This is a genomic window from Frankia sp. AvcI1 (assembly GCF_001420875.1).
Classification (GTDB): Bacteria; Actinomycetota; Actinomycetes; order Frankiales; family Frankiaceae; genus Frankia; species Frankia alni.
The window spans coordinates 305,423-358,920 of the sequence record NZ_LJFZ01000003.1; the positions used below are offsets into that span (position 1 = coordinate 305,423).

Annotated in this window: 42 protein-coding genes, 4 tRNA genes and 73 pseudogenes (2 of these 119 running past the window's edge); 102 read left to right on the plus strand and 17 right to left on the minus strand. The window is 70.2% G+C overall.

Features of this window, described 5'->3' with window-relative positions:
- The 3 genes and pseudogenes from nuoN to UK94_RS05065 form a co-directional block, all read left to right on the plus strand.
- A pseudogene (nuoN, locus tag UK94_RS05060) lies at positions 1-141 on the plus strand (NADH-quinone oxidoreductase subunit NuoN) (its annotated part extends 1,248 nt beyond the left edge of the window); the annotation flags it as partial.
- A gap of 1 nt (position 142) precedes the next feature.
- Positions 143-200 (plus strand): annotated as a pseudogene (locus UK94_RS72855) (hypothetical protein); the annotation flags it as partial.
- 7 nt (positions 201-207) lie between these two features.
- Positions 208-1,224: a polyprenyl synthetase family protein gene (locus UK94_RS05065; RefSeq protein ID WP_041938842.1), complete on the plus strand. Its 1,017-nt coding sequence runs from the start codon at positions 208-210 to the stop codon at positions 1,222-1,224.
- 132 nt (positions 1,225-1,356) lie between these two features.
- Here UK94_RS05065 and UK94_RS40315 read toward each other — a convergent pair.
- From UK94_RS40315 to UK94_RS40360, 10 genes and pseudogenes are all read right to left on the minus strand, one after another.
- Positions 1,357-2,544 (minus strand): annotated as a pseudogene (locus UK94_RS40315) (hypothetical protein); the annotation flags it as partial.
- Positions 2,545-4,107: 1,563 nt separating this feature from the next.
- Positions 4,108-5,169, minus strand: coding sequence for a 2-oxoacid:ferredoxin oxidoreductase subunit beta (locus tag UK94_RS05075; protein ID WP_055748903.1), 1,062 nt, complete (start codon positions 5,167-5,169; stop codon positions 4,108-4,110).
- Positions 5,166-5,568: pseudogene (locus tag UK94_RS40320) on the minus strand (2-oxoglutarate ferredoxin oxidoreductase subunit alpha); the annotation flags it as partial. The gene UK94_RS05075 and the pseudogene UK94_RS40320, both read right to left, overlap by 4 nt.
- Position 5,569: 1 nt before the next feature.
- Positions 5,570-5,638, minus strand: a pseudogene (locus UK94_RS40325) (hypothetical protein); the annotation flags it as partial.
- Between the two features lies 1 nt (position 5,639).
- Positions 5,640-5,937, minus strand: a pseudogene (locus tag UK94_RS40330) (2-oxoglutarate ferredoxin oxidoreductase subunit alpha); the annotation flags it as partial.
- 1 nt (position 5,938) lies between these two features.
- A pseudogene (locus tag UK94_RS40335) lies at positions 5,939-6,229 on the minus strand (2-oxoglutarate ferredoxin oxidoreductase subunit alpha); the annotation flags it as partial.
- Position 6,230: 1 nt separating this feature from the next.
- Positions 6,231-6,402 (minus strand): annotated as a pseudogene (locus UK94_RS40340) (hypothetical protein); the annotation flags it as partial.
- Positions 6,403-6,434: 32 nt separating this feature from the next.
- Positions 6,435-6,541: pseudogene (locus UK94_RS40350) on the minus strand (hypothetical protein); the annotation flags it as partial.
- 1 nt (position 6,542) lies between these two features.
- Positions 6,543-6,808 (minus strand): annotated as a pseudogene (locus UK94_RS40355) (2-oxoacid:acceptor oxidoreductase family protein); the annotation flags it as partial.
- Position 6,809: 1 nt separating this feature from the next.
- Positions 6,810-7,052 (minus strand): annotated as a pseudogene (locus UK94_RS40360) (2-oxoglutarate ferredoxin oxidoreductase subunit alpha); the annotation flags it as partial.
- A 490-nt stretch (positions 7,053-7,542) separates the two neighbouring features.
- On the opposite strand from UK94_RS40360, the gene UK94_RS40365 reads away from it, so the two are divergent.
- The 4 genes and pseudogenes from UK94_RS40365 to UK94_RS40375 form a co-directional block, all read left to right on the plus strand.
- The coding region (locus UK94_RS40365; protein ID WP_235486525.1) for an NAD(P)-binding domain-containing protein at positions 7,543-7,843 on the plus strand (301 nt) is incomplete at its 3' end.
- A gap of 1 nt (position 7,844) precedes the next feature.
- A pseudogene (locus UK94_RS05085) lies at positions 7,845-8,497 on the plus strand (Rossmann-like and DUF2520 domain-containing protein); the annotation flags it as partial.
- 84 nt (positions 8,498-8,581) lie between these two features.
- A partial coding sequence (locus UK94_RS40370) for a M48 family metalloprotease (protein ID WP_235486527.1) occupies positions 8,582-8,979 on the plus strand: 398 nt, incomplete at its 3' end.
- Between the two features lies 1 nt (position 8,980).
- Positions 8,981-9,454 (plus strand): annotated as a pseudogene (locus tag UK94_RS40375) (M48 family metalloprotease); the annotation flags it as partial.
- Between the two features lie 222 nt (positions 9,455-9,676).
- Here UK94_RS40375 and UK94_RS05095 read toward each other — a convergent pair.
- A complete protein-coding gene (locus UK94_RS05095) occupies positions 9,677-10,165 on the minus strand; it encodes a YajQ family cyclic di-GMP-binding protein (protein WP_011602281.1) in 489 nt (162 codons plus the stop codon).
- 197 nt (positions 10,166-10,362) lie between these two features.
- Here UK94_RS05095 and UK94_RS05100 point away from each other — a divergent pair.
- Positions 10,363-10,447: transfer RNA gene (locus UK94_RS05100), tRNA-Tyr, on the plus strand.
- A gap of 245 nt (positions 10,448-10,692) precedes the next feature.
- Here UK94_RS05100 and pyrE read toward each other — a convergent pair.
- Complete coding sequence (gene pyrE, locus UK94_RS05105) at positions 10,693-11,226, minus strand: orotate phosphoribosyltransferase (RefSeq protein ID WP_055748905.1); 534 nt, start codon at positions 11,224-11,226, stop codon at positions 10,693-10,695.
- A gap of 137 nt (positions 11,227-11,363) precedes the next feature.
- Here pyrE and UK94_RS05110 point away from each other — a divergent pair, with 137 nt between their 5' ends.
- Entirely contained in the window at positions 11,364-11,837 is a 474-nt protein-coding gene (locus UK94_RS05110) for a gamma-glutamylcyclotransferase family protein (RefSeq protein ID WP_055748906.1), read from the plus strand.
- 65 nt (positions 11,838-11,902) lie between these two features.
- On the opposite strand, the gene UK94_RS05115 is transcribed toward UK94_RS05110, so the two are convergent.
- Both UK94_RS05115 and UK94_RS05120 read right to left on the minus strand, forming a co-directional pair.
- On the minus strand, positions 11,903-12,511 hold the full coding sequence (locus UK94_RS05115; protein ID WP_055748962.1) for a hypothetical protein: 609 nt from the start codon (positions 12,509-12,511) through the stop codon (positions 11,903-11,905).
- A gap of 198 nt (positions 12,512-12,709) precedes the next feature.
- Complete coding sequence (locus UK94_RS05120; RefSeq protein ID WP_235486529.1) at positions 12,710-14,185, minus strand: GH25 family lysozyme; 1,476 nt, start codon at positions 14,183-14,185, stop codon at positions 12,710-12,712.
- A 601-nt stretch (positions 14,186-14,786) separates the two neighbouring features.
- On the opposite strand from UK94_RS05120, the gene UK94_RS05125 reads away from it, so the two are divergent.
- The 5 genes and pseudogenes from UK94_RS05125 to UK94_RS05145 form a co-directional block, all read left to right on the plus strand.
- Positions 14,787-14,862, plus strand: a tRNA-Thr gene (locus tag UK94_RS05125).
- 101 nt (positions 14,863-14,963) lie between these two features.
- Positions 14,964-15,037 (plus strand) — tRNA-Met (locus UK94_RS05130).
- Positions 15,038-15,134: 97 nt separating this feature from the next.
- Positions 15,135-15,299, plus strand: a complete 165-nt coding sequence (rpmG, locus tag UK94_RS05135; protein ID WP_009740545.1) for a 50S ribosomal protein L33 — start codon at positions 15,135-15,137, stop codon at positions 15,297-15,299.
- Positions 15,300-15,643: 344 nt separating this feature from the next.
- Positions 15,644-16,102: a MaoC family dehydratase N-terminal domain-containing protein gene (locus tag UK94_RS05140; protein ID WP_055748963.1), complete on the plus strand. Its 459-nt coding sequence runs from the start codon at positions 15,644-15,646 to the stop codon at positions 16,100-16,102.
- Positions 16,103-16,292: 190 nt separating this feature from the next.
- Positions 16,293-16,624: pseudogene (locus tag UK94_RS05145) on the plus strand (MaoC/PaaZ C-terminal domain-containing protein); the annotation flags it as partial.
- Between the two features lie 37 nt (positions 16,625-16,661).
- Here UK94_RS05145 and UK94_RS40380 read toward each other — a convergent pair.
- A partial coding sequence (locus tag UK94_RS40380; protein WP_235486531.1) for an aminotransferase class I/II-fold pyridoxal phosphate-dependent enzyme occupies positions 16,662-16,888 on the minus strand: 227 nt, incomplete at its 5' end.
- A 1-nt stretch (position 16,889) separates the two neighbouring features.
- Positions 16,890-17,870 (minus strand): annotated as a pseudogene (locus tag UK94_RS05150) (pyridoxal phosphate-dependent aminotransferase); the annotation flags it as partial.
- Positions 17,871-18,274: 404 nt separating this feature from the next.
- Between UK94_RS05150 and UK94_RS05155 the strand changes: the two are divergent.
- The 29 genes and pseudogenes from UK94_RS05155 to UK94_RS05200 all read left to right on the plus strand — a co-directional run bounded on the left by UK94_RS05155 (position 18,275) and on the right by UK94_RS05200 (position 32,181).
- Positions 18,275-18,347, plus strand: a tRNA-Trp gene (locus UK94_RS05155).
- A 48-nt stretch (positions 18,348-18,395) separates the two neighbouring features.
- Complete coding sequence (secE, locus tag UK94_RS72860; protein WP_041938847.1) at positions 18,396-18,659, plus strand: preprotein translocase subunit SecE; 264 nt, start codon at positions 18,396-18,398, stop codon at positions 18,657-18,659.
- Positions 18,660-18,870: 211 nt separating this feature from the next.
- Positions 18,871-19,508 (plus strand): annotated as a pseudogene (locus UK94_RS05165) (transcription termination/antitermination NusG family protein); the annotation flags it as partial.
- A gap of 1 nt (position 19,509) precedes the next feature.
- A pseudogene (locus tag UK94_RS40390) lies at positions 19,510-19,714 on the plus strand (transcription termination/antitermination factor NusG); the annotation flags it as partial.
- 60 nt (positions 19,715-19,774) lie between these two features.
- Positions 19,775-19,895 (plus strand): annotated as a pseudogene (locus UK94_RS40395) (50S ribosomal protein L11); the annotation flags it as partial.
- A 1-nt stretch (position 19,896) separates the two neighbouring features.
- A pseudogene (locus UK94_RS40400) lies at positions 19,897-20,116 on the plus strand (50S ribosomal protein L11); the annotation flags it as partial.
- A 1-nt stretch (position 20,117) separates the two neighbouring features.
- Positions 20,118-20,184: pseudogene (locus UK94_RS40405) on the plus strand (50S ribosomal protein L11); the annotation flags it as partial.
- Between the two features lie 128 nt (positions 20,185-20,312).
- The coding region (rplA, locus tag UK94_RS05175) for a 50S ribosomal protein L1 (RefSeq protein ID WP_235486533.1) at positions 20,313-20,916 on the plus strand (604 nt) is incomplete at its 3' end.
- Between the two features lie 613 nt (positions 20,917-21,529).
- Positions 21,530-22,082: pseudogene (gene rplJ / locus UK94_RS05180) on the plus strand (50S ribosomal protein L10); the annotation flags it as partial.
- A gap of 176 nt (positions 22,083-22,258) precedes the next feature.
- Positions 22,259-22,651 (plus strand): 50S ribosomal protein L7/L12, encoded by a 393-nt coding sequence (rplL, locus tag UK94_RS05185; protein ID WP_009740537.1) that lies wholly within the window; start codon positions 22,259-22,261, stop codon positions 22,649-22,651.
- A gap of 974 nt (positions 22,652-23,625) precedes the next feature.
- Positions 23,626-24,427, plus strand: a pseudogene (locus UK94_RS40410) (DNA-directed RNA polymerase subunit beta); the annotation flags it as partial.
- A gap of 1 nt (position 24,428) precedes the next feature.
- A pseudogene (locus UK94_RS40415) lies at positions 24,429-24,478 on the plus strand (hypothetical protein); the annotation flags it as partial.
- Position 24,479: 1 nt separating this feature from the next.
- Positions 24,480-24,525, plus strand: a pseudogene (locus UK94_RS40420) (hypothetical protein); the annotation flags it as partial.
- A gap of 1 nt (position 24,526) precedes the next feature.
- A pseudogene (locus tag UK94_RS40425) lies at positions 24,527-25,072 on the plus strand (DNA-directed RNA polymerase subunit beta); the annotation flags it as partial.
- A 1-nt stretch (position 25,073) separates the two neighbouring features.
- Positions 25,074-25,637 (plus strand): annotated as a pseudogene (locus UK94_RS40430) (DNA-directed RNA polymerase subunit beta); the annotation flags it as partial.
- Between the two features lie 31 nt (positions 25,638-25,668).
- A pseudogene (locus UK94_RS40440) lies at positions 25,669-26,279 on the plus strand (DNA-directed RNA polymerase subunit beta); the annotation flags it as partial.
- Position 26,280: 1 nt separating this feature from the next.
- Positions 26,281-27,051, plus strand: a pseudogene (locus tag UK94_RS40445) (DNA-directed RNA polymerase subunit beta); the annotation flags it as partial.
- A gap of 105 nt (positions 27,052-27,156) precedes the next feature.
- A partial coding sequence (locus UK94_RS40450; RefSeq protein WP_235486536.1) for a hypothetical protein occupies positions 27,157-27,360 on the plus strand: 204 nt, incomplete at its 3' end.
- A 1-nt stretch (position 27,361) separates the two neighbouring features.
- Positions 27,362-27,434 (plus strand): annotated as a pseudogene (locus UK94_RS40455) (hypothetical protein); the annotation flags it as partial.
- Positions 27,435-27,449: 15 nt separating this feature from the next.
- Positions 27,450-27,524, plus strand: a pseudogene (locus UK94_RS40465) (hypothetical protein); the annotation flags it as partial.
- Between the two features lies 1 nt (position 27,525).
- Positions 27,526-28,186: pseudogene (locus UK94_RS40470) on the plus strand (DNA-directed RNA polymerase subunit beta'); the annotation flags it as partial.
- 1 nt (position 28,187) lies between these two features.
- Positions 28,188-28,442 (plus strand): annotated as a pseudogene (locus UK94_RS40475) (hypothetical protein); the annotation flags it as partial.
- 1 nt (position 28,443) lies between these two features.
- A pseudogene (locus UK94_RS40480) lies at positions 28,444-28,493 on the plus strand (hypothetical protein); the annotation flags it as partial.
- Between the two features lies 1 nt (position 28,494).
- Positions 28,495-30,059, plus strand: a pseudogene (locus UK94_RS40485) (DNA-directed RNA polymerase subunit beta'); the annotation flags it as partial.
- Position 30,060: 1 nt separating this feature from the next.
- Positions 30,061-30,342: pseudogene (locus tag UK94_RS40490) on the plus strand (hypothetical protein); the annotation flags it as partial.
- Between the two features lie 20 nt (positions 30,343-30,362).
- Positions 30,363-30,591: pseudogene (locus UK94_RS40500) on the plus strand (hypothetical protein); the annotation flags it as partial.
- Position 30,592: 1 nt separating this feature from the next.
- A pseudogene (locus UK94_RS40505) lies at positions 30,593-30,690 on the plus strand (hypothetical protein); the annotation flags it as partial.
- A gap of 1 nt (position 30,691) precedes the next feature.
- Positions 30,692-31,047: pseudogene (locus tag UK94_RS40510) on the plus strand (hypothetical protein); the annotation flags it as partial.
- Positions 31,048-31,269: 222 nt separating this feature from the next.
- A complete protein-coding gene (locus tag UK94_RS05200) occupies positions 31,270-32,181 on the plus strand; it encodes an RNA pseudouridine synthase (protein WP_011602296.1) in 912 nt (303 codons plus the stop codon).
- Positions 32,182-32,194: 13 nt separating this feature from the next.
- On the opposite strand, the gene mug is transcribed toward UK94_RS05200, so the two are convergent.
- The gene (gene mug, locus UK94_RS05205; protein ID WP_055748964.1) at positions 32,195-32,785 is read right to left on the minus strand and encodes a G/U mismatch-specific DNA glycosylase; all 591 of its coding nucleotides are present in this window, start codon (positions 32,783-32,785) and stop codon (positions 32,195-32,197) included.
- 771 nt (positions 32,786-33,556) lie between these two features.
- On the opposite strand from mug, the gene rpsL reads away from it, so the two are divergent.
- From rpsL to rpsD, 59 genes and pseudogenes are all read left to right on the plus strand, one after another.
- Positions 33,557-33,877, plus strand: a 321-nt coding sequence (gene rpsL, locus UK94_RS05210; protein WP_235486540.1) for a 30S ribosomal protein S12, incomplete at its 3' end; no start/stop codon positions are given.
- A 53-nt stretch (positions 33,878-33,930) separates the two neighbouring features.
- Positions 33,931-34,401, plus strand: coding sequence for a 30S ribosomal protein S7 (gene rpsG / locus UK94_RS05215; protein ID WP_011602298.1), 471 nt, complete (start codon positions 33,931-33,933; stop codon positions 34,399-34,401).
- A gap of 6 nt (positions 34,402-34,407) precedes the next feature.
- Positions 34,408-34,553, plus strand: a 146-nt coding sequence (locus UK94_RS40515; protein WP_235486594.1) for a GTP-binding protein, incomplete at its 3' end; no start/stop codon positions are given.
- 23 nt (positions 34,554-34,576) lie between these two features.
- Positions 34,577-34,689 (plus strand): annotated as a pseudogene (locus UK94_RS40525) (GTP-binding protein); the annotation flags it as partial.
- Between the two features lies 1 nt (position 34,690).
- Positions 34,691-34,987 (plus strand): annotated as a pseudogene (locus UK94_RS40530) (GTP-binding protein); the annotation flags it as partial.
- Position 34,988: 1 nt separating this feature from the next.
- Positions 34,989-35,503 (plus strand): annotated as a pseudogene (gene fusA, locus UK94_RS40535) (elongation factor G); the annotation flags it as partial.
- Between the two features lies 1 nt (position 35,504).
- Positions 35,505-35,552: pseudogene (locus UK94_RS40540) on the plus strand (hypothetical protein); the annotation flags it as partial.
- A 1-nt stretch (position 35,553) separates the two neighbouring features.
- Positions 35,554-36,153: pseudogene (fusA, locus tag UK94_RS40545) on the plus strand (elongation factor G); the annotation flags it as partial.
- A 1-nt stretch (position 36,154) separates the two neighbouring features.
- Positions 36,155-36,282: pseudogene (locus UK94_RS40550) on the plus strand (hypothetical protein); the annotation flags it as partial.
- A 1-nt stretch (position 36,283) separates the two neighbouring features.
- Positions 36,284-36,504 (plus strand): annotated as a pseudogene (gene fusA / locus UK94_RS40555) (elongation factor G); the annotation flags it as partial.
- Between the two features lie 72 nt (positions 36,505-36,576).
- Positions 36,577-37,380, plus strand: an 804-nt coding sequence (locus UK94_RS05225) for an elongation factor Tu (protein ID WP_235486542.1), incomplete at its 3' end; no start/stop codon positions are given.
- A gap of 1 nt (position 37,381) precedes the next feature.
- Positions 37,382-37,487, plus strand: a pseudogene (locus tag UK94_RS40560) (hypothetical protein); the annotation flags it as partial.
- 1 nt (position 37,488) lies between these two features.
- Positions 37,489-37,770 (plus strand): annotated as a pseudogene (locus UK94_RS40565) (elongation factor Tu); the annotation flags it as partial.
- Positions 37,771-38,075: 305 nt separating this feature from the next.
- Positions 38,076-38,384 (plus strand): 30S ribosomal protein S10, encoded by a 309-nt coding sequence (gene rpsJ / locus UK94_RS05230; protein ID WP_007514815.1) that lies wholly within the window; start codon positions 38,076-38,078, stop codon positions 38,382-38,384.
- 17 nt (positions 38,385-38,401) lie between these two features.
- On the plus strand, positions 38,402-38,953 hold a 552-nt coding region (gene rplC / locus UK94_RS05235), incomplete at its 3' end, for a 50S ribosomal protein L3 (protein ID WP_235486544.1).
- 1 nt (position 38,954) lies between these two features.
- A pseudogene (gene rplC / locus UK94_RS40570) lies at positions 38,955-39,106 on the plus strand (50S ribosomal protein L3); the annotation flags it as partial.
- On the plus strand, positions 39,103-39,767 hold a 665-nt coding region (gene rplD / locus UK94_RS05240), incomplete at its 3' end, for a 50S ribosomal protein L4 (protein WP_235486546.1). The pseudogene rplC (UK94_RS40570) and the gene rplD, both read left to right, overlap by 4 nt.
- Positions 39,768-39,809: 42 nt before the next feature.
- On the plus strand, positions 39,810-40,106 hold the full coding sequence (gene rplW, locus UK94_RS05245; protein WP_009740526.1) for a 50S ribosomal protein L23: 297 nt from the start codon (positions 39,810-39,812) through the stop codon (positions 40,104-40,106).
- Positions 40,107-40,167: 61 nt separating this feature from the next.
- A pseudogene (locus UK94_RS40575) lies at positions 40,168-40,361 on the plus strand (50S ribosomal protein L2); the annotation flags it as partial.
- Position 40,362: 1 nt separating this feature from the next.
- Positions 40,363-41,001, plus strand: a pseudogene (gene rplB, locus UK94_RS05250) (50S ribosomal protein L2); the annotation flags it as partial.
- A gap of 90 nt (positions 41,002-41,091) precedes the next feature.
- Positions 41,092-41,223: ribosomal protein S19 family protein (locus UK94_RS40580; RefSeq protein WP_235486595.1), on the plus strand; the 132-nt coding region annotated here is incomplete at its 3' end.
- A gap of 1 nt (position 41,224) precedes the next feature.
- Positions 41,225-41,373 (plus strand): annotated as a pseudogene (locus UK94_RS40585) (ribosomal protein S19 family protein); the annotation flags it as partial.
- Positions 41,366-41,791 (plus strand): 50S ribosomal protein L22, encoded by a 426-nt coding sequence (gene rplV / locus UK94_RS05260; RefSeq protein ID WP_011602302.1) that lies wholly within the window; start codon positions 41,366-41,368, stop codon positions 41,789-41,791. The pseudogene UK94_RS40585 and the gene rplV, both read left to right, overlap by 8 nt.
- Positions 41,791-41,851, plus strand: a 61-nt coding sequence (locus UK94_RS72865; RefSeq protein WP_268761212.1) for a hypothetical protein, incomplete at its 3' end; no start/stop codon positions are given. The genes rplV and UK94_RS72865, both read left to right, overlap by 1 nt.
- Before the next feature lies 1 nt (position 41,852).
- Positions 41,853-42,828, plus strand: a pseudogene (gene rpsC, locus UK94_RS05265) (30S ribosomal protein S3); the annotation flags it as partial.
- Between the two features lie 3 nt (positions 42,829-42,831).
- Complete coding sequence (gene rplP / locus UK94_RS05270; protein WP_009740521.1) at positions 42,832-43,248, plus strand: 50S ribosomal protein L16; 417 nt, start codon at positions 42,832-42,834, stop codon at positions 43,246-43,248.
- Positions 43,248-43,458 (plus strand): 50S ribosomal protein L29 (gene rpmC / locus UK94_RS05275; protein WP_235486549.1); only part of this gene is annotated, 211 nt, incomplete at its 3' end. The genes rplP and rpmC, both read left to right, overlap by 1 nt.
- Before the next feature lie 61 nt (positions 43,459-43,519).
- Positions 43,520-43,828: a 30S ribosomal protein S17 gene (rpsQ, locus tag UK94_RS05280; RefSeq protein WP_050997011.1), complete on the plus strand. Its 309-nt coding sequence runs from the start codon at positions 43,520-43,522 to the stop codon at positions 43,826-43,828.
- Positions 43,829-43,965: 137 nt separating this feature from the next.
- Positions 43,966-44,317, plus strand: a pseudogene (rplN, locus tag UK94_RS05285) (50S ribosomal protein L14); the annotation flags it as partial.
- 11 nt (positions 44,318-44,328) lie between these two features.
- The coding region (rplX, locus tag UK94_RS40590) for a 50S ribosomal protein L24 (protein WP_235486597.1) at positions 44,329-44,518 on the plus strand (190 nt) is incomplete at its 3' end.
- A gap of 1 nt (position 44,519) precedes the next feature.
- Positions 44,520-44,646: pseudogene (locus tag UK94_RS40595) on the plus strand (50S ribosomal protein L24); the annotation flags it as partial.
- A gap of 38 nt (positions 44,647-44,684) precedes the next feature.
- Positions 44,685-44,852: pseudogene (locus UK94_RS40600) on the plus strand (50S ribosomal protein L5); the annotation flags it as partial.
- A 1-nt stretch (position 44,853) separates the two neighbouring features.
- A pseudogene (gene rplE / locus UK94_RS05295) lies at positions 44,854-45,269 on the plus strand (50S ribosomal protein L5); the annotation flags it as partial.
- A gap of 4 nt (positions 45,270-45,273) precedes the next feature.
- The gene (locus UK94_RS05300; protein ID WP_011602308.1) at positions 45,274-45,459 is read left to right on the plus strand and encodes a type Z 30S ribosomal protein S14; all 186 of its coding nucleotides are present in this window, start codon (positions 45,274-45,276) and stop codon (positions 45,457-45,459) included.
- A gap of 147 nt (positions 45,460-45,606) precedes the next feature.
- On the plus strand, positions 45,607-46,017 hold the full coding sequence (gene rpsH / locus UK94_RS05305) for a 30S ribosomal protein S8 (protein WP_055748927.1): 411 nt from the start codon (positions 45,607-45,609) through the stop codon (positions 46,015-46,017).
- 28 nt (positions 46,018-46,045) lie between these two features.
- A pseudogene (rplF, locus tag UK94_RS05310) lies at positions 46,046-46,566 on the plus strand (50S ribosomal protein L6); the annotation flags it as partial.
- A 10-nt stretch (positions 46,567-46,576) separates the two neighbouring features.
- On the plus strand, positions 46,577-46,951 hold the full coding sequence (gene rplR, locus UK94_RS05315) for a 50S ribosomal protein L18 (protein ID WP_041938850.1): 375 nt from the start codon (positions 46,577-46,579) through the stop codon (positions 46,949-46,951).
- Positions 46,952-47,004: 53 nt separating this feature from the next.
- Positions 47,005-47,224, plus strand: a pseudogene (locus UK94_RS40605) (30S ribosomal protein S5); the annotation flags it as partial.
- 1 nt (position 47,225) lies between these two features.
- Positions 47,226-47,613: pseudogene (locus UK94_RS40610) on the plus strand (30S ribosomal protein S5); the annotation flags it as partial.
- Positions 47,613-47,798 carry a 50S ribosomal protein L30 gene (gene rpmD, locus UK94_RS05325; protein WP_011602312.1) on the plus strand — a complete coding sequence of 62 codons (186 nt, stop codon included), beginning with the start codon at positions 47,613-47,615 and terminating at the stop codon, positions 47,796-47,798. The pseudogene UK94_RS40610 and the gene rpmD, both read left to right, overlap by 1 nt.
- Before the next feature lie 2 nt (positions 47,799-47,800).
- Positions 47,801-47,905: pseudogene (locus UK94_RS40615) on the plus strand (50S ribosomal protein L15); the annotation flags it as partial.
- Between the two features lies 1 nt (position 47,906).
- A pseudogene (locus tag UK94_RS40620) lies at positions 47,907-48,044 on the plus strand (50S ribosomal protein L15); the annotation flags it as partial.
- A gap of 1 nt (position 48,045) precedes the next feature.
- Positions 48,046-48,331 (plus strand): annotated as a pseudogene (locus UK94_RS05330) (uL15m family ribosomal protein); the annotation flags it as partial.
- A 255-nt stretch (positions 48,332-48,586) separates the two neighbouring features.
- Positions 48,587-48,838 (plus strand): annotated as a pseudogene (locus tag UK94_RS40625) (preprotein translocase subunit SecY); the annotation flags it as partial.
- A 1-nt stretch (position 48,839) separates the two neighbouring features.
- A pseudogene (secY, locus tag UK94_RS05335) lies at positions 48,840-49,738 on the plus strand (preprotein translocase subunit SecY); the annotation flags it as partial.
- 1 nt (position 49,739) lies between these two features.
- A pseudogene (locus UK94_RS40630) lies at positions 49,740-49,839 on the plus strand (hypothetical protein); the annotation flags it as partial.
- Positions 49,840-49,903: 64 nt separating this feature from the next.
- Positions 49,904-49,995, plus strand: a pseudogene (locus tag UK94_RS40635) (nucleoside monophosphate kinase); the annotation flags it as partial.
- Between the two features lies 1 nt (position 49,996).
- Positions 49,997-50,402 (plus strand): annotated as a pseudogene (locus tag UK94_RS40640) (nucleoside monophosphate kinase); the annotation flags it as partial.
- Between the two features lies 1 nt (position 50,403).
- Positions 50,404-50,456 (plus strand): annotated as a pseudogene (locus UK94_RS40645) (hypothetical protein); the annotation flags it as partial.
- Position 50,457: 1 nt separating this feature from the next.
- Positions 50,458-50,532: pseudogene (locus UK94_RS40650) on the plus strand (adenylate kinase); the annotation flags it as partial.
- Positions 50,533-50,696: 164 nt separating this feature from the next.
- Positions 50,697-51,426, plus strand: a 730-nt coding sequence (gene map, locus UK94_RS05345; RefSeq protein WP_235486551.1) for a type I methionyl aminopeptidase, incomplete at its 3' end; no start/stop codon positions are given.
- A gap of 1 nt (position 51,427) precedes the next feature.
- Positions 51,428-51,542, plus strand: a pseudogene (locus tag UK94_RS40655) (type I methionyl aminopeptidase); the annotation flags it as partial.
- Positions 51,543-51,796: 254 nt separating this feature from the next.
- Positions 51,797-51,865 (plus strand): annotated as a pseudogene (locus UK94_RS40660) (translation initiation factor IF-1); the annotation flags it as partial.
- Between the two features lies 1 nt (position 51,866).
- A pseudogene (locus UK94_RS40665) lies at positions 51,867-51,949 on the plus strand (translation initiation factor IF-1); the annotation flags it as partial.
- 1 nt (position 51,950) lies between these two features.
- Positions 51,951-52,018, plus strand: a pseudogene (locus UK94_RS40670) (translation initiation factor IF-1); the annotation flags it as partial.
- A 79-nt stretch (positions 52,019-52,097) separates the two neighbouring features.
- Entirely contained in the window at positions 52,098-52,211 is a 114-nt protein-coding gene (rpmJ, locus tag UK94_RS32180) for a 50S ribosomal protein L36 (protein WP_003956441.1), read from the plus strand.
- A gap of 205 nt (positions 52,212-52,416) precedes the next feature.
- On the plus strand, positions 52,417-52,797 hold the full coding sequence (gene rpsM, locus UK94_RS05355) for a 30S ribosomal protein S13 (RefSeq protein WP_009740504.1): 381 nt from the start codon (positions 52,417-52,419) through the stop codon (positions 52,795-52,797).
- An 81-nt stretch (positions 52,798-52,878) separates the two neighbouring features.
- A complete protein-coding gene (rpsK, locus tag UK94_RS05360) occupies positions 52,879-53,283 on the plus strand; it encodes a 30S ribosomal protein S11 (RefSeq protein WP_009740503.1) in 405 nt (134 codons plus the stop codon).
- Between the two features lie 95 nt (positions 53,284-53,378).
- Positions 53,379-53,498, plus strand: part of the annotated coding region (gene rpsD / locus UK94_RS40675) for a 30S ribosomal protein S4 (RefSeq protein ID WP_235486553.1) (this coding region is incomplete at its 3' end). 268 nt of the annotated region lie beyond the right edge of the window; 120 of its 388 annotated nt are in view.

Sequence of the window (53,498 nt, forward strand, 5' to 3'; positions counted from 1 at the left end):
CGGCCTTCTTCTACGTGCGGGTGATCGTGCTGATGTTCTTCTCGGAGCCGCTCGCCGAGGGGCCCGTGGTGGTCACCCGGCCGACCCTGACGTTCGCCACGGTCGGCATCGGCACCGTGGCGACGCTTGTCCTGGGAGTAGNGCCACAGCCCCTTCTGGACCTCGCGAATACCGCGGCGACGTCCGGCTTCGTACGCTGACGGTGGTATGAGCGCTATCGGGCTGGACGTCGTGGGGATCAGGACCGATCCTGATCTGGAAAAAGCCGTGCGAGATGGGCTTGGTCAGGTGGAGGAGCTGCTACGAGCATCTGTGCGCAGCGAGTTCTCCTTCGTGACCGAGACCTCGCGGCATCTCGTCGATGCGGGGGGTAAACGCTTCCGCCCCATCGTCGTGCTGCTGGCGGCGCAGTTCGCCGATCCGCACGCCCCCGGGGTGGTGCCGGCGGCCGTCGCGATCGAACTCACCCATCTGTCGACGCTGTACCACGACGACGTGATGGACGAGGCCCCCCGCCGCCGGGGAGCGGCGTCCGCCAACGCCCGCTGGACGAACACGGTCGCGATCCTCACCGGCGACTACCTGTTCGCCCGCGCCTCCGACATCACCGCGGACCTGGGCCCCGCGGCGACCCGGATCCTCGCCCGGACGATCGCGACCCTCTGCGAGGGCCAGATCCGTGAGACCGTCGGCCCCGCCCCCGACCAGGACCCGGTCGAGCACTACCTGCGGGTGGTCACGGAGAAGACCGCCTCGCTGATCGCCACCTCCGGCCGACTCGGCGCGATGCTCGCCGGCGCGGACCCGGTCACCGTCGACACCCTGGCGACCTTCGGCGAGCTGTTCGGGGTGGCCTTCCAGCTTTCCGACGACATCATCGACGTCGCCTCCGACCCGGCCGACTCCGGCAAGACCCCCGGCACCGACCTGCGGGAGGGCATCCCCACCCTGCCGGTGCTCTACGCGCTGCAGGCCGACGACCGGCCCGCCGCCCGGCTGCGGGAGCTGATCAACTCGGACTTCGCCGCCGGGGGCGGGAATCCGGAGGAGGGCGTCGCGGAGGCGATCGAGCTGCTGCGCGCACACGAGGGGATGGCCAGGGCGCGCCAGGAGCTCGTCACCTGGTCGACCCGCGCCCGGGAGTGCCTGGCGCCGCTGTCGGACAACGGGGCGAAGGCGGCGCTGGAGTCCCTCGCCGACTTCGTCATCGACCGCACCGGCTGACGCCCCGGCCCCGCCGGCACCCCGCCCCGCCGCGGGGCAGCACCGCGCCGCGCCGGAGCGGACGCCGCGCTCCGGGACAGGAGCGGGCGCCCCGGCGCAGTGGCGGCCGCCCCGGAGAGGGCGGCTGTGCGACTAGTGAGCGGCGTGGGCCGTGATCGGCGTGCTGCTGGACCGTTGCGCCGGAACCCCCGACGACGTGGACGCCGACGACGTGGTGGCGGTCGAACCGGACGAGGACGAGGACGGGGCGCTGAACCAGGAGCCGAGCAGCGGCTCCACATCGATCGGATGGAACGGCAGCGCACCGGTGCCCGGGGACGCGGTGGTGCTCGGCGTGGCCGACGGACTCACCGCCGGGCTGGTGGCTTCGCCATCGTCGGACGCCGACGGGGTCGCCGTGGTGGTCGGGGCCGCCGTGGCGGAGGCGCCCGTCACGGTGCCGGCGCTCGGCGCGATGGACCGTAGATCGGTCGGCCCGGTCGTCGGCTGGTCCCGTGGAGTCAGGGAGATGATCGGAATCGGGGCGGTGGTGGGGCCCAACGCGACCGTGGTGACCGCACTCGACCCCGACGCGCCGGAACCGCCGGTCCCGCTGCCCGCTCTGTCGGCGCTCGGCGCAAGCGCGGCCCGCGGCGGCGAACTCTGCGTGCGGTCCCGCGACGCCTGGGACTGCGACGCGCCGTAGGCGAGGGTGTCCGTGCCGCTGTACTGGATCCGCGACGCCTCGCCGGCGTTGGGGACCGCCGCGCCGCCACCCCCGTCGCCCCCGAAGGCCACTCCGGCGACCAGCGCCGACAGCCCGGCCAGCGAGGCGGTGCCGGCGGCGGCCAGGCGCACCCGCCCGTTGCCGCGCCGGATGGGGGCGCGATGGGCACCCGGCACACGCTCGGCCGGCGCGTGGTTGCGGGCGGCCGCCGATGGCCCGCTGCGCCGGGGACCGGTGGGCGTCCGGCTGGTGGTGGGCATCCGGCTGGCGGTGAAGGATGCGCCGAAGGAGGGGCTCATCAGCCGCGAGGAGGCTGCGAACCGGGAGCCCTGCTCCCAGGAGGGCACGTCGTGCGCCGGGAAGTCCGACCATCGGCCGTCCTCGAACCGGCCGTCCTCGTCGAACTGGCCGTGCTCGAACCGGCCGTCCTCGAGCCGGCCGTCCTCGAGCCGGCCGTCCTCGCCGAGGCGATCGCCCGCGGCGAACCGGTCGTCCTCATCGAACCGATCGTCCGGGTAGAACCGGTTGTCCGCGGCGAAGCGGCCGTCAGTGTCGAACTGGTCGTCCGCGTGGAACCGGTCGCCCTCGTCGAACTGGTTGCCGGCGTCGAACCGNTCGGCGTCGAAGCCCGCGTTCGGGGACGGGCCGGTGTGGAAGCGATCCTCCGCGTCGAATCCGTCCGCGGCGTCGTACCAGTCGTCCGAGTCGTGCCATGTGCCTGTTCCGTACACACCGTCCGCGCCGTACCGGTCATCGTCGAGCCGGTCGTCCGCGGGGGACTGGCCACCTGCCACCCCGTCGCCGTCGCCGTCGAACCGGCTCTCGCCCTGGAAGTCTCCGAGCGAGTCGGCCTCGTACCGGTCGGCCTCGTACCGGTCGGCGTCGTACCGGTCGGCGTCGTACTGGTCGGGCTCATCCTGGTCGTTGTCGTACCGGTCGTCGTCCTGCCGGTCGGTGCCGAACCGGCCGCCCGCGGTGAATCGGCCGTGTCTCGGCCAGCCACGCCGCTGCCCGTCCGCGGGGTGGTCGTCCCAGCCGGGTGCGGACTGACGGGCCTGGCGGGCGGTGGTGCTGACCGACAGCGGGCCGGTGAGGGTGTCGAGCTCGCCGGGTGGGGCGAACGGGGGCCGCGGCGGGATTCGCCGCACGGTCGGGGTGGCTGCGGGGCCGTACCAGCCGCCGGAGCGGTCCGAGGTGTCCCAGGCCGCGGCGGTCCCGGTGGGGGGCGTGGGAGCGTAGGCACGCTCGTCGAAGCCGAGCGGGGTCCGGGCGGCCGGACGGCGCGGGGCGGCACCGCGGGAATGCCGGCCGGCGGAGTGGCTACCCACGGTGGCCCCCGGCGGGCAGCAGCGCCTCGGGCCCGGCCGGCCGGGCATCATGGCCAGCCCGAGAGCAGGGCCGTCGCAAACAGGCCGCCTCGGCGGCATGGTCGGTGCCCACCGACGAACGCGGACTGGCCGCGGACCGCGGGCTGAGGGCTCGATGACCCCGCACTACGCCTCCGGCTGCATTGGTGTTGTGAGCCCCCCCGGGCCACACGGCACCCCCACGCGCAATCTGACCTTACCCGACCTGATCGGAGCANCAAATACCGGACTTATCCGAACTAACTAGTTAAAGGTTAGTGCGAGGGGGATGGTCCGTGGCCGGAACGGCGTCGTCGGACCGCTCCGCAGCCCATTCCGGCGCATGATCGTTCTCCATCGGGACGGGTCCTGGCCGCCGGGGCCGTCCGGGCGCCGACCCTGTGGGCATGCGTGGGCGGGGCAGGCCGGGCCGTTCGCGCCGAAGCTCGCTCGGCAGCCGGTCGGCGGGACGGCGGGATGGTGAGACGGCAGCGCGCGGGCCGGCGGGCGGAGTCCTGGCCGGGCACCGCTTTCGGGGTCCCCCGCTGGTCCCCGGGACGGCCGTTCGGGTGCCCCCGGGGGGATCCCCAGAGCGGCCGGGGCGCCGGAACGCCGGGGCGCTGAAGCGCAGAAGCGCAGAAGCGCCAGAATGCCGAAAGGCCGGGGCGGCGTCGATGCGCGCGCCCCGGCCTTCCTACCGGTCTGCTGGTCGGCCGGGCCACTCGGCTGGCCAAGCGGCCCGGCCGATCCGGTGGGCTCCCGGATCGGGTTGGCGGTCGGCCGGCGGGTGCCGGCCGGTAGCGCCGACCAGACCCGGCGGCCACACCTGGATCAGTCGATGGTCCAGGTCTCCCCACCGGAGATCAGCGACATGAGGTCGCCCTCGCCCTGCCGGGCCCGAGCGTCGCTGATCTGCGTGTTGAGCGCCTCGTCGTACGTGGGTGCGTCGACGCTGCGGAAGATCCCGATGGGCGTCACCCCGTGCGAGTCGCCGGTGAGCCGGGACAGCGCGAAGGACTGGCTCGGGTCCGCCGCGGCGGCGTCGTGGACGAGGACGCCGGGGCTGCCCGCGGGCACGACCTCCAGGCTGCCGTCCGCCGCGCGGCGGATCGCCTTGTCGCCCTCGGCGCCGAAGACGAGCGGCTCGCCGTGGGTGAGCTTCAACGTCGCGTCGTCGCGGCTCGACCGGTCCTTCAGCGCGTCGAAGGCGCCGTCGTTGAAGATGTTGCAGTTCTGGAAGATCTCGACGAACGCGGTGCCCGGGTGCTCCGCCGCGGCGCGCAGCACCGAGGTCAGGTGCGCCCGGTCGGAGTCGATCGACCGCCCGACGAAGGTGGCCTCCGCACCGAGTGCCAGCGACACCGGGTTGTACGGCCGGTCCAGCGAGCCGAACGGCGTCGACTTGGTGATCTTGCCGACCTCGGAGGTGGGCGAGTACTGGCCCTTGGTCAGACCGTAGATCCGGTTGTTGAACATGAGGATCTTGAGGTTGACGTTGCGGCGCAGCGCGTGCAGCAGGTGGTTGCCGCCGATGGACAGCGCGTCGCCGTCTCCGGTGACCACCCAGACCGACAGGTCCGGTCGCGAGGTGGCGAGGCCGGTGGCGATCGCCGGCGCACGACCGTGGATGGAGTGCATCCCGTAGGTCTGCAGGTAGTACGGGAACCGCGAGGAGCAGCCGATTCCCGAGATGAAGGCGATGTTCTCGCGGGCGACCCCGAGCTCGGGGAGGAAGCCCTGGACGGTGGCGAGGATGGCGTAGTCACCGCAGCCCGGGCACCAGCGCACCTCCTGGTCGGAGGTGAAGTCCTTGCGGCTCTGCTGGGCCGGCGCGGCCGGCACCAGGTCGAGCAGCCGATTGCTGATACCGGTGTGGTTCGTCGTGACGGTCACTGGTTGATCACGTCCTCCAAGACGCCGGCCAGCTCCGCCGCCTTGAACGGCAGCCCGCGGACCTGGTTGTAGCCGATCGCATCGACGAGGAACTCGGCCCGGATCAACGTCCGAAGCTGGCCGAGGTTCATCTCGGGGATCAGCACCTTGTCGTACGACCGCAGGATCTCCCCGGTGTTGGCCGGGAAGGGGTTGAGATGGCGCAGGTGCGCCTGGGCGACGTGCAGGCCCTTGGCGCGGACCCGCCGGCAGCCGGCTGCGATCGGGCCGTAGGTGGAGCCCCAGCCGAGCACGAGCACGCGTGCCTGCCCGGAGGGATCCTCCACCTCCAGCGGGGGGATGTCGTTCGCGATGCCGGCGACCTTGGCCGCGCGCAGGCGGACCATCCGGTCGTGGTTGNCCGGGTCGTAGGAGATGTTCCCCTGCCCGTCGGACTTCTCGATGCCGCCGATGCGGTGCTCGAGACCCGNCGTGCCGGGGACCGCCCACGGCCGGGCGAGCGTCTCCGGGTCGCGCAGATAGGGCCAGAACTCCGGCCCCTTCGGCCCGGTGTGGTTCGGCTCGGTGGTGAAGGCGACCGTCAGGTCCGGCAGCGCCTCGCGCTTCGGCAGCAACCACGGCTCGGAGCCGTTGGCGAGGTAGCCGTCGGAGAGCAGGAACACCGGCGTGCGGTACTTCGTCGCGAGCCGGGCGGCCTCGACCGCGGCGTCGAAGCAGTCCCCGGGCGAGCGGGGCGCCACGATCGGCACGGGGGCCTCGCCGTTGCGGNCGAACATCGCCTGCAGCAGGTCGGCCTGCTCGGTCTTGGTCGGCAGCCCGGTCGACGGCCCGCCACGCTGGATGTCGACGATGACCAGTGGTAGCTCAAGGCTCACCGCCAGACCGATGGTCTCGCTCTTGAGCGCGACTCCGGGACCCGAGGTCGTGGTGATGCCCAGCGAGCCGCCGAAGGACGCGCCCAGCGCGGCGCCGATCCCGGCGATCTCGTCCTCCGCCTGGAACGTCCGCACGCCGAACCGCTTGTGCTTGCTCAGCTCGTGCAGGATGTCCGAGGCGGGGGNGATCGGGTAGGACCCGAGGAACACCGGCAGGCCGGTCAGCTCGCCGGCCGCGATCAGCCCGTAGGACAGGGCGAGATTGCCCGTGATGCGCCGGTAGGTACCGGACTTCATCCGGGCCGGCGCCACCTCGTAGGTGACGGTGAAGGACTCGGTGGTCTCGCCGTAGTTGAACNCGGCACGGAAGGCCGCGATGTTGGCCGCGGNGATCTCCGGCCGCTTCGCGAACTTCTTCTCCAGGAAACCGACGGTGCCCTCCGTCGGACGGTGGTACAGCCAGCTCATGAGGCCCAGGGCGAACATGTTCTTCGCCCNCTCGGCCTCCTTCTTGTTGACTGAGCCGGCGGTCTCCTCCGCGGCGTGCACCGCGTTGATGGTCATCGAGGTCAGGGGGACCCGATGCACCAGGTAGGGGTCCAGCGTGCCGTCCGTCAGCGGGTCTGTCGCATAGCCCGCCTTCTTGAGGTTTCCGCCCGTGAACGCGTCCGTGTTGACGATGAGATTCGCACCGGGAGGCAGATCCTTGAGATTCGCCTTCAACGCGGCGGGATTCATCGCTACCAGGACGTCCGGTGCGTCACNCGGGGTGAGGATGTCGTGATCGGAAAAATGTAGTTGGAATCCGGATACACCGGCCGGGGTGCCGGCTGGGGCACGGATTTCGGCGGGAAAGTCCGGGAGCGTCGACAGGTCGTTGCCGAACGTGGCCGTCTCGCTGGTGAACTGCTCTCCGGTGAGCTGCATACCGTCGCCGGAGTCGCCCGCAAAGCGCACGACCACCCGGTCGAGCCGGCGGGTCTCCCTCTCCCTGACCTGCTCAGACACCTTCAGTAACCTCCTCGGGTACCACACCAGCCTACCGGCTGTAGCAATGGGACGCGTGCGGCGTGCCGGGCCGACCGATCNCACGCGGTGGCCCGACGATCAGACCCGAATCTGTTGATCTCGGCGTGCTCTGNCTGAGAGTGATTGCCTGTCAACTCTGTGTATGTCTGCCCCTGTCCTGACGGTCGGCTGNTGCCACCCGTGTCCGGATGGTCGGGTGCGTCGCCCGCCCGGCGGGTGCGGGCGGTACGGATTCAATACGCTTCCGGGCGGCTTTCCATACAGATCTGGTCGGGCGGCCTGTCGGCGAATAGACACATTCGCAACTTTGTTTCGATTACTCCATGTGCGCGACTCGCTATCTTCCGTTGCCGCCGCGGTGGGAGCCGCACCACGCAGCGTATCGGTCGCAAGGCACGGGCCGGATGGTGCCGAGGTGCCAGCGCGACCGGCGCGACCGGCGCGTGGGCGGGGGAGCANCATCGCAGCCATGACCTCGCACCCCCGCCCGGCCCGACCCCGCCCGGCCCGACCCGGTCCGACGCGGAGACGGCCGGAGCAGGACTCTTCCGAGGGTCGGCACCGGGAGACGGTCGGGCTGGTCGGGGCTGGTCGGGCCGGCAGCGCCGTCGCCCTCGCCCTGGCCGCCGCGGGGCACCCGGTGGTGGCGGTGACCAGCAGGTCCACCCACGGCCGCGCCGACGCGGCGGCTCGGTTCCCGGCCGCGCGGATCGGCTCGGTGCCGCAGGTGGCACCGGTGTTGCGGGCGGCCGAGGTGCTGCTCGTCGCCGNCCCGGACGACGCGATCGCACCGGTGACCGCCGAGCTCGTGGCCGCGGACGCCGTGCGGGCGGAGCAGATCCTCGTGCATCTCAGCGGCCGGCACGGGCTGGGTGTGCTCGGCGCCGCCACCGCCACGGGCGCGGTCCGGATGGCACTGCACCCGATCATGACGCTGCCCGAGGCGGTGGGGGACCCCGACACGTTCGCCGGGGTGCCGTTCGGCATCACCGCGGACCCGGGTGCCGAGGCCCGGGCTCGGGGGCTCGTCGCCGACGTCGGCGGCATCCCCCTGCTGATCGAGGACGACCGGCGTGATCTCTACCACGCCGCGCTGGTCCTCGGTGGCAACTTTCTGACCAGCCTGACCGTGGCCGCCCAACAGACGCTCGCGGCGGCGGGCGTCGCCGATCCGGGCGCCGCCCTCGCCCCCCTGCTGCGGGCGTCCCTGGACAACGCCCTCACCGGTGGCTGGCCGGCGTCGACCGGTCCGGTCCGCCGGGGCGATCTCGGCACCGTCCGAGCCCACCTGCGGGCGTTGGACACCGCGGATCCGGCGGTCGCGGACGTCTACCGGGCACTGGTCGCCTTCACCGCCGGTGGCCTTGAACGGGCCGGTCTGCTCGAGGCGTCGGTGGCCGACCGGCTGCGCGCGGGTGCGGCCGNCCACACGGCGCCCGGGAACGATGGTGCGCAGTCCCCGCGTTGAACAGCTCGTACCGGCTCGACAGGACGGACACCGGATCGCCATGCCACACCGCCACCTCAACGGTCTGAAGACCGCGCTGCTGCTCGGCGTGCTCTCCGCAGCCATCCTGCTGGTGGGGTCCCTGTTCGGGCGGGGTGGCCTGCTCGTCGCGCTGGTGCTCGCGCTCGCGATGAACGGCTTCTCCTACTTCTTCTCGGATCGCATCGCCCTGCGGGCGATGCGGGCCTATCCGGTCACCCAGGTCGAACAGCCGCGGCTGTACGCCATCGTCGGGGAGCTCGCCCGCAATGCCCGCATGCCGATGCCTCGGCTGTACCTGAGCCCCACCGGCTCGCCCAACGCCTTCGCCACCGGCCGCAATCCGGGGAATGCGGCGGTCTGCTGTACCGAGGGCATCCTGGCGCTGATGGACGATCGCGAGCTGCGCGGCGTCCTCGGNCACGAACTCAGTCATGTGTACAACCGCGACATTCTGATCGCCTCGGTCGCCGGCGCCCTCGCGAGCGTCATCGTGTACCTCGCCAACATGGCCCAGTTCCTGGCCATCTTCGGCGGGCGGGACGAGGAGAACGGCCCGGGCATCTTCGAGCTGTTGCTGCTGATGATTCTCGGTCCGGCCGCAGCGTCGATCATCCAGCTCGCCATCAGCCGCTCCCGGGAGTACCAGGCCGACGAGTCGGGCGCGACGCTCACCGGCGACCCGCTCGGCCTGGCCAGCGCGCTGCGCAAGCTGGAGGCGGGCGCGTCCGCCCGGCCGCTGCCGCAGAACTCGAAGCTGGGGCCCGCGGCCGCGCTGATGATTGCCAATCCGTTCCGCGGCGGCGGGGTGGGCCGGCTGTTCTCAACCCATCCGCCCATGAACGAGCGAATCGCCCGGCTGGAACAGCTCGCGCGTATGAATCCCTATCGCTGACGCGTAACGGACCGCAGTGTTGCCTGTAGTGGCATCGTCGTATTACAGTGGATGACTCAGAGTAAACTTGCACCGTCGGCCGCGTATCGCGGACGGTAGCCGGGAACCTCGTTGTTCCACGGCCACGACGGCGGCGGAGCGAACCCCCCAGGTTCCGCCGCAGGCANCCCGCCCGAAACCCCCCATCGGGCGGGGTGCGCCGTTTCCGCGTACGGACGGACCTCAGCGGTAGTTGACGAACTGGAGCGGAACCTCGAAGTCCTCGGCCTTCAGGAGCTGGATCACCCGCTGCAGGTCGTCCCGCTTCTTCCCGGTGACGCGCAGCTGGTCGCCCTGAATCTGGGCCTGTACCCCCTTGGGGCCATCCGCCCGGATCTTCTTGGCGATCGCCCGGGCCTTGTCGTCCGCGATGCCCTGCTGGACGGTCACCGACAGGCGGAACTCCTTGCCCGAGGGCTTGGGCTCGTCGAACGACAGCGCCTTGAGCGAGATGCCGCGTTTGACGAACTTCTCCTGCAGGACGTCGAGCACCGCCTTGACCCGCTCGTCGGTGTTCGCTACGAGCAGAATCGACTCGCCGGACAGGGTGGCCGACGCGCCCGTGTCGCGGAAGTCGAAGCGGGTTCGGATCTCCTTGGCTGTCTGGTTGACGGCGTTGTCTATCTCCTGTTCGTCGACTTTGCTGACGATGTCGAAGGACGGGTCTGCCACGTGCGCGGACCTCCAGTTCGATTCGGGAGGGGATGTCTGGCCGAGCGAGGGTGTCGAGTCAGGCACCGTACGTGGTCATCACGGGCGGTACCCGCCTCGGGGGACGGTCACTCGCCGTTGTATTCGATCGACGACAGCCTTGCAGGACGGTCCCGCCGTCCCGGTGGTCCCGCGGGACCGGTATGCTCCTCCACGAAGGCAGGTTGCCCGAGCGGCCAAAGGGAACGGTCTGTAAAACCGTCGGCTCAGNCTACGATGGTTCGAATCCATCACCTGCCACCATCCCCGGGTTCGACCCGGGGCACGTACCGCCCTCAGGCCCGGAGCGACGCTCCGGGCCTGCTTGTTTCCGGGCTCGGTTGCGGTCCGGAAGGGGACCGCGTGGGGCCCATCTCGCGGCGATGCGCGGTCCCCGTCATCACCGGTGCCACGGTGCACGCGACGGGAGGGCAGCGCCTCGTCTGACTCTGACCGGCGGGCGACGCCGGGGAGAGACGGACTGGCCGCTCGCTGCTGCGCCCCGCTGCTCAGGGGGCCGCGGCGGCGTCCAGTTCGGCACGGGTCAGCAGCGGGCGCAGGGCCAGACCGAGCTCGGCCAGCCGTTCCCGGCCGCCCTCGCCGCGGTCGATCACGCAGAGCACGTCCTCGACGATCGCGCCGTCGTCGCGCAGCACCTTCGTCGCGTCGAGCACGGCTCCGCCGGAGGTGACGACGTCCTCGACCAGGACGACGCGGCGGCCGGTGACCTCGCCGCCCTCGGCGATGCGCCGAGTGCCGTACTCCTTGGCCTTCTTCCGCACGAACCGCGCGGGCAGGCCGGTGCGCTGGGACAGCAGGGTGGCCAGGGGCACGCCACCGAGCTCGAGCCCGGCCAGGAGGTCGGTGCCCGGCGGCACCAGCCCGGTCAGGCCGTCGACGATCGCGGCCAGCAGCTCCGGGTCGGCCTCGAACAGGTACTTGTCGAAGTACTCGGTGCTCGTCCGGCCCGACCGGAGCAGGAAGGTGCCGGTCAGATGGGAGGCGGCCCGGACCCGGGCGGCCAGCGCCGCATTGTCGCTCACGTCAGAGCACTCTAGGCGTGCGGAGCTGCGCGGCGTGGCGCGGTGGCGGGGAGCAGCGTGGTTGCCGGTCCGTCCGCCGGCCGCCCGCACCCGGCGCATCGGGAGGTTCGTCGCACGACCGGCGCTACGGTGACTCCATGTCGCGATCCGCCGCCGGGCGCCGTGCGCAGGGATCTCCGGACGGCTTCGGCGCACTGCTGTTCGTCTACGGGACCCTGATGTTCCCCGAGGTCGTCTCGACGCTGATCGGCAGGGTGCCGCCGATGGAGTCCGCCGCCGCCCCCGGGTGGCGGGCCGCCCGGCTGCGCGACCGCCTCTACCCGGGGCTGGTGCGCCGGGTCGCTCGGGACGATGCCTCGGCCCCGGGCCGGGTGCTCGTCAGCCTCGATCGGGGGGAACGGGCCGTGTTCGACGCGTTCGAGGGCTCGGCCTACGAGGCCGCTCCGCTCGTCTTGGCCGACGGGCGCCCGGCAGTCGCCTATCTCTGGAAGGACGCCGCCGAGGCGACCGACGAAGACTGGAACCCCCGCGCGTTCGCGGACGGGCACCTCGGCGACTACGTCCTGCGGTGCGCGGCCTGGCGAGCCCGACTGACCGACCCGTTGCCCTGAGCGGGCGCACCTTCGGTCGGGCCGGTCGGGCCGGTCGGGCCGGTCGGGCTGGTCGGGCCGCCGGCTCAGCCGTGGACGGTGGGCGGTCGACCTTCGTCGCCGTGCCCGGTTCTGCCCGGGCCCCCCGAGTCTCCCGGGCCACGCCCGGTGAGCCCACCGGAGCCCGGCGGAACACCCGCCGCCTCCGGGTGGCGACCGCCGACGCCCGCGCCACGGCCGGCGGCCTCACCGACGCCGGCGCGGTCGCCCGGGTACGGCTCCTCGTAGCCGCCGCGGGTACGGGCGGTGTCGTAGGTGCACAGCGCGTAGATCACCAGGATGTCGATCGCGATGATGATGACCGACCACACCGGAAACGCGGCCATGAAGGCAAGCTGGCCGATCGCGTTGATCGCCGCGATCACGATGCCGGCCCAGCGTGCCGCGTCGTTGCGGATGTAGATCCCGTAGGAGATCAGCATCTCGACGACGCCGACCGCGATCCACAGCCACCCCCAGAAGTTGGTGTCGGCGTAGATCACGTTGGTGCCGCCGTTGAGATTGTTCACGACCACCGTGTAGTCGCGCAGGGTCGCGATGCCGTAAATCAGGTTGTGGAAGCCGACGATGAACATGATCACGGCGGCGAAGGTGAGCCATCCGCTCAGCGGGCGTACCGCCCGATTTCCTGCCATCTGATCCTCCCCGTTCGACGCCGACGCCTCGCCCGACCGGTGAACCGCCATGCCCTCGACGAGAGGGCCACCGGGACAGGCTGGGCGCGACCTCGTGGTCGCGGCGGCTCGATACCGGCACCATGCGGTCCGGTGTGCATCCGGTAGCCAGACAACTACCGTCCGCCGCTTAGGTGCGATACCCGCCCCGCCCCGACGTCACCCCCTTTCGGCCGAGGCGGCCGGCGGCACCCCGTCGGTCGGGGCGGCCGGCGGCACCCCGTTGGTCGGGCCGGCCGGCGGTACCCCGTCGGTCGGGGCGGCTGGCAGCGTCGTGACCTTGTTCGTCGCGGCGTCCCAGCGCAGCCGGCCGTGCTGGAAGGTGCTCTCTCGTCCGCCCGGCACCGAGTACTCGTCGGTCGTGGGCAGGCCGAGGCCGGACGCCGTGCCGCCGAGGGACAGGTAGGTCTGCAGGATGCGGCCGTGGACCTCGTGCGCGCCGGTCAGGGGATGCCAGTAGATCCAACCGCCCTGGAACCGGGCCTGCTGGGCGCCGGGCGCGCTGGCGATCTCGATGTCGCTCACCGGGCGTCGCAGGAAGCTGTTCGACCCGCCGATGCCGAGGTACTTCGTCGAGATCGGGCCGTACAGCCCGTGCACCCCGGTGGCGACGGACCAGAAGGCCAGGCCGCTCGCGTACTGCTGCCAGCGGCCCCCGCCGCCCGCGGGATTCTCGACCCCGACCTTGGCGCCGAGCGCGGCCTGGGTCGGCCCGCCGGCCGCGTACCACTTCTCGATCTCGCTGCGGGTGCCGTCCGCCTGGGCGGCGAGCGCGGTCGACGTGCAGCACAGCACGTTCATGTCCACGTTGCCGGTGATCCCGGGCACGGTGCCGCCGGAGGTGTACTGCCACAGTGCCCAGTTCGGCCAGCCGCCGGGTAGCCAGCCGGGGGTCGCCTGGTTGTTGTAGATCGCGAACCAGAACGGGTACTTCGCGAAGTCATGGGTGTCCGCGACCTTCCCGGTCCAGAACGACCGGTAGGTGTAGAGGATGGGAGCCCGTCCTGTCGCCGACTCGACCTCCTCCAGGAACGCCCGGGTCCAGGCCGCGAGTGCCCTGGGGTCGAGTCCGCCGGTGTCCTCCAGGTCCAGCACGGGCGCGAGATGGCCGGCCGTGCGCGTCAGCCCGCTGACGGCGATGAAGTGCCGCGCCTGGTCCACGGCGGTCGACAGCGGCTGCGCCGGGCGCGCGTAGTGGTAGGCGCCGACCACCAGTCCGGCCCTGGTGGCGGCGTCGCGGTCGGTCACGAAGAACGGGTTGGTGTAGTTCGTCCCCTCGGTGGCCTTGATGATCACAAAGCTGACGCCGGAGGCGCGAGCCGCGGTCCAGTCGATCGGTCCGCCACCCGGATGCTGCCACGAGGCCACGTCGATCCCGCGTGGCCACAGCGGCGAGGGGGCCGCCCCCTGGGCCACGCCGGTGGTGCCGGACATGGTCAGCGCGGCGGCGGTGAGCGCGGCGATGCTGAGCAGTCGCCGGGGCAGTGGGATCGGCAGCGCCGACCGGGCCGGCAGGCCCCGGTGGCGCGGCAGGCAGTCGGCGTCCGCCCGGTGCGGCGGGGTGAGGTCCGATGCGCGGATCCGTCGTGGGTTCGGGGCGCGAGGCGGCACGTGGCCAGGGGTCTGGCCAGCCACCGCCGCGAGTCGTTCGGGTGAGGGCAACCACTCGGGTGGCGGGAACCGGTCGGGTGGCGGGAACCGGTCAAGTGGAGGGAACCGGTCTGGTGGAGGGAACATCGTGCCGGGTGGCAAGGGGGTGCCGGGCCGGATCGGGATGCCGACCGGGCCGGCGTCGCCGCCGGTGCCGCGGGTAGTCGGATACCGGCCAGGACGATGCGTGGAACGCATGGGCAACCCTCGGATGCTCGGGAGGCGACGGTCGGGGAGGCTCGTGAGCCGGTTGGNCGCGCCAGGCGGGCGCACCAACGGGTGTGCCACACGCTAAGCATTCAAGGAATTGCTTACAGCTATCAAAGGTAGGGGAGTCCGAGTTATTCACTACGGACAGTTGCTCCCGCCGGCAATCTGCGCATCTTCCGGTCGGAACGGCCGCCGGGTCGGGCGTGCCGGCGTGCCCGGGGGCAAGACTGGCTATGGGGATGTTCCGCGCATCCGGCGGCGGATCGTCGCCGCCGACGGGCAGGTCCGGGGGTCCCGTCATGATCGGGGACGAAGTGGACGGGGGTGCCTCCCCAACCACGCTCAGCGTCGTGTAATCTGAGCACCGCGACCTCGCGCCCCTTTAGCTCAGTCGGCAGAGCGTCTCCATGGTAAGGAGAAGGTCTACGGTTCGATTCCGTAAAGGGGCTCCACGTTCCGGTCCTCGGGCAGGTTCGTGTCCGGGATGGGCGGTTCCGCCGGTTCTCCCGGGTAGGCTTGTGGTCGGGTCTCCGGGCATCCTGGAGACCATCCTGGCGGTGTAGCTCAGTCTGGCAGAGCAAGCGGCTCATAATCGCTGTGTCGCCGGTTCAAGTCCGGCCACCGCTACTATCGGGGAGCGGCGCGCCGTGACCCCTGTAGGGGCTCGCGGCCTGCCGCGTCGCCCGATCAGTTCAGCACCCGACTCAGGAAGAGGCATCACGCCGTGGCCGCCACTGACGTCCGCCCGAAGATCACGATGGCGTGCCAGGTGTGTAAGCACCGGAACTACATCACCCGCAAGAACCGGCGCAACGACCCGGACCGCCTCGAGCTGAAGAAGTTCTGCCCGAACTGCGGCAAGCACACGGAGCACCGCGAGACCCGCTGACGATGCCCGGCGTCGCCGTGGCGGCCACGCCGCCGTCCGCCTGACGTGCGCGGGTCACGCGAGCCAGCATGCGATCACAACCGGCCAGGGAGCATCCTGGCCGGTTGTTTGCGTCTAGGCCGCCCCGTCCGGGGCGGGTCGACTCTCGTCGCAGGCCTGGGGACGGCGGACCGAAGCCCGGGGCGCCGGCGTGATAGCTAGGACACATCGACCCGTCCGTCGATGGGCCGGCTCATGAGGTTCGTGGTGGGATGCTTCCCGTCGCGGCCCGTCCGGCCCGACGCGCCGCGGCCAGGTGTGCCATGGCATTCGGCCCTGCCGTGGCCGTCGAGATCGGAGCCTTGATGTCGCTGAACCAGGACTTCGTGGGACGGAGTTTCGTCTCGCCCGTCCCCTTCCAGGTCGGACGCGAGCAGATCCGGCAGTTCGCCCGGGCGATCGGGGACGACAACCCGCTTTACCACGACGTGGAGGCGGCCAAGGCGGCCGGGCACCCCGATCTCGTCGCGCCGCCGACGTTTCTGATCACCGCGATTCCCGGAGCCCTGGGGCTGCCCACCGACGATCCGGCGCTCGGGCTGGACTATGCCCTGGTCGTGCACGGTGAGCAGCGCTTCGTCCTGCGCCGGCCGGTGTTGGCGGGCGACGAGCTGATCACCACCTCGACGCTGACCGCCATCCGCGCGGTGGGCCGCAACGAGGTGCTCGTCACCACCTACCGTTACACCGCCACGAGTGGCGAGGAGGTCGCGGTCGGCACGTGCACCCTGGTCTCCCGCGGCACGGCACCGCCACGGGCGTAAGCGCACGTGCCCTGACGCCCGGTGGGAACCGGGCCGCCGGTCCGGCCGCACCCCCGACGCTGTCGGGAGTGCCTCACCCTGGGGAGAACGACGATGACGGCGACCGTCGGCTATGACGACGTCGAGGTCGGCACCGAGCTGCCGGAACGGNTGTTCCCGCTGCGACGGGTCGATCTCGTCCGCTACGCGNGAGCATCCGGGGACTTCAATCCCATCCACTGGAGCGAGCGGGCCGCCGCGGACGCGGGCCTGCCCGGCGTGCTCGCGCACGGGATGCTGACGATGGCGACGGCCACCCGGCTCGTCACCGACTGGGCCGGGGACCCGGGCGCCGTCCTCGAGGTCGGGGTGAAGTTCTCCGCACCGGTGGTGGTACCGGACGACGACGACGGCGCCTCGGTGTCGGTGCGCGGCGTCGTCGAGAAGAAGCTCGACGACAACCGGGTGGTCGTGAACCTCACCACCCGGTGTGGCGGCGAGAAGGTACTGATGGCCGCGCGGGCCACCGTCCGGCTGGGCTGAGCCGGCTGGCTGGCTGGCTGGCTCAGCCCAGGGTCGTTCAGGCAGCCTCGCTGAGCAGGGCGGACAGCCGGCTCACGCCCTTGACCAGGTCCTCGTCGCTGAGCGCGTAGGACAGCCGGGCGAAGCCGGGGGTGCCGAACGCCTCACCGGGGACGATGGCGACCCCGGCCTCCTCCAGGATGAGCTGGCACAGCTCGGCGCTGGTCGTGGGCGTCCGGCCGCGAAGGCTGCGCCCGAGCGCGCCCTGCAGGGAGGGGTAGCAGTNGAACGCGCCCTCGGGCAGCGGGCAGGTCACTCCCGGGGTCTCGGTGAGCATGCGGTGCATCGTCAGCCGGCGGCGATCGAAGGCGGTGCGCATCTCGGCGACGGCGTCGAGGGGCCCGGCGACGGCGGCGAGCGCCGCGGCCTGGGAGACGTTGGCGACGTTCGAGGTGGCGTGCGACTGCAGGTTCGCCGCCGCGGAGACGACGTCCGTCGGCCCGATCAGCCAGCCGACCCGCCAGCCCGTCATCGCGTAGGTCTTCGCGACGCCGTTGACGATGACGCAGCGCTCGGCCAGCTCCGGCACCTGGGTCAGGATCGAGGCGAACCGCGCCTCGCCGTAGACGAGGTGCTCGTAGATCTCGTCGGCGAGCACCCAGATGCCGGCCTGCTCGGCCCAGCGACCGATCTCGCGGACCTCCTCCGGCGTGTGCACGGCGCCGGTCGGGTTCGACGGCGAGTTGAACAGCAGCACCTTGGTGCGCTCGGTGCGGGCCGCCTCGAGCTGCTCGACGGTCACCCGGTAGCCGGCCTCCGGCCCGGTGACGACGTCGACCGGCACACCACCGGCCAGGCGGATGGACTCGGGGTAGGTGGTCCAGTACGGCGCCGGCAGCAGCACCTCGTCACCCGGGTCGAGCAGCGTCGCGAAGGCCTCGTAGACGGCCTGCTTGCCGCCGTTGGTCACCAGGACCTGGCCCGCGGAGACGGTGACGCCGGAGTCCCGGGCCGTCTTCTCGGCGATGGCCTGCCGCAGCTCCGGCAGACCGCCCGCCGGGGTGTAGCGGTGCATGCGGGGCTCGCGGCATGCCTTCTCCGCGGCGGCGACGATGTGGTCCGGAGTCGCGAAGTCCGGCTCGCCGGCGCCGAAGCCGACCACGTCCTGGCCCGCGGCGCGCATCGCCTTCGCGGTGGCGTCGACGGCCAGCGTCGCGGACGGGGCGATGCCGCCGATGCGGCTTGAGATCCTGCTCATAGTGCCCATGCTGCCATGGCGTCCGGACGGGCGTCGTACGCAGGCGGCCGGGATCCGGCGTCCGTGCGGACCGGTTCCGGGGTGGCCGGTGGACCCTGTCCCGCGGGTCCTGNGGACGGCGTGCCGTGGGTCCTGTGGACGTTGCCGCGAGGGTCCCGCGGACGATGTTCCGGGGGACTGTGGACGGTGTCCGAAGGGACTGTGGACAGTGTCCGGAGGGTGCTCTCCGGGCCCCGGGGGCCGTGTTCGGCGGTGCCCGCGCACGGTCCGCGGCGGAGTNGGGGCGATGAAGGGGTATGCTCGATCCGCTCGGGTACCCATTCCGGTAACCGGCTCACAGGCTGGACTGTGCGCTATGGTGCAGAAGCGCAGCGTGTGGGTTCGATGCGGTCGCGGGGATCCGGGCGTGTCCAAGGGGCGTGGCTCAATTGGTAGAGCACCGGTCTCCAAAACCGGCGGTTGCAGGTTCGAGTCCTGTCGCCCCTGCGCTGTTCGACAGTTGGCTGGTTCGGCGACGGAGTTGGGTGGAGTTGAGTGGCGACCGATACCCGTGACGCGGCACCGCGTCCCAAGCGGGCGACGCGTGCCGCGGGTCGGGGTCGACCGCTTCAGTTCATCCACAAGATCCTCCGGTTCATCCGCGAGGTCATGGCGGAGCTCCGGAAGGTCGTCTACCCCGGCCGGAGCGAGCTGATCACCTACGTGCTGGTCGTGCTCGTGTTCGTCAGCGTGATGACGGCCTTCGTGGCTAGTCTCGACTTCGGGCTCACGAAGGCGGTCCTCGCGATCTTCGGCTGACGGGCCCGTCAGCCGGCGGGGTCGGGCAGTACGGACGGACGGGTCCGGGCGGGTGATCGATGCCGGTGCGCCGGTCGGTCGGCTGCCGCCCGTTCGGCACCACGCCCGCGCAGCGCCCGCTCCGCGGAGTCCACAGCAGCAGAAGCGTCCACGAGAGAAGGAACGTCCGCGTGTCCCAGTCGCCCGAGCACGCCTCCTCCGAGCAGGGGGNGGCCCTCGCCCGTCTCGATCTCCTCGCGGCGTTCGAGCACGACGAGGTGGCGAGTACGGACGCCGGCGCCGACCTCGACGACCCCCACGCCGACTCCGACGACGCCGATGACGAGTCGAGTGCCGAGGCCACCGCCACCAGCGAGGCCGATGAGGCCGGTTCCGTGACCGACCCGGGCTCCGCGCCCACCGCGCAGGACGAATCCGCCGCGGCCGTCGAGCCTGCGGCCGTCGAGCCCGCGGTCGCCGCGGTCGCCGCGGCCGACGACACCGATGACGACGACGATCTGCGTCGCGCCATCGAGGACGCGCCGGGCGAGTGGTACGTCGTGCACTCGTACGCGGGATATGAGAACAAGGTCAAGACCAACCTCGAGACCCGTATCTCCAGCCTCAACATGGAGGACTACATCTTCCAGATCGAGGTGCCCACCGAGGAGGTCCCGGTGGTCAAGAACGGCAAGAGGCAGCTGGTCCAGCAGAAGAAGTACCCGGGTTACATCTACGTCCGGATGGACCTGACGGACCAGTCCTGGTCCGCGGTCCGAAACACGCCGGGTGTGACCGGGTTCGTGGGGCTCACCAACCGGCCCTCACCGCTGCGGCGCGAGGAAGTCCTGTCCATCCTCGCCCCGGCGGNGCCGAAGGAGAAGAAGGTCGAGACCGTCCGGGTCCAGGAGTTCGAGGTCGGGGAGTCGGTCACCGTCATGGACGGCCCCTTCGCCACGCTTCCGGCGACCATCAGCGAGATCAACCTCGACGCCCAGCGGCTGAAGGTGCTGGTCTCGATCTTCGGTCGGGAGACGCCCGTCGAGCTGCAGTTCAATCAGGTCGCGAAGATCTGATTCGGTCCGTGGAACTCCGGTAGGAAGACGAGCACATGCCGCCCAAGAAAAAGAAGATCNCCGCGATCATCAAGCTCCAGATCAACGCCGGCAAGGCCACGCCGGCGCCGCCGGTCGGCCCCGCGCTGGGTCAGCACGGCGTGAACATCATGGAGTTCTGCAAGCAGTACAACGCCGCGACNGAGTCGCAGGCCGGCAACGTCGTGCCGGTCGAGATCACCGTGTACGAGGACCGCTCGTTCACCTTCGTCACGAAGACCCCGCCGGCCGCGCGGCTCATCCTCAAGGCCGCGGGCGTCGAGAAGGGCAGCGGGACCCCGCACCGGGACAAGGTCGCCAAGCTGACCCCGGCCCAGGTGCGCGAGATCGCCCAGACCAAGCTCCCCGACCTCAACGCCACGANGATCGAGGCGGCCGAGAAGATCATCGCGGGGACCGCCCGCTCGATGGGGATCACGGTCGGCGACTAGCCCTCCGCACCTCGCCACACCGAACCGACGCCGTGGGAGGGCGATCGGTGCGAGCTTGCGCGGCCCGGACGAGATCCGCGCCGCGGNGAGCCGCGCCGAGGCGTCCGCCGGCACCACGAGGAGACAGCATGAAGCGCAGCAAGGCCTACCGGGCCGCCGCCGAGAAGATCAACCCCGAGAACCTGTACAGCCCGCTGGACGCCGTCCGGCTCGCCCAGGAGACCTCGACCACGAAGTACGACGCGACCGTCGAGGTCGCGATCCGCCTCGGGGTCGACCCGCGCAAGGCCGACCAGATGGTCCGCGGCACCGTCAACCTGCCGCACGGCACCGGCAAGTCGCCGCGCGTCGCCGTCTTCGCCGCCGGTGAGAAGGCTGCCGAGGCCACCGCCGCCGGCGCCGACATCGTCGGCAGCGACGACCTGGTCGCCCGCATCCAGGAGGGCTTCCTGGACTTCGACGCGACGGTGGCGACGCCGGACCAGATGGCCAAGGTCGGGCGGATCGCCCGCATCCTCGGTCCCCGCGGGCTGATGCCGAACCCGAAGACCGGCACCGTGACGCTGGACATCGGCAAGGCCGTCGCCGACATCAAGGGCGGAAAGATCAACTTCCGGGTGGACAAGCAGGGCAACCTGCACATCGTCATCGGGAAGACGAACTTCACCGACGCCCAGCTCATCGAGAACTACACGGCCGCCCTGGACGAGATCGTCCGGGTGAAGCCCTCGGNGGCGAAGGGNCGTTACCTGAAGAAGGTCACCTTCGCCACCACGATGGGCCCGNGCATCCCGGTCGACCCGAACCGCACGCGCAACCTGCTCGAAGAGAGCGTTCCTGCCTGACCCGCCCTCGCGGGTGGCTCCGGACCGTGCACACGACGCCCGCGTGGGCGCGGGTGCTTGTGCCGGCTGTCCGTCCTCCTGCTTCCCTGCCCTTCCAGCGGTGTGCGTGTCCGTTGCGTCCCGCTGGAAGGGCCGGGTAGAGCGGCCAGGCCGGTGACCGTGTAGGCGAGATCGTCGCGTACACTTTGTTCGAACACGTTTCACGTTTCACNCCGAAGACCGCTGGTCGCCGTCGTCGCCCAGGTGGGGGAGATCCCGCCCGGACGTAGCGACGGCCGAAGGCCCGACTTCCCCGGGCGGCCCGCGCAGGTGACGGATGCCAAGGACCGTGGCAGTTCCGAGGCGGTCGGCGCAGGTGCGCCGTCCTCCCCGCTCGATGCCGCTCTTCACGCCCCGTGCGCCTGCGCCGGGGCGTTCGTCGTCTCCCGGGGTTGAACGGATGACCGGCCGACACCCCGAAGGAGCCCCATGGCGAAACCTGAGAAGACCGCCGCGGTGGNGGAGATCGCCGAGGAGTTCCGTGGCGCGACCGCCGCGGTCCTCACGGAGTACCGCGGTCTGACGGTGAGCCAGCTCACCGAGCTGCGGCGCACCCTCGGCGAGGGCGCGCGTTACGCGGTGGTCAAGAACACGCTGACCAAGATCGCGGCTGAGCAGGCCGGCGTCACCGGGCTCGACGACCTGTTCGTCGGCCCGACCGCCGTCGCCTTCGTCACCGGCGACCCGGTCGAGGCGGCCAAGGGCCTGCGCGACTTCGCCCGCGCCAACCCGGCCCTCGTGGTCAAGGGCGGCGTCGTCGAGGGCAAGGCGATGACGGCCGACGAGATCCGCAAGCTGGCGGATCTGGAGTCCCGCGAGATCCTGCTGGCGAAGCTCGCCGGCGCGATGAAGGGTTCGCTGTCCGGCGCGGTCGGCCTGTTCGCCGCCCCGCTGTCGCAGGTCGCCCGGCTGGCCGAGGCGCTGCGCGAGCAGCGGGCGAGCCAGTCCGCCGCCGAGACGCCGGCCGCGGAGGCCACCGAGGCCGCCGAGGCCGCCGAGGCCCCCGCGGAGTAACCGCCCGCGCCGCCGCGGGATGACGGTCGCCGCTCCGGTGTCCGTCGGACCGGCGGAGCATCCCGCGCCGGACGGGCCACCGCGCCCGGCCGGCACCATGCACGAGCCACCCCGATCACCGGTCGCCCATCCGGCCGGCCGAGATCATCGCCCATGACGAGGAAGGAACCGCCATCATGGCGAAGCTGTCGACCGAAGAGCTGCTCGACGCGTTCAAGGAACTGACCCTGCTGGAGCTCTCGGAGTTCGTGAAGCAGTTCGAGGAGACCTTCGGCGTGACCGCCGCGGCGCCCGTCGCCGTGGCCGCGGCGCCGGCCGCCGGCGGGGCGGGCGGCGAGGCTCCGGCCGCCGAGGAGCAGGACGAGTTCGACGTCATCCTCGAGTCCGTCGGCGACAAGAAGATCCAGGTCATCAAGGAGGTTCGGGCGCTGACCAGCCTCGGGCTGAAGGAGGCCAAGGACCTCGTCGACGGGGCGCCCAAGCCCGTCCTGGAGAAGGTCGCCAAGGAGGCCGCAGACAAGGCCAAGGCGGCCCTCGAGGGCGCCGGCGCGTCGGTCACCGTCAAGTAACTCGGTCACCGTCCCAGCACCCTCAAGCACCATCTTGCACCATCGCCCGTCTTCCGGGTCCGGTCCGGGCGGCGTTTCGCCGCCGCCGCGGACCGGTGCGGCCGCTCGACGCGGCCGCGGCGCATCCCGCGTGCCGGGGCACCTCCGAGGTGTCCCGGCACGCGGCGTCTGTGCCTGGCGAATCGCCGAGACACGCTGCAACGTAAGCGGATGGGCAGGTCGGGTCGTTCGTGACGTTTTCCGAAGGGGGTTGACGGCCCCTGTAGATCGGAGTTCCATCATGTCGCGAACGCTCGTCGGGAAGCAGATGCGGTGCTCTACGTTCCCCCCGCGTGGTCCTGCCACGCACGTCCTTGCCAGCGGTGTGCCCTTCGGCTACACTGCTAGTTTGCGCTGCCCTTTTCGTCGCATCGGCTCCGCCGACACCGGTTCTCCGGTGAGGTCGGGCTCTCTGTGGGGGTCCGGTACGCGCCGCCGGGCGGTCCCGACCATGGTGTCGGGGCTGCGTACGCGGTGGGTTCCGGTTCGACGTGAAGGCGCGCTGGCCGTGNNGGTGCGTGGCACGGCTGTATGGCAGCCACACCGAGGACTCTGAGCAGACCTTTGCCCGTGCACCGACCCGTTGTTCTCAGCGGACACCGGCGTCGCCGCGCGCTTGCGCCGCGACGGCGCTTTGGCGTGCCCGCAGTCAGCCGAACGCCTGCCGCGACGGATTTTTGCGGTTCCGCGGACCGACGGACTCTGGATCGGCGGACCTGCTGCGGGACGAGGGCCGACTCCGACCGCGCGACCGGCCGCCGGGACTCCCGGCACCGCCGCACCGATGCGCCTCGCGGTCATCCTCTCACCGGCGGGGCACCCCCCGTCGCTGTTCCCGACAACCGTAGCGAGACACTGATCACCTGACCACCCCCCGACGGATCCTTGACGTCCGCGACGCCAGCCCGACGATCAGGCCACCCGGAAGGACCACCTTGGCCGCCTCGCGCTCTTCCTCCCGCATCTCGTTCGCTAAGATCATCGAGCCCCTCGAGGTCCCGGATCTCCTTGCTCTTCAGACGCAGTCCTTCGATTGGCTGATCGGTAGTGACGCCTGGGCGGAGCGGGTTCAGGAGGCCATCGACTCGGGCCGGGACGATGTTCCGATCACCTCCGGTCTGGAGGAGGTCTTCGAGGAGATCTCCCCGATCGAGGACTTCTCCGGCTCCATGTCCCTGTCCTTCCGGGACCACCGGTTCGAGCCCCCCAAGTACTCCGTGGAGGAGTGCAAGGACAAGGACATGACCTTCTCGGCCCCGCTGTTCGTCACGGCCGAGTTCACCAACAACACCACCGGTGAGATCAAGAGCCAGACGGTCTTCATGGGCGACTTCCCGCTCATGACGCCCAAGGGCACCTTCGTCATCAACGGGACCGAGCGTGTGGTGGTCAGCCAGCTCGTCCGGTCGCCCGGCGTGTACTTCGAACGCAGCCTGGACAAGGCGTCGGACAAGGACCTGTACTCCTGCAAGGTGATCCCGTCGCGCGGGGCCTGGCTCGAGTTCGAGATCGACAAGCGGGACACCGTCGGGGTCCGCATCGACCGCAAGCGTCGTCAGTCGGTGACGGTCCTGCTCAAGGCGCTGGGCTGGGACGAGGCGCGCATCCTGGAGCGGTTCGGCGACTTCCCGTCGATGCGCATCACCCTGGAGAAGGACCACACGGCCAGCCAGGACGACGCGCTGCTGGACATCTACCGCAAGCTGCGCCCGGGCGAGCCGCCGACGCGGGAGTCGGNGCAGACCCTGCTGGAGAACCTCTTCTTCAACCCCAAGCGCTACGACCTGGNGAAGGTCGGCCGCTACAAGGTGAACAAGAAGCTCACGCTGGAGATCNCCCACGACGTCGGCGTCCTCACCGAGGATGACATCGTGCGCACGATCGAGTACGTCGTCAAGCTGCACGCGGGCGCCGACCCGGCCGAGTACGAGGTCGACGACATCGACCACTTCGGCAACCGGCGGCTGCGCACGGTCGGCGAACTGATCCAGAACCAGGTCCGGCTGGGCCTGGCCCGGATGGAGCGGGTCGTCCGCGAGCGGATGACCACCCAGGACGTCGAGGCGATCACGCCGCAGACCCTGATCAACATCCGGCCGGTCGTCGCCTCCATCAAGGAGTTCTTCGGCACCAGCCAGCTGTCGCAGTTCATGGACCAGACGAACCCGCTGGCCGGCCTGACCCACAAGCGCCGCCTGTCGGCGCTGGGCCCCGGCGGTCTGTCCCGGGAGCGGGCCGGCTTCGAGGTCCGCGACGTGCACCCCAGCCACTACGGCCGGATGTGCCCGATCGAGACGCCGGAAGGCCCGAACATCGGCCTGATCGGCTCGCTGTCGACGTTCGCGCGGGTCAACCCGTTCGGCTTCGTCGAGACGCCGTACCNCAAGGTCGTCAACGGCCGGGTCACCGACCAGATCGACTACCTCACCGCGGACGAGGAGGACCGGCACGTCAAGGCGCAGGCCAACACGCCGCTGAGCCCCGACGGCACGTTCGCCGAGGACCGCGTCCTGGTCCGCCGCAAGGGCGGTGAGGTCGAGTTCATCCCGCCGGACGAGGTCGACTACATGGACGTCTCGCCGCGGCAGATGGTGTCCGTGGCCACGGCCATGATCCCGTTCCTCGAGCACGACGACGCCAACCGCGCGCTCATGGGCTCCAACATGCAGCGCCAGTCGGTGCCGCTGCTGCGCTCCGAGGCGCCGCTGGTCGGCACCGGGATGGAGGCCCGCGCGGCCAAGGACGCCGGCGACGTGGTCGTCTGCGTCCAGGCCGGCGTCGTCGAGGACCTCTCGGCGGACTACATCACCGTCATGCACGACGACGGCACCCGGCGCACCTACCGGCTGGCGAAGTTCCGCCGGTCGAACCAGGGCACCTGCATCAACCAGAAGCCGATCGTGTTCGAGGGGGACCGGGTCGAGGCCGGCCAGGTCATCGCGGACGGNCCGTGCACCGACAACGGCGAGATGGCGCTNGGCAAGAACCTGCTGGTCGCCTTCATGCCGTGGGAGGGGCACAACTACGAGGACGCGATCATCCTGTCGCAGCGCCTCGTGCAGGACGACGTGCTGTCCTCGATCCACATCGAGGAGCACGAGGTCGACGCCCGGGACACCAAGCTCGGCCCGGAGGAGATCACCCGCGACATCCCCAACGTCGCCGAGGAGGTCCTCGCCGATCTCGACGAGCGCGGGATCATCCGGATCGGTGCCGAGGTCTCGCCCGGCGACGTCCTGGTCGGCAAGGTCACCCCGAAGGGCGAGACCGAGCTGACCCCCGAGGAGCGGCTGCTGCGGGCGATCTTCGGGGAGAAGGCCCGGGAGGTCCGCGACACCTCGCTGAAGGTGCCGCACGGCGAGTCCGGCAAGGTGATCGGCGTCCGGGTGTTCTCCCGCGAGGACGGCGACGAACTCCCGCCCGGCGTCAACGAGCTGGTCCGGGTCTACGTCGCCCAGAAGCGGAAGATCACCGACGGCGACAAGCTCGCCGGTCGGCACGGCAACAAGGGTGTCATCGCCAAGATCCTCCCGCAGGAGGACATGCCGTTCCTCGAGGACGGCACTCCGGTCGACATCGTGCTCAACCCNCACGGCGTCCCGCGCCGGATGAACATCGGCCAGATCCTGGAGACCCACCTCGGGTGGGTGGCCAAGACCGGCTGGCAGGTGGACGCCGGCACCGAGGACTGGAAGGAGCGGCTGCGCGGGATCGGGGCGGACTCGTCCACCCCCGGGACCAACGTGGCCACCCCGGTCTTCGACGGCGCCCGCGAGGAGGAGATCACCGGTCTGCTCGACTCCACCCTCCCGAACCGGGACGGGGTCCAGCTCATCGGCTCCTCCGGCAAGGCCACGCTGTTCGACGGCCGCACCGGCGAGCCCTACCCCTACCCGGTGGCGGTCGGCTACATCTACATCCTCAAGCTGCTGCACCTGGTCGACGACAAGATCCACGCTCGGTCGACCGGCCCCTACTCGATGATCACCCAGCAGCCCCTGGGTGGTAAGGCGCAGTTCGGTGGCCAGCGGTTCGGTGAGATGGAGGTGTGGGCGCTGGAGGCGTACGGCGCCGCCTACGCCCTCCAGGAGCTGTTGACCATCAAGTCCGACGACGTCGTGGGCCGGGTCAAGGTCTACGAGGCGATCGTCAAGGGCGAGAACATTCCGGAGCCCGGCATCCCGGAGTCGTTCAAGGTGCTCATCAAGGAGATGCAGTCGCTGTGCCTCAACGTCGAGGTCCTCTCCAGCGACGGTGTGCAGATCGAGATGCGTGACACCGACGAGGACGTCTTCCGTGCGGCGGAGGAACTCGGGATCGACCTGTCCCGGCGGGAGCCGAGCAGCGTCGAGGAGGTCTGAGCGGGCGCCGGGGGCCCGAACCGCGCGCCGTGAGGCGGCGGCCGACCCCCGGCGGTCCATCCGACTCCAGCGTCCCGACCGAGAAAGAGAGAGCAGGCGACAGTCTTGCTGGACGTCAACTTCTTCGACGAACTGCGCATCGGTCTTGCCACCGCGGACGACATCCGTCAGTGGTCGCACGGTGAGGTCAAGAAGCCGGAGACGATCAACTACCGCACCCTGAAGCCGGAGAAGGACGGGCTCTTCTGCGAGAAGATCTTCGGTCCGACCCGGGACTGGGAGTGCTACTGCGGCAAGTACAAGCGGGTCNGGTTCAAGGGCATCATCTGCGAGCGCTGTGGCGTCGAGGTCACCCGCGCCAAGGTGCGCCGTGAGCGCATGGGNCACATCGAGCTGGNCGCCCCGGTCACCCACATCTGGTACTTCAAGGGTGTTCCGAGCCGGCTCGGCTACCTGCTGGACCTGGCGCCGAANGACCTCGAGAAGGTCATCTACTTCGCCGCCTACATGATCACCAAGGTCGACGCCGAGGCGCGCCACCGCGACCTGCCCACCCTCGAGGCCCGCATGGGCGTCGAGAAGCAGCAGCTCGAGGACAAGAAGAACGCCGACGTCGAGACTCGGCAGAAGCGGCTCGAGACCGACCTCGCGCAGCTCGAGGCCGAGGGCGCCAAGGGCGACGCGCGGCGCAAGGTCCGCGAGTCGGCCGAGCGCGAGATGCGCCAGATCCGCGACCGCGCGCAGCGCAAGATCGACGATCTGGACCGGGTGTTCGACCGCTTCAAGAACATGAAGGTCCAGGACCTGGAGCCGGACGAGCTGCTCTACCGCGAGCTGCGCGACCGGTTCGGCCAGTACTTCGACGGCGGCATGGGCGCCGAGGCGCTGCAGCGGCGGCTCGCCGACTTCGACCTGGCCGCGGAGGCCGAGTCGCTGCGCGAGACCATCCGCAGCGGCAAGGGGCAGAAGAAGGCCCGCGCGCTCAAGCGGCTCAAGGTCGTCTCGGCGTTCCTGAACACCCGCAACTCCCCGATGGGGATGGTGCTCGACTGCGTTCCGGTGATCCCGCCGGACCTGCGGCCGATGGTGCAGCTCGACGGTGGCCGGTTCGCCACCTCCGACCTCAACGACCTGTNCCGCCGGGTGATCAACCGGAACAACCGCCTCAAGCGGCTGCTCGACCTCGGCGCGCCCGAGATCATCGTCAACAACGAGAAGCGGATGCTGCAGGAGGCCGTCGACGCGCTGTTCGACAACGGCCGCCGCGGCCGGCCGGTCACCGGCCCGGGTAACCGTCCGTTGAAGTCGCTGTCCGACATGCTCAAGGGCAAGCAGGGCCGGTTCCGCCAGAACCTGCTCGGCAAGCGGGTCGACTACTCCGGCCGGTCGGTNATCGTCGTCGGTCCGCAGCTCAAGCTGCACCAGTGCGGTCTGCCCAAGCANATGGCGCTGGAGCTGTTCAAGCCGTTCGTGATGAAGCGCCTGGTGGACCTCAACCACGCGCAGAACATCAAGTCGGCGAAGCGGATGGTGGAGCGGGCCCGCCCGGTCGTCTGGGACGTGCTCGAGGAGGTCATCACCGAGCACCCGGTGCTGCTCAACCGGGCGCCGACCCTGCACCGCCTCGGCATCCAGGCCTTCGAGCCGCAGCTGGTCGAGGGCAAGGCCATCCAGATCCACCCGCTGGTCTGCACGGCGTTCAACGCCGACTTCGACGGCGACCAGATGGCGGTGCACCTGCCGCTGTCCGCCGAGGCGCAGGCCGAGGCGCGGATCCTGATGCTGTCGAGCAACAACATCCTCTCGCCGGCGTCCGGTCGACCGCTGGCGATGCCCAGCCTCGACATGGTCACCGGGGTGTTCCACCTGTCGACGCTGGCCGAGGGCGCCGTCGGGGAGGGGCGGGCGTTCTCGTCGGTCGCCGAGGCGCAGATGGCCTTCGACGCCCGCGAGATCGCGCTGCAGGCGCGGATCAGCGTCCGGCTGCGCGACACCACCCCGCCGTCGGACTGGGTGCCGCCGGCCGACTGGGTCACTGGGGACGTGTTCACCCTGGAGACCACGTTCGGCCGCTGCCTGCTCAACGAGGCGCTGCCGGAGGGCTACCCCTTCATCAACGCCCAGCTCAACAAGAAGGCCCAGGCCGCGATCGTCAACGACCTGGCCGAGCGGTACCCGAAGATCCAGGTCGCGGCGACCCTGGACGCGCTGAAGAGCGCCGGTTTCTACTGGGCCACCCGGTCCGGGGTCACCGTCGCGATCGAGGACGTCGTCGCGCCGCCGAACAAGGCCGAGATCCTCGACGACTACGAGCAGCGGGCCGACCGGGTGCAGAAGCAGTTCGACCGCGGCTTCCTGTCCGACGAGGAGCGCCGCAGCGAGCTGGTGCAGATCTGGACCGAGGCGACCAACAAGATCGCCGAGGCGATGGAGAAGAACTTCCCGCAGACCAACCCGGTCTACGTGCTGGTCAACTCCGGAGCCGCCGGAAACATGATGCAGATCCGGCAGCTCGCCGGCATGCGTGGCCTGGTCTCCAACCCGAAGGGCGAGATCATCCCGCGGCCGATCAAGGCGAACTTCCGCGAGGGCCTCACCGTGCTCGAGTACTTCATCTCGACCCACGGTGCCCGTAAGGGTCTCGCCGACACCGCCCTGCGGACCGCCGACTCCGGCTACCTGACCCGCCGGCTCGTCGACGTCAGCCAGGACGTCATCGTCCGCGAGGAGGACTGCGGCACCGAGCGCGGCATCCTGACCCGGATCGCCCGGCGCGGCGCCGACGGCGTGCTCGTGCGCGACCGCTACGCCGAGACCTCGGCGTACGCGCGGACGCTGGCCTCCGACGCCGTCGACGAGCACGGTGAGATCATCGTGCCCGCCGGCACCGACGCCGGGGACGTGGCGATCGGCCAGATCATCGAGGCCGGCATCGAGTCGGTCCGGGTGCGTTCGGCGCTGACCTGCGAGTCCCGGATGGGGGTGTGCGCCCAGTGCTACGGGCGTTCNCTGGCCACCGGCAAGCTGGTCGACGTCGGCGAGGCCGTCGGGATCGTCGCCGCGCAGTCCATCGGCGAGCCGGGTACCCAGCTCACGATGCGTACCTTCCACAGCGGTGGCGTCGCCGGTGACGACATCACCCAGGGTCTGCCGCGTGTCGTCGAGCTGTTCGAGGCCCGTAGCCCGAAGGGCAAGGCGCCCATCACCGAGGTCTCCGGTCGGGTGAAGATCGAGGAGACCGAGAAGACCTTCAAGGTCGTGGTGGTGCCGGACGACGGCAGCGAGGAGATCNCCTACCCGGTCTCGCGGCNCTCGCGCCTGCGGGTCCGCGAGGGCGACCGCATCGAGGTCGGCAACCAGATCGTCGACGGTGCCGTCGACCCGCACGAGGTGCTGCGCATCCTCGGCCCGCGCCAGGTCCAGCTCCACCTGGTCGACCAGGTCCAGGAGGTGTACCGGTCGCAGGGCGTGTCGATCCACGACAAGCACATCGAGATCATCATCCGCCAGATGCTCAAGCGGGTGAACGTGCTGGAGTCCNGCGAGACCAACCTGCTGCCCGGCGAGCTGTGCGAGCGGGCCCGGTTCGAGTCGGAGAACCGCCGGGTGGTCGAGTCCGGCGGCCAGCCGGCCTCGGCTNGTCCGGTGCTGATGGGGATCACCAAGGCGTCGCTGGCCACCGAGTCGTGGCTGTCGGCGGCCTCCTTCCAGGAGACGACCCGAGTGCTCACCGACGCGGCGATCAACGCCCGGTCGGACTCGCTCGTCGGCCTCAAGGAGAACGTCATCATCGGTAAGCTCATCCCGGCCGGCACCGGCATCTCCCGGTACCGCAACATCCGGGTCGAGCCGACCGAGGAGGCGCGCGCGGCGATGTACTCCGTCGGCGCGTACGAGGACGGCGGCAGCGTGGAGTACGGCGCGTTCGGCACCGGCTCCGGCCAGGCCGTCCCGCTGGACGAGTTCGACTACCGCAGCTCGGGCGACTTCCGCTGACCCGGAACCGCTGATCCGGAACCGCTGAGCCGATCCCGCCGGCCCGGTGCCCCCCGCTCGGGGGCGCCGGGCCGGCGGCGTTCTCCGCCCGGTGCCGCGCCGGGTCCGGGCGGGTGCCGGTCGGTTCCCCCTGCTTGTCCAGAGGGATATTTCGGGCGCGGAGGCCTCCGGACAAGCAGGGAGGTCGGGACCGGCCTGGCCGGAGACGACGGTAGGTGATCAATGGGTGGGGAACTCGCGGCGGACTGGGCCGACATCCGGCGGCTGCACGCGATCTACGAGGACGAGGCGGTCCTGGCGCTCGACAAGCCCGTCGGCATCTCGGTGATGGGGGAGCGCCACGACACCGACCTCGTGCGCCTGGCCGCCGACGCCGGCGAGGAGCTGTTCCCCGTGCACCGGATCGACAAGGTGACCTCGGGGATCGTGCTGTTCGCCCGGGAGCTGCGCTACCACGGCGACCTGACCAGGCAGTTCCAGCGGCGCACGGTCGGCAAGTGCTACCTTGCGCTGACCCGAACCCGCGGCCTGCCGGCGGCGGGGACCATCGACCTGCCGCTCAGCGTCGGCCGCAAGAGCCGGGTCCGGGTGGCCGCGAACCGCGCCGACATCACCCTGCTCCCATCCGGCGACCCAACCGCGTCCGGCGACCCAACCGCGTCCGGCGACCCAACTGCGTCCGGCGACCTGGCCGCGTCCGACCACGCGCTCGCAGCGGGCGGAGTGGTCGCGGCCGGCAACCTGGTCGGTGCGGGCGCAGTGGCGGACGAGGGGCACTGGTCCGTTCCGCCCGAGGCGGTCTTCGGCCACGTGCGGACCTATCCCTCGGTCACGACGTTCGTCCGGATCTGGGAGGGCGGCGAGCACACCCTGCTCGCCGCGACGCCGCAGACCGGGCGGCGCCACCAGATCCGCGTGCACCTGGCCTGGATCGGCCATCCGATCGCGGGCGACCCACTGTTCGTCAAGGCGCCGCAGACCCGCGCCTTCCTGCACTCCTGGCGGCTGGCCTTCGACGCCGCCTGGGCCGGCGGCGCGCGCGTCGAGGTCGAGGCGCCCCCCGACGCCGACTTCCTCGCCCCCATCGGTGACCGGCCGCCCGCAGACCTGCTCGACGACGCTCGACGCCAGTGACGAGGCCGAGCGATCATCGGTCGGGGTACGCCGCCTCGCGGAGCTCGCCGTACACCCGGACCAGGTCGGGTAGCTGGTAGTGGGCGTTCAGACCGCTCGGGTTGGGCAGCAGCCAGACGCCCGCCTGACCCAGGGTCTCCGGCTGGCGACCGACCTGCGCCCGGCGCCGGCCGAAGCCGACCCGGTAGGCGGCCAGGCCGAGGAAGGCCACCCAGTGCGGCGAGATCCGCTCGACGAGCCCGGTGAGCCGGTCGACGCCGGCCCGGACCTCGTCGTCGCCGATCTCGTCGGCGCGGGCGGTGGACCGGTTGACCAGGTTGGTGAGGCTGATGCCGCGGCTGGTCAGCTCGGCGGTCTCGCTGGGGTGCAGCCGGCGTGGGGTGAACCCGGCGAGGTGCAGGACGGGCCACAGGCGGTTGCTCGGCGTGCCGAAGTGGAAGCCGGTCGCCCCGGACTCCAGGGACGGGTTGATCCCGCACAGCAGCACGGTGGTCCGCGGGGCGAGGAGGTCGGGAACCGCGGTGTCGTAGGCGGCGAGCAGCTCGGCCCGGGTCGGCCGGGCGGGTGGGGCGGCCGGCGGCTGCGAGCCAACTGCGTCAAACATGTCCTCGTGGACCTCCGGTGCCGGTATCGTGCTGTCTCGTACAGCGTGCCAGGACCAGGATCGCGGTCGTACGAGGGCTGCGGATGTACCAGGGCCGTGGGTGTACCAGGGCCGTGGGATGCCGCCGAGGTCCCCGGGTTCCGGCTCGCTGCCTTCGGTGCTGATGCCGGAGTCCGGCCGCCCCGCCATGCGGGTAGTGGATTGTCGGCTCCGGTGGGCCCGATCGACGCGGGCCGGTGTGATCCCGGGCTGTGCCGGGTTCTGGGCGAGTTGCGTGTTTCGGGACCGCCGGTGCGGCTGTCGTGTGCGACGGCCGGGCCCGCCGTCCGAGGTCATGGGCTTGTGGGGCTGCGGTGTCTGCGTCGGACGTCGNCCGATACCCCGTTCGACACGTGACGCGGCCGTGGAGTACTGTTGATTCCTGTGGCCGGAGTCCACGTGACTCCGGCGTGCGTCTTGCACTTCGATGTGGCGCCGTGGTGCCTGGCAGGCTGACGTAAAGTCACCGCCCGGGTGTCCGTCGGCGACTGTCGGGCTCGGTTCCGCGAAGCGGCCGGGCGGGTTGGCGCGCTGTCCACCGCAGTTGGATCAATCGAATGTGTGATCCTCTTCGGACGAAACGGCGCGACACGCCCGACCGCGTGGGTCGGAGAAGCCGGTCGAGGCCANCGCGGTGGCCCTGGTGCGGTTCGCAAGGAAAGCAGGTAGGCCGGCGTACCGGTCTGGTTGCCCAANGCAGTACGACGAGGCGTCACAGGAACGGGAGCGGCGTTGCCCACGATCCAGCAGCTGGTCCGCAAGGGCCGGCAGGACAAGGTCGAGAAGACCAAGACCCCGGCACTCAAGGGGAGCCCTCAGCGTCGTGGTGTGTGCACCCGCGTCTACACGACCACCCCCAAGAAGCCGAACTCGGCGCTGCGCAAGGTCGCGCGTGTCCGGCTGAACAGCGGGATCGAGGTCACCGCCTACATTCCCGGCGTCGGCCACAACCTGCAGGAGCACTCGATCGTCCTGGTTCGCGGCGGTCGAGTGAAGGACCTTCCGGGCGTTCGCTACAAGATCGTCCGAGGCGCTCTCGACACGCAGGGCGTCNGTAACCGCAAGCAGGCTCGTAGCCNCTACGGCGCGAAGAAGGAGAAGGGCTGATGCCGCGCAAGGGGCCCGCGCCCAAGCACGCCGTCGTCGTCGACCCGGTGTACGGGTCGGCGCTGGTGACCGCGCTGGTGAACAAGGTGCTGATGAGCGGCAAGAAGTCGGTCGCGGAGCGCATCGTGTACGGCGCGCTGGAAGGCGCGAAGAACAAGACCGGCAACGACCCGGTCGTCACGCTCAAGCGGGCGCTCGACAACGTCAAGCCCACGCTGGAGGTGCGCAGCCGCCGGGTCGGTGGCGCCACCTACCAGGTGCCGGTCGAGGTTCGCGCCGGCCGCAGCACGACCCTCGCTCTGCGCTGGATCGTCGGCTACTCCCGGGCTCGTCGTGAGAAGACGATGACCGAGCGGCTGATGAACGAGCTCATCGACGCGAGCAACGGCCTCGGCGCGAGCGTGAAGCGCCGGGAGGACACCCACAAGATGGCGGAGTCCAACAAGGCCTTCGCCCACTACCGCTGGTAGCTCGACATGCCATCTGACGCACCTTCCTCGCTGGCCAGTACCCGCAACATCGGGATCATGGCCCACATCGACGCGGGCAAGACCACCACGACCGAGCGCATCCTCTTCTACACCGGTGTGAACTACAAGATCGGTGAGGTCCACGAGGGCGGNGCGACGATGGACTGGATGGAGNAGGAGCAGGAGCGGGGGATCACCATCACCTCCGCGGCCACCACCTGTATCTGGCGCGACCACACCATCAACATCATCGACACGCCCGGCCACGTCGACTTCACGGTTGAGGTCNAGCGGTCGCTGCGCGTCCTCGACGGCGCCGTGGCGGTGTTCGACGCCGTCGCCGGCGTCGAGCCGCAGAGCGAGACGGTCTGGAAGCAGGCCGACCGGTACAACGTGCCGCGGATCGCCTTCGTCAACAAGATGGACCGGGTCGGCGCGGAGTTCCACCGCTGCGTGGACATGATGGTCGAGCGGCTCGACGCGACGCCCGCCGTCATCCAGCTCCCCTGGGGCGTGGAGTCGGACTTCCGCGGCGTCATCGACCTGATCCGGATGAAGGGCCTGCTCTGGAAGTCCGAGGACAAGGNCGCCTCCTACGAGGTCGTCGACATTCCTCGGGACCACCTGGAGGCCGCGCAGGAATGGCGCGACAAGCTCCTGGAGACGGTCGCGGAGAACGACGACGAGCTCATGGAGCTCTACCTCGAGGGTGAGGAGCCCTCCGAGGAGCAGCTCATGGCCGGTCTGCGGCGCGGCACCCTCGCCAGCAAGATCAACCCGGTGCTGTGTGGCTCCGCGTTCAAGAACAAGGGCGTCCAGCCCATGCTCGACGCGGTCGTCGACTTCCTGCCGAACCCGCTGGACATCGGCGCCACCATCGGTCACTCGGTCAGCGACGAGGACGCCGAGGTCCGCCGCGAGCCCAGCGAGGACGAGCCGTTCTCGGCGCTTGCCTTCAAGATTATGAGCGACCCGTACGTCGGCAAGCTGACCTACATCCGGGTGTACTCGGGCAGGCTCACCGGCGGCTCGCCGGTGCTGAACTCGACGAAGGACCGCAAGGAGCGCATCGGGCGCATCCTGCAGATGCACGCCAACCACCNGGAGGACCGGGACGGCGTCGGTGCGGGGCAGATCGTCGCCGTGGTGGGNCTGAAGAACACCACCACCGGTGACACGCTCTGCGACCCGAACGCGCCGGTGATCCTGGAGTCGATGACGTTCCCGGCGCCGGTCATCCACGTCGCGATCGAGCCGAAGACGAAGGCCGACCAGCAGAAGCTGGGCACCGCCATCCAGCGGCTCGCCGAGGAGGACCCGACCTTCCAGGTCCGCACCGACGAGGAGACCGGCCAGACGATCATCGCCGGCATGGGCGAGCTGCACCTCGACGTGCTGGTCGACCGCATGCGTCGCGAGTACGGCGTCGAGGCCAACGTCGGCAAGCCGCAGGTGGCCTACCGGGAGACGATCCGCCGCAAGGTGGAGAAGGTCGACTACACCCACAAGAAGCAGACGGGTGGGTCCGGCCAGTACGCCCGAGTGATCATCAACCTGGAGCCCTCCGGCGGCGACGGCGGCGGCTACGAGTTCGAGAACAAGGTCACCGGCGGTCGCATCCCCCGGGAGTACATCCCGTCCGTCGATGCCGGCTGCCAGGAGGCCATGGAGTTCGGCGTGCTCGCCGGCTACCCGCTGGTCGACGTCAAGGTCACCCTCCTGGACGGTCAGTACCACGACGTGGACTCGTCCNAGCTCGCCTTCAAGATCGCCGGCTCGATGGCGTTCAAGGACGCGGCTCGCAAGGCCGATCCCGTGCTTCTCGAGCCGCTGATGGCCGTCGAGGTCACCACGCCCGAGGACCACATGGGCGACGTCATCNGCGACCTGAACTCCCGCCGCGGACAGATCCAGGCGATGGAGGAGCGCGGCGGTTCCCGGATCGTGCGGGCGCAGGTGCCGCTGTCGGAGATGTTCGGCTACGTCGGCGACCTGCGGTCCAAGACGTCCGGCCGGGCCAGCTACTCGATGCAGTTCGACTCCTACGCCGAGGTTCCCGGGAACGTCGCCAAGGAGATCATCGCCAAGGCGAGGGGGGAGTGACCGCCCCCGTGGCGTGAACGCCTCCCGACCTGACTACACAGCACGACACCACCCGTCCTTGGAGGGACACCCGTGGCGAAGCAGAAGTTCGAGCGGACGAAGCCGCACGTCAATATCGGCACCATCGGTCACATCGACCATGGCAAGACCACGCTGACCGCGGCGATCACCAAGGTCCTGCACGACGCGCACCCGGACCTCAACCCCTTCACGCCGTTCGACCAGATCGACAAGGCGCCGGAGGAGAAGGCCCGCGGCATCACGATCTCGATCGCGCACGTCGAGTACCAGACCGACAAGCGGCACTACGCGCACGTCGACTGCCCCGGGCACGCGGACTACATCAAGAACATGATCACCGGTGCCGCCCAGATGGACGGGGCGATCCTGGTGGTGTCCGCGACCGACGGCCCGATGCCGCAGACGAAGGAGCACGTGCTCCTCGCGCGTCAGGTCGGCGTGCCCTACATCGTCGTCGCGCTGAACAAGGCCGACATGGTCGACGACGAGGAGATCCTGGAGCTCGTCGAGCTCGAGGTCCGCGAGCTGCTCAGCTCGTACGAGTTCCCGGGTGACGACGTCCCGGTCATCCGCGTCTCCGCGCTCAAGGCGCTGGAGGGCGACAAGGAGTGGGGCGCCAAGCTCCTCGAGCTCATGGCCGCGGTCGACGACTCGATCCCCGAGCCGCAGCGTGACATCGACCGGCCGTTCCTCATGCCGATCGAGGACGTCTTCACGATCACCGGTCGTGGCACGGTCGTCACCGGCCGCGTCGAGCGTGGAATCGTCAAGGTCAACGAGACCGTGGAGATCGTCGGCATCAAGCCGGAGACCACCACGACGACCGTCACCGGCGTCGAGATGTTCCGCAAGCTGNTCGACGAGGGGCGTGCCGGCGACAACGTGGGCCTGCTCCTTCGTGGCATCAAGCGCGAGGACGTCGAGCGCGGCCAGGTCATCGTCAAGCCGAAGACGATCACCCCNCACACCGTGTTCGAGGCGCGCGTCTACATCCTGAACAAGGACGAGGGCGGTCGCCACACGCCGTTCTTCAAGAACTACCGGCCGCAGTTCTACTTCCGCACCACTGACGTGACCGGCGTCGTGACCCTCCCCGAGGGCACGGAGATGGTCATGCCGGGCGACAACACCGAGATGACGGTCGAGCTCATCCAGCCGATCGCCATGGAGGAGGGTCTGCGCTTCGCCATCCGCGAGGGTGGCCGGACCGTCGGCGCGGGCCAGGTCACGAAGGTTCTCAAGTAGTAGCGGTGGGCGGTGGGTCCGGATCCCCCGGGCCCACCGCCCACATTGCTGCCCGGGCGGCGCGATTGCCCTCACCGCCCGGGCGGCCCGGCTGCCGGTGCCACCCGGCTGCCGACGTGGCAGGTAATCCGGCCCGAGCGTCGATCGATCGACGCGGGGCCGGCACGAGACAGCGGTAACCGGCAGATTCCCTCCGCCGGCGGCGGGGCACGGGCCTCACGCCACCGGCGGAGGCGTGGATCTACGGGCGGTGACCCGGTAGCGGTACCGGCCGGACGAGACAGACAGGACAGGCGAAGCCCACCATGGCGGCACAGAAGATCCGCATTCGGCTCAAGGCCTATGACCACGAGGTCATCGACAGCTCGGCGCGGAAGATCGTCGAGACGGTGACCCGGACGGGTGCGCAGGTCGCGGGACCGGTGCCGCTGCCGACGGAGAAGAACATCTACTGCGTCATCCGGTCGCCGCACAAGTACAAGGACAGCCGCGAGCACTTCGAGATGCGGACGCACAAGCGGCTGATCGACATCCTTGACCCGACGCCGAAGACGGTCGACTCGCTGATGCGGCTCGACCTCCCCGCCGGTGTCGACATCGAGATCAAGCTGTAAGAGGGGCCGGCGCAGTCATGCTCATCCGCAACTACAGAGGGCTCCTGGGCACCAAGCTCGGGATGACCCAGGTATGGGACGCGAACAACCGCGTCGTGCCGGTCACCGTCATCAAGGCCGGACCCAATGTCGTCACGCAGGTCAAGACGCCTGACTCGGACGGATACTCGGCCGTCCAGCTCGGTTACGGCGAGATCGACCCGCGTAAGATCAACAAGCCGGCCCGTGGGCACTTCGCCACGAGCGGGGTGACGCCGCGGCGCCACCTCGTCGAGCTGCGCACCGCCGACGCCGGCAACTACCGGCCCGGCCAGGAGCTGACCGGCGAGGTGTTCGCCGAGGGGACCGTCGTCGACGTCACCGGCACCTCCAAGGGCAAGGGCTTCGCCGGTGTCATGAAGCGTCATGGCTTCAAGGGCCTGGGCGCCGGGCACGGCGTCGAGCGCAAGCACCGCTCGCCGGGTTCGGTCGGCGGCTGCGCCACCCCCGGGCGCGTCTTCAAGGGCCTGCGCATGGCGGGCCGGATGGGCCACGCGCGCACCACCACGCCGGGCCTGACCATCCACGCCNTCGACACCGAGCGTGGCTTTCTGCTGGTGAAGGGCGCGATTCCCGGCCCGGACGGCGGCCTTGTCTTCGTGCGCAGCGCGGCCAAGCGCCCGGCGCCCGAGGCGATCGCCCCGGCCGCGACCGTCGGCGCCGGTGAGGAGGTCTCGGCATGAGCCCGGTGGCGACCGCATCCGATCCGGATGCCACCACCACGCGCACCGTCTCGGTGCACGCGCCGAACGGCGGTGACGGTGGCAGCGCTGAGCTGCCCGGCGGCGTGTTCGACGTGCCGCTGAACGTCCCGCTGATCCACCAGGTCGTGGTCGCGCAGCTCGCCGCGGCCCGCCAGGGCACCCACGCCACCAAGACCCGCGGCGAGGTCCGCGGCGGTGGTCGCAAGCCGTACCGGCAGAAGGGCACCGGCCGCGCCCGGCAGGGCTCACTGCGCGCTCCGCAGTTCACCGGCGGTGGCGTCGTGCACGGCCCGACCCCGCGCAGCTACGACCAGCGCACCCCGAAGAAGATGAAGGCCGCCGCGCTGCGCGGCGCGTTGTCCGACCGGGCGCGCAACAACCGGGTCCACGTCGTGTCCTCGCTGGTCTCCGGTGAGGCGCCGTCGACCAAGGCCGCGGTGACGGCGCTGCGCACGGTCGCGGACACCCGCCGCGTGCTGGTGGTCGCGAGCCGTACCGACGAGCTGACCTGGAAGAGCCTGCGCAACGTCGCGGCGGTGCACCTGCTCGACCCGGGGCAGCTCAACACCTACGACGTGCTGGTGAGCGACGACGTCGTCTTCACCGAGGAGGCGCTGGCCGCGTTCCTCGCCCGCGACAGNCGTCCGGCGTCGCCCGCTGNGGCCGGGGCGGAGGAGAACAAGTGATTCCCGACCCGCGTGACGTGATCCTGCGGCCGGTCGTCTCCGAGAAGAGCTACGGCCTGCTCGACGAGAACGTCTACACCTTCATCGTGCACCCGGACGCGAACAAGACCCAGATCAAGCTCGCGGTCCAGCAGATCTTCAGCGTGCGCGTCCTGCGGGTGAACACCATCAACCGGCAGGGCAAGCGCAAGCGGACCAAGCACGGCTGGGGACACCGGTCCGCGACCAAGCGGGCCCTGGTGAGCCTGGCTCCCGGTGACACGATCGAGATCTTCGGAGGCCCCGGTGCCTGAGCGCGTGCGCCGCGCCGCGGCGGCGGCCCACCGGTCGACGGGCCAGGGACGGTAGGAAGCCATGGGAATTCGTAGGTACAAGCCGACGACGCCGGGGCGTCGTGGCGCGAGCGTGGCCGACTTCGTCGAGATCACCCGTGACCATCCGGAGAAGTCGCTGGTCCGCCCGCTGCACTCCAAGGGCGGGCGCAACGTCCACGGCCGGATCACCACCCGGCACCAGGGCGGCGGGCACAAGCGGGCCTACCGGATCATNGACTTCCGGCGGGACAAGGACGGCGTGCCGGCGAAGGTCGCGCACATCGAGTACGACCCGAACCGCACCGCCCGCATCGCGCTGCTGCACTACGCCGACGGCGAGAAGCGCTACATCATCGCCCCGGTGAAGCTCAAGCAGGGCGACCAGGTCAGCTCCGGGGTGGGCGCCGACATCAAGCCCGGCAACGCCCTGCCGCTGCGCAACATCCCGACCGGCACCGTGGTGCACGCCATCGAGCTGCGTCCCGGCGGCGGCGCGAAGATCGCCCGCAGCGCCGGCGCCAGCGTGCAGCTCGTCGCGAAGGACGGCCCCTACGCCCAGCTGCGGATGCCCTCGGGCGAGATCCGCAACGTGGACGTCCGCTGCCGCGCCACCGTCGGCGAGGTCGGCAACGCCGAGCAGAGCAACATCAACTGGGGTAAGGCCGGCCGGATGCGCTGGAAGGGCCGTCGGCCCACCGTGCGCGGTGTCGCGATGAACCCGGTCGACCACCCGCACGGTGGTGGTGAGGGCAAGACCTCCGGTGGCCGCCACCCGGTCAACCCGAAGGGCCGTCCGGAGGGACGGACCCGCGCCAACCACAAGTCGTCCGACGCGCTCATCGTGCGTCGTCGCAAGCAGAACAGGCGGCGGTAGTGACCTCACGCACCCGGACCCCGGCGCCCGTGAGCCCGCCGTCCGCCCCCCGTACCCACCGGATCTGAGCAGGAAGGAGGAGACACAGCCATGCCACGCAGTCTGAAGAAGGGCCCGTTCGTCGACGACCACCTGCTCAAGAAGGTGGACGTGCAGAACTCGAAGGGCACCAAGCACGTCATCAAGACCTGGTCCCGGCGCTCCACCGTGATCCCCGACATGNTGGGGCACACGATCGCCGTGCACGATGGCCGCAAGCACGTCCCGGTCTTCATCACCGAGGGCATGGTCGGGCACAAGCTCGGCGAGTTCGCCCCGACCCGGACGTTCCGCGGCCACGTCAAGGAGGACCGGAGGTCGCGCCGTGGCTGACGATCTCGTCGAGGGCCTGACCCGCGCCGGCCTGCCGGGCGCCAAGGCGTCGGCCCGCTACGTGCGGGTCTCGCCGACGAAGGCTCGCCGGGTCGTCGACCTGGTGCGCGGCCGGTCGGTCAGCGAGGCGCTCGACATCCTCCGGTTCGCCCCGCAGGCGGCCAGCGACGACGTGTACAAGGTCGTCGCCAGCGCCGCGGCCAATGCCGAGAACAACCACAGCCTCGATCCCGCCACCCTGTGGGTGGGCGAGGTCTACGTGGACGAGGGGCCGACGCTCAAGCGCATCCGGCCCCGCGCCCAGGGCCGGGCCTACCGGATCCGCAAGCGCACCAGCCACATCACCGTCGTGGTGGAGAGCCGGGAGCCGGTCTCCGCGGCCGGTCGGGGCGCGAAGACGACTAGGAGGGCCCGGTAGTGGGGCAGAAGGTCAACCCGCACGGGTTCCGGCTTGGCATCACGTCGGAGTTCACCTCCCNCTGGTACGCCGACAAGCAGTACAAGGCGTACGTCGGCGAGGACGTGAAGATCCGCAAGATGATGTCGCGGGGCATGGAGCGGGCCGGTATCAGCCGGGTCGACATCGAGCGGACCCAGGGTCGGCTGCGGGTGGACATCCACACCGCGCGCCCGGGCATCGTGATCGGCCGCCGCGGCGCCGAGGCCGACCGCATCCGCGGCGACCTGGAGAAGCTCACCGGCAAGCAGGTGCAGCTCAACATCCTCGAGGTCAAGAACCCCGAGGTCGACGCGCAGCTCGTCGCCCAGGGCGTGGCCGAGCAGCTCTCCAGCCGTGTCAGCTTCCGCCGCGCGATGCGCAAGGCGATGCAGACCGCGATGAAGGGCGGCGCCAAGGGCATCCGGGTTCAGTGCTCGGGTCGCCTCGGCGGCGCGGAGATGAGCCGGTCGGAGTTCTACCGTGAGGGTCGGGTGCCGCTGCACACCCTGCGGGCGGACATCGACTACGGCTTCTACGAGGCCCGGACGAACTTCGGCCGCATCGGCGTGAAGGTCTGGATCTACAAGGGCGACATCGTCCAGAGCCGGGCCGAGCGCGAGGCGCAGGAGGCCCTGCAGCGCCAGACCCGTCGGGACCGCCCGCGCCGCGGGCCGCGTTCCGGCTCGTCCGGCACCACGCAGGGCGGTACCGACGCCGGTCGCGCCGCGGCGCGCAGCGAGCGCCGGGGTCGTGGCGGAAACGCGCCGGCCGCCGAGACCGCTGCGTCCGAGGCAGGCGCGACCGAGTCGACCGCACCCGAGTCGACCGCACCTGAGTCGACCGCACCTGAGTCGACCGCACCCGAGTCGACCGCACCCGAGACCACCGCGCCCGAGGCCGCGTCGTCGCCGGCCCCGGCGGCCGAGTCGACCGCGCCCGCCACCGCCGCGAGCGAGTCGGCCGCCACGCCGGCCGCCGCCGCGACGCCGGGCACTCCGGAGAAGGCGGAGGAATAGATCATGCTGATTCCCCGGAAGGTCGCGCACCGCAAGCAGCACCACCCCGGGCGGACCGGTGCGGCCAAGGGCGGAACCCGCGTCACGTTCGGCGAGTACGGGATCCAGGCCCTGGAGTCGGCCTACGTGACGAACCGGCAGATCGAGTCGGCGCGTATCGCGATGACCCGCCACATCCGTCGTGGTGGCAAGGTCTGGATCAACATCTACCCGGACCGCCCGCTGACCAAGAAGCCCGCCGAGACCCGGATGGGTTCCGGCAAGGGCTCGCCCGAGTGGTGGGTCGCGAACGTCAAGCCCGGCCGGGTGCTGTTCGAGCTGTCCGGGGTCGCGGAGCCCGTGGCCCGGGAGGCGATGCGGCGCGCGATCCACAAGCTGCCGATGAAGTGCCGTTTCGTGGTCCGTGAAGGTGGTGCGTGATGGCTGTCGCTACCGCGGACGAGCTGCGGAGCCTGTCGGGCGACGAGCTCGTCGACAAGCTCCGGGAAGCCAAGGAGGAGCTGTTCAACCTCCGGTTCCAGGCGGCGACCGGACAGCTTTCCAACAACCGGCGGCTGCGGGCCGTCCGGCGTGACATCGCCAAGATCTACACGGTGATGCGCGAACGGGAGCTGGGTATCACCGGCGATCNGGCGCTGGTCGCCGGTGCGGCGGACGATGACGCGACGCAGTCGGAACGGGCGTGAGGGCAGTGGCAGACGAGACGGCCTCCCAGGAGGCTTCGCAGAACACCGAGGCGGCGGTCGCGGACCGCGGCTTCCGCAAGGTCCGCGAGGGCCTCGTGGTCAGCGACAAGATGACCAAGACCGTCGTGGTCGCGGTCGAGGACCGCGTGCAGCACCCGCTGTACGGCAAGACGATCCGCCGGACGAAGAAGGTCAAGGCGCACGACGAGAACGGCACCACCGGTGTCGGCGACCGCGTGCTGCTGATGGAGACCCGGCCGTTGTCGGCCACCAAGCGGTGGCGGGTCGTGCAGGTCCTGGAGAAGGCCAAGTAGTTCCGGGGCGAGGCGACCTCGGGGGCCAGACGGCCCCCGAGGCGCCCGGCCCGGCGCCCGGGTGACCGGGTCCGACGCAGTACCGGTTGATCAGTAGTACCGGGTGATCAGGAGCGGAAAGTGATTCAGCAGGAGTNGCGACTTCGGGTCGCCGACAACACCGGAGCGCGGGAGATTCTCTGCATCCGGGTGCTTGGCGGCTCTGGGCGTCGTTACGCGGGGATCGGCGACATCATCGTCGGCACGGTCAAGGATGCCCTGCCCGGCGCCGGCGTGAAGCGCGGCGACGTGGTCAAGGCGGTCGTGGTGCGCACCACCAAGGAGCGCCGGCGGCCGGACGGCTCCTACATCCGTTTCGACGAGAACGCGGCGGTGCTCATCCGGGACGGCGGTGACCCCCGGGGCACCCGCATCTTCGGGCCGGTCGGCCGGGAGCTGCGTGACAAGAAGTTCATGAAGATCATCTCGCTGGCGCCGGAGGTGCTGTGACCGTGGCCACTTTGAAGATCAAGAAGGGTGACACGGTCCAGATCATCACCGGCAAGGACCGCGGCCTGAAGGGGAAGGTCATCCGGGCCTACCCCGAGCAGAACAAGGTCCTCGTCGAGGGCGCGAACCGGATCACCCGGCACACCCGGGTCCAGCAGAGCGCTCGGGGCTCGCAGTCCGGGGGGATCGTCACCCAGGAGGNGCCGATCCACGTGAGCAACGTGATGATCGTCGACCCGTCGGACGGACGGCCCACCAGGATCGGGTACCGCATCAACGAGGACGGCACCAAGGTCCGCATCTCCCGGCGCACCGGCGCCGAGCTGTAGGCCGAGCGAGCAGTCGAGCAGTTGGGAATCGAGATCAAATGACTGTGACCACCGAAGACCGGACCACCGGTGCTCGCCCGGTCCCACGGCTCAAGCAGCGGTACCGCGAGGAGATCGCCGCAACGCTGCGGGAGGAGTTCTCCTACCGCAACGTCATGCAGATCCCCGGCGTCGTGAAGGTCGTCGTCAACATGGGCGTCGGCGACNCCGCCCGGGACGCGAAGCTCATCGACGGCGCCGTGCGCGACCTCGCCGCGATCACCGGCCAGAAGCCGGCCGTGCGCCGGGCGAAGAAGTCCATCGCCCAGTTCAAGCTGCGTGAGGGCATGCCGATCGGGGCCAAGGTGACCCTGCGCGGCGACCGGATGTGGGAGTTCCTCGACCGCCTGGTCTCCATCGCGCTGCCGCGCATCCGTGACTTCCGCGGGCTGTCGCCGAAGCAGTTCGACGGCGCGGGCAACTACACGTTCGGCGTCACCGAGCAGTCGATCTTCCACGAGATCGACATCGACCGGATCGACCGGGTTCGGGGCATGGACATCACGGTCGTCACCACCGCGACCACCGACGACGAGGGCCGGGCGCTCCTGCGGGCGCTGGGCTTCCCCTTCCGGGAGAACTAGACAGATGGCCAAGAAGGCACTGATCGAGAAGTCGAACCGCAAGCCGAAGTACGCGGTGCGCGGCTACACGCGCTGCCAGCGCTGCGGCCGCTCCCGCTCCGTGTACCGGGTCTTCGGACTCTGCCGGGTCTGCCTGCGGCAGATGGCGCACCGCGGCGAGCTGCCCGGCATCACCAAGAGCTCCTGGTAGAACACGGGAGCAGCCCGGTCAACACCGGAGCAGCCCGGTAGACCGCTCCACCTCCGCACCTCCCCCCGATCGCGGCAGGCCCACACGACGGCTGCCGGGGACGACCCCCGGCGCCGGCGGGAACCGCCGTGAGAAAGGCGTCAAGCCATGACGATGACCGACCCGATTGCGGACATGCTCACGCGTGTCCGCAACGCCAGCCGGGCGTACCACGACAGTGTGGTGATGCCTCACAGCAAGATCAAGACCCACATTGCCGAGATCCTCCAGCAGGAGGGCTACATCTCCAGCTGGCACGTCGACGACGCGACCCTGGCTGGCGGCGTCGGCCACACCCTGGTCATCGATCTGAAGTACGGCCCGAACCGCGAGCGTTCGATCGCCGGGATCAAGCGCGTCAGCAAGCCGGGCCTGCGGGTCTACGCCAAGGCGACGAACCTTCCCAAGGTGCTCGGGGGACTGGGCGTTGCCATCATCTCCACCTCGTCGGGGCTGCTGACCGACAAGCAGGCGGGCAAGCGGGGCGTGGGCGGGGAAGTCCTCGCCTACGTCTGGTAAGGAAGGCGAGCGATGTCTCGGATCGGGNGCCTGCCCATTCCCGTCCCCAGCGGTGTCGACATCACCGTCGAGGGGGCGACCGTTACCGTCAAGGGGCCCAAGGGCACCCTGAGCCACGTTGTGGTCGAGCCGATCGCGGTCAACCGGGAGGAGGGTCAGCTCGTCGTGACCCGCCCGGACGACGAACGTCGGTCCCGCTCGCTGCACGGCCTGACCCGCACCCTGGTCTCCAACATGGTCACCGGTGTCACCGCCGGGTACTCCAAGACCCTGGAGATCGTCGGCGTCGGATACCGCGTCCAGGCGAAGGGCTCCGACCTGGAGTTCGCGCTCGGCTACAGCCACCCCGTCCCGGTCAAGGCCCCCGAGGGCATCCGCTTCGAGGTGCAGACCCCGACCCGCTTCGTCGTCCATGGGATCGACAAGCAGCTGGTCGGTGAGGTCTCCGCGAAGATCCGCGGACTGCGCAAGCCCGACCCGTACAAGGGCAAGGGCGTGCGCTACCAGGGCGAGGTCGTCCGCCGCAAGGTCGGGAAGACCGGGAAGTAGGAGATAGATCATGGCAGTGAGCCTCGGCGCCAGCGCGCGTCGGCGGACCGCGAAGCTCCGTCGGCATGTCCGCGTGCGCAAGAAGGTGGCGGGCACCCAGTCCCGTCCCCGGCTCGTCGTCACCCGGTCCTCGCGGCACATCTACGCCCAGGTCATCGACGACGTCGCCGGCCACACGCTGGCCTCGGCGTCCACCCTGGACGTCACCCTGCGCGGTGGCGAGGGCGACAAGTCGTCCCAGGCCCGCAAGGTCGGCGAACTGGTCGCCCAGCGGGCGAAGGCGGCCGGGATCGATGCGGTCGTGTTCGACCGCGGCGGCCGGACCTACGCCGGTCGGATCGCCGCGCTCGCGGATGCGGCGCGGGAAAGCGGGCTGGACTTCTGATGACCACCCAGCCCCAAGCCACCCAGTTCAGCCAGCACAGGGAGATGTTGTAGATGCCAGGCCAGCAGCGCCGCGGCGGCGGGTCCGGCGGCTCGGACCGTCGGGAACGCCGGGACCGGTCGGGCGGCGGCCCGGCCCAGGAGAAGAACGCCTACGTCGAGCGGGTCGTCGCGATCAACCGCGTCGCCAAGGTCGTCAAGGGCGGTCGTCGCTTCAGCTTCACGGCCCTCGTCGTGGTCGGTGACGCGGACGGGACCGTCGGCGTCGGCTACGNCAAGGCCAAGGAGGTCCCCGCCGCCATCGCCAAGGGCGTCGAGGAGGCCAAGAAGCACTTCTTCAAGGTGCCCCGGATCGGCTCGACGATCCCGCACCCGGTGCAGGGTGAGGAGGCCGCGGGCGTCGTGCTGCTCAAGCCGGCCTCGCCCGGTACCGGCGTGATCGCCGGCGGTCCGGTGCGCGCCGTGCTGGAGTGCGCCGGTGTGCACGACGTACTGTCGAAGTCGCTCGGCTCGTCGAACCCGATCAACATCGTGCACGCGACGGTGGCCGCCCTGCGCGGCCTCATGCGGCCCGAAGAGATCGCGGCTCGGCGCGGCCTGCCGCTCGAGGACGTCGCCCCGCCGGCCATGCTGCGCGCCCGCGCGGCCGGGGCCGGTGTGTGATGGCCAAGCTGCGCATCACGCAGATCCGTTCGGGGATCGGCGGTACCCACAACCAGCGGGCCACGCTGCGGACCCTCGGCCTGCGGAAGATCAACGCCACGACCGTCCGTGACGACCGTCCCGAGGTTCGCGGGATGATCAGGACTGTGACCCATCTTGTCCGGGTCGAGGAGGTGGACTCCTAGCCATGGCCGAACTGACCAAGACCGACAAGGGCGAGACCGCCAGCGGTGCGTCCGCCCAGGGCGACGCCGGCTCGGCGCAGACCGAGCGTGGCCGTGGCCTGAAGGTGNATCACCTGCGTCCGGCGCCCGGCGCCCACCGCAGCCGGATCCGCGTCGGTCGCGGTGAGGGCTCCAAGGGCAAGACGGCCGGTCGTGGCACCAAGGGCTCCAAGGCCCGCAAGCAGGTGCCCGCCCGGTTCGAGGGTGNCCAGATGCCCCTGCACATGCGGCTGCCCAAGCTCAAGGGCTTCAGCAACCCGGCCCGGGTGGAGTACCAGGTGGTGAACCTGTCCACGCTGGCCGAGCTGTTCCCCGAGGGCGGCGAGGTGGCCAAGGCCGACCTCGTGGCCAAGGGGGCAGTGCGCGCCAAGCTGCCGGTGAAGGTGCTGGGCAACGGTGACATCGACGTCGCGCTGCACGTCAGCGCCGACGCGTTCTCGGCCTCCGCGCGAGAGAAGATCGCGGCTGCCGGCGGGAGCGTCACCCAGAGTTGAGACCCCGGGCGAGGGGCGGCCCCACGGCCGCCCCTCGCCCTGCTTGTCCGGGCAGCCCCCGCAACACCCCGGCGCGCACCGGCATCAGACAGGTTCTTCCCGGCCACCGCTGCTTACTGGGCGTGATGTCCGGACGAGTGGACCGGGTGTCCTGTTACAGTCGCCTAACCAACGTCGACCGCCGGCCGACGTAGGCGCTCCGCACAGGGCAGGACGTCCACTCCCCGTCGGTCCGCAATCCCAGCAGGAGGAGCCGTGCTCACCGCCTTCACGCGGGCATTCCGCACTCCTGACCTGCGCAAGAAGCTGCTGTTCACCGTCGGGATCGTGGTGCTGTTCCGGTTCGGCAGCGTCATGCCGTCGCCCGGCGTCTCAACCCGCGCGGTCAACACCTGCCTCAACAGCGCGAGCGCCGACAGCAGCAACGTCTACTCGCTGATCAACCTGTTCAGCGGCGGCGCACTGCTGCAGCTCTCCATCTTCGCGCTGGGCATCATGCCCTACATCNCCTCGAGCATCATCATCCAGTTGCTCGTCGTCGTGATCCCCCGCCTCGAGCAGCTCAAGAAGGAAGGCAGCTCGGGCGAGCAGAAGCTCACCCAGTACACGCGCTACCTGACGATCGCGCTCGGCGTCCTGCAGGCGACCGGCATCGTGGCGCTGGCCCGCAGCGGACGGCTCTTCCCGAGCTGCTCGGCCGCCATCATCCCGGACACGAGCCTGTTCCGCGTCGCGACGATCGTCATCACGATGACCGCCGGCACCTCGGTCATCATGTGGATGGGTGAGCTGATCACCGCGCGCGGCGTCGGCAACGGCATGTCGCTGCTGATCTTCACCTCGATCGCGGCGCGGCTTCCCTCCGAGGGCAGCCGGATCCTCCAGGTCGCCGGCGGCGTGGTGTTCAGCCTGGTGATTCTGCTGGGGCTCGCGATCATGGTTTTCGTGGTGTTCGTGGAGCAGTCCCAGCGACGGATCCCGGTCCAGTACGCGAAGCGGCTGATCGGTCGGCGGATGTACGGGGGCACCTCCACCTACCTGCCCATCAAGGTCAACCAGGCCGGGATCATCCCCGTCATCTTCGCCTCCTCCCTGCTCCAGCTCCCGCAGCTCGCCGGGCAGGTCTGGAGCAACCAGGGCTTTCAGGACTTCGAGCAGAGGTATCTCTCTCGCGGGGACCATCCGCTCTATCTCGTGACGTACTTCGCACTCATCATCGCCTTCACCTACTTCTATGTTGCGATCACCTTCAACCCAACGGAGGTCGCGGACAACATGAAGAAGTATGGTGGGTTCATCCCCGGGATCAGACCGGGTAACCCGACGGCGGAGTACCTCAAACACGTCCTAGACCGGATCACTCTCCCCGGCTCGCTGTTCCTCGGGGTGATCACGGTCCTTCCGTTGNCACTGTTGAACCTGACCAAGGACCAGCCGTTCCCCTTCGCGGGCACCTCGGTCCTGATCATGGTGGGGGTGGGGCTGGAAACCGTGAAGCAGATCGAAAGNCAGCTCATGCTCCGCAATTACGAAGGTTTCCTCCGGTAGTGCGCCTCGTACTGGTGGGACCGNCCGGTGCCGGAAAGGGTACGCAGGCCGCGTTCATTGCCCAGGCGCGGTCCATCCCCAAGATCTCGACTGGGGACATCTTCCGAGCGAACGTGNGACAGGGAACCGAACTGGGCGTCAAGGCCAAGACCTTCATGGATGCCGGTGACCTCGTGCCCGACGAGATCACCATCGGGATGGTTCGCAACCGGCTCGCCGAGGACGACGCGGTCAAGGGCTTCCTGCTCGACGGGTTCCCCCGCAACGTTCCCCAGGCCGAGGTGCTCGGGCAGATGCTCGACGGGATGGGAACCCGCCTGGACGTGGTCCTGGAGCTCGTCGTCGACGACGACGAGGTGGTGCGGCGGCTCTCCGGCCGGCGGACGTGCCGCGCCTGCGGCCACATCTGGCATCTCGACTTCGACCCGCCGTCCGTCGAGGGCCTGTGCGACCGGTGTGGTGGCGACCTGTTCCAGCGCGACGACGACCAGGCCGCGACCGTACGCCACCGGCTCGAGGTGTANGCGGACCAGACGTCGCCGCTGGTGGCGTACTACGCCGAGAAGGGCATCCTGATNGGCATCGACGCCACCGGCCCGGTGGACAACGTCACCGATCGGGCGCTCGACGCGCTGCGGCACTACGGGGACTGAGACGTCCGCCGCCCAGCGGGTCCCGCCCTCGCGGTGGGTGGCGGCCGACGGCGGTCCTCGGGGTGGGCGCCGGTGGCTCGGATGATCGTCCGTACTGCCGGCACCGGGTCGACGGTTAGCATCGGGTATCGGACCAGGACACGGACACAGACCGAGGCGAGAGCGTGGCGCGACGAGAGCACGTCCAGATCAAGACCGCGGCGGAGATCGCCAAGATGCGGGTGGCCGGCCTGCTCGTCGCCAAGACGCTCGCCCGGCTGCGTGAGGCGGTCGCCCCCGGCGTGACGACCGCCGACCTCGACGCCCTCGCGGAGAAGACGATCCGCGACGACGGCGGAATCCCCTCGTTCAAGGGCTATGCCCAGCCGCCGTACCCGGCGTCGATCTGCAGTTCGGTCAACAACGAGGTCGTCCACGCGATCCCGACCCGCCGACGGGTGCTGCGCGAGGGCGACATCATCTCGATCGACTGCGGCGCGATCGTGGACGGCTGGCACGGGGACGCTGCGATCACCGTCCCGGTCGGCGAGGTGTCCCGCGAGGCCCTCGACCTGATCGAGACCTGTGAGGGCTCGCTGTGGGCCGGCCTGGCCGCCGCCCAGCTCGGCGGCAAGCTCACCGACATCAGTGCCGCCGTGGAGCGCCACATCCGCCCGCACGGCTACGGCATCGTCGACCACTACGGTGGCCACGGCATCGGCACCGAGATGCACCAGCCCCCCCACGTGCTCAACTACGGCCGGCCCGGTCGCGGCATCCGGCTGGTCGAGGGACTGGCGCTGGCGATCGAGCCGATGATCACCACGGGCTCGCCGGACACGACCGTGCTGTCCGACGACTGGACCGTCGTGACCCAGGACGGCAGCCTCGCCGCGCACACCGAGCACTCGGTGGNGATCACCCCGCGGGGCCCCTGGGTGCTGACCGAGCCCGACGGTGGGGTTGCGCGGCTCGCCGCGCTCGGCGTCGCCTGCGGGCAGCCCGCCGACGCCCCGTCCGGCATCGGCTGAGCCTGTGTTGGCCCTTGACGGATGGGCCACGTACACTCTTCAGTTGGCGGTCTCCTCACGCCGGTGTGCTCCACCGCGTCGATAGCAGTCCTGAAACGTGGCAGTTGCGGTCGGTGGCAGTGTGGTTGGCGGTCCGTGGTCCCCTTCGGGGTCGGCGGGCCCTGACCTGGGTCTTTCCGGACTAATGTCCGGTCAGCTCGACCGGGCGCGGCCGAACCGCCGATTCAGTCGTCGACGTCAGGACAGCGGAGGACATGCCGAAGAAGGACGGGGCCATCGAGATCGAGGGCCGTGTGGTGGAGCCGCTCCCGAACGCAATGTTCNGGGTCGAGCTCCAGAACGGTCATCGCGTTCTCGCCCACATCAGCGGCAAGATGCGTCAGCACTACATCCGGATCCTGCCGGAGNACCGCGTCGTGGTCGAGCTCTCGCCCTACGACCTGTCTCGCGGCCGCATCGTCTACCGCTACAAGTAGTCGATCTCCTCCACCTCGCTCGTACCACCATCCCATCGCCACGCGCGGCCCGCGGCTGCGCAGGAGGTCCGCAACAGCCGTGAAGGTCAAGCCCAGCGTCAAGAAGATCTGTGACAAGTGCAAGGTGATCCGCCGCCACGGGCGCGTCATGGTCATCTGCGACAACCTTCGTCACAAGCAGCGTCAGGGCTGAAGCCACTGACGGGTGGGCCTCGCCCTGCCGGCGGCGCGCGCAGGCGCGCCGCGCGGCCCGGCTGAGGAACACCGCACCCAAGCGATGCCAGGCGTCCCCGCGCGGGACGTCTCACCCCCGGTCGGAGGCCGGGGCCCGGCCGGCACTGTGCCGGCCGGGGCGGCATCGCCCGAGACCTCCGGTTGCAGGAAGGAAACATCCGTACATGGCACGCCTCTCCGGCGTCGACCTCCCCCGCGAGAAGCGGGTCGAGATCGCCCTGACCTACATCTTCGGGATCGGCCGTACCCGCTCTCGGGAGACCCTCGCCGCCACCGGGGTCAATCCGGACACCCGTGTCCGCGACCTGAGCGAGGACGAGATCGTCCGGCTGCGCGAGTGGATCGACGCGAACTACCGGGTGGAGGGCGACCTCAACCGGGAGATCAAGCAGGACATCCGCCGCAAGATGGAGATCGGCTGCTACCAGGGTCTCCGGCACCGCCGGAACCTGCCGGTCCACGGTCAGCGCACGCACACCAACGCCCGCACCCGCAAGGGCCCGCGCCGTGCCATCGCCGGTAAGAAGAAGGCCGGCAAGAAGTAGTCAGGGCGCCCGGCGGGCCGCTCGGCCCGGCCTCGGACGACCACTGATCGACGACCTCGCAGACGGAGACCACACGCGAAGATGCCTCCCAAGACTCGCGCCGCCGGCGCCAAGAAGGTCCGGCGCAAAGAAAAGAAGAACGTCGCCCACGGGCACGCTCACATCAAGAGCACGTTCAACAACACGATCGTTTCGATCACCGATCCCACCGGGAACGTGATCTCCTGGGCCTCCGCCGGCCACGTCGGCTTCAAGGGCTCCCGGAAGTCCACCCCCTTCGCCGCGCAGATGGCCGCCGAGAACGCGGCCCGCAAGGCGCAGGAGCACGGGATGCGCAAGGTCGACGTGTTCGTGAAGGGCCCCGGCTCCGGCCGGGAGACCGCGATCCGCTCGCTGCAGGCCGCTGGCCTGGAGGTCGGGGCGATCCAGGACGTCACCCCGACCCCCCACAACGGTTGCCGCCCGCCCAAGCGGCGCAGGGTGTGACCGTGCGGCGTGACGACCGCGGCCGGGATGGCGTCCCGGCCGGAGTCGTGGCGTCGCGTTCGAGTTCGCGCCAGGAGACGAGAGAGAAGGACTAGATGGCCCGTTACACCGGCGCGGACTGCAAGCGTTGCCGCCGCGAGAAGACGAAGCTGTTCCTCAAGGGCAGCAAGTGCGACACCCCGAAGTGCCCGATCGAGATCCGGCCCTACCCGCCG

Excerpts from the sequence above, each read along its gene's own strand:
- UK94_RS05300 (WP_011602308.1), top strand. The coding sequence starts at position 45,274 with ATGGCCAAGAAGGCACTGATCGAGAAGTCGAACCGCAAGCCGAAGTAC.
- UK94_RS05110 (WP_055748906.1), top strand. The coding sequence starts at position 11,364 with ATGTCGCGATCCGCCGCCGGGCGCCGTGCGCAGGGATCTCCGGACGGC.
- mug (WP_055748964.1), bottom strand. The coding sequence starts at position 32,785 with ATGTTTGACGCAGTTGGCTCGCAGCCGCCGGCCGCCCCACCCGCCCGG.
- rplP (WP_009740521.1), top strand. The coding sequence starts at position 42,832 with ATGCTGATTCCCCGGAAGGTCGCGCACCGCAAGCAGCACCACCCCGGG.
- UK94_RS05140 (WP_055748963.1), top strand. The coding sequence starts at position 15,644 with ATGTCGCTGAACCAGGACTTCGTGGGACGGAGTTTCGTCTCGCCCGTC.
- rpsM (WP_009740504.1), top strand. The coding sequence starts at position 52,417 with ATGGCACGCCTCTCCGGCGTCGACCTCCCCCGCGAGAAGCGGGTCGAG.
- rplL (WP_009740537.1), top strand. The coding sequence starts at position 22,259 with ATGGCGAAGCTGTCGACCGAAGAGCTGCTCGACGCGTTCAAGGAACTG.
- rpsJ (WP_007514815.1), top strand. The coding sequence starts at position 38,076 with ATGGCGGCACAGAAGATCCGCATTCGGCTCAAGGCCTATGACCACGAG.
- rpsG (WP_011602298.1), top strand. The coding sequence starts at position 33,931 with ATGCCGCGCAAGGGGCCCGCGCCCAAGCACGCCGTCGTCGTCGACCCG.
- rplR (WP_041938850.1), top strand. The coding sequence starts at position 46,577 with ATGGCAGTGAGCCTCGGCGCCAGCGCGCGTCGGCGGACCGCGAAGCTC.
- rpmD (WP_011602312.1), top strand. The coding sequence starts at position 47,613 with ATGGCCAAGCTGCGCATCACGCAGATCCGTTCGGGGATCGGCGGTACC.
- UK94_RS05200 (WP_011602296.1), top strand. The coding sequence starts at position 31,270 with ATGGGTGGGGAACTCGCGGCGGACTGGGCCGACATCCGGCGGCTGCAC.
- UK94_RS05065 (WP_041938842.1), top strand. The coding sequence starts at position 208 with ATGAGCGCTATCGGGCTGGACGTCGTGGGGATCAGGACCGATCCTGAT.
- rpsK (WP_009740503.1), top strand. The coding sequence starts at position 52,879 with ATGCCTCCCAAGACTCGCGCCGCCGGCGCCAAGAAGGTCCGGCGCAAA.
- rpsH (WP_055748927.1), top strand. The coding sequence starts at position 45,607 with ATGACGATGACCGACCCGATTGCGGACATGCTCACGCGTGTCCGCAAC.
- UK94_RS05115 (WP_055748962.1), bottom strand. The coding sequence starts at position 12,511 with ATGGCAGGAAATCGGGCGGTACGCCCGCTGAGCGGATGGCTCACCTTC.